Origin of the sequence: Antarctobacter sp., from assembly GCF_034670325.1 — a bacterium.
GTDB lineage: Bacteria > Pseudomonadota > Alphaproteobacteria > Rhodobacterales > Rhodobacteraceae > Antarctobacter.
The window spans coordinates 54753-112423 of the sequence record NZ_JAXMNR010000007.1 but is presented as its reverse complement, the minus strand read 5'-3'; the positions used below and the strand labels follow the sequence as shown (position 1 = coordinate 112423).

At 64.5% G+C, this 57671-nt stretch carries 50 protein-coding genes and 1 riboswitch (2 of these 51 cut by a window edge); of the genes, 29 read left to right on the top strand and 21 right to left on the bottom strand.

The genetic code is table 11. From position 1 onward, the window contains the following. Window positions 1-276 carry the 5' portion of an IlvD/Edd family dehydratase gene (locus tag VOI21_RS17750; RefSeq protein WP_323771293.1) on the bottom strand. Its footprint begins 1506 nt before the window's first position, so 276 of the gene's 1782 nt are visible here — the first part of the coding sequence; it begins with the start codon at window positions 274-276; its stop codon lies beyond the left edge, outside the window. Window positions 277-426: 150 nt separating this feature from the next. Here VOI21_RS17750 and VOI21_RS17745 point away from each other — a divergent pair, with 150 nt between their 5' ends. Both VOI21_RS17745 and VOI21_RS17740 read left to right on the top strand, forming a co-directional pair. Then, window positions 427-945, top strand: a complete 519-nt coding sequence (locus tag VOI21_RS17745) for a hypothetical protein (protein ID WP_323771292.1) — start codon at window positions 427-429, stop codon at window positions 943-945. Further along, window positions 942-1640, top strand: a complete 699-nt coding sequence (locus VOI21_RS17740; protein ID WP_323771291.1) for an RraA family protein — start codon at window positions 942-944, stop codon at window positions 1638-1640. Before VOI21_RS17745 ends, VOI21_RS17740 begins: the two co-directional genes overlap by 4 nt. Window positions 1641-1792: 152 nt before the next feature. Here VOI21_RS17740 and VOI21_RS17735 read toward each other — a convergent pair whose 3' ends face one another. After that, entirely contained in the window at window positions 1793-2683 is an 891-nt protein-coding gene (locus VOI21_RS17735) for a phytanoyl-CoA dioxygenase family protein (protein WP_323771290.1), read from the bottom strand. Beyond that, window positions 2673-3605: an NAD(P)-dependent oxidoreductase gene (locus VOI21_RS17730; protein ID WP_323771289.1), complete on the bottom strand. Its 933-nt coding sequence runs from the start codon at window positions 3603-3605 to the stop codon at window positions 2673-2675. Before VOI21_RS17730 ends, VOI21_RS17735 begins: the two co-directional genes overlap by 11 nt. A 217-nt stretch (window positions 3606-3822) precedes the next feature. Between VOI21_RS17730 and VOI21_RS17725 the strand changes: the two genes are divergently transcribed. From VOI21_RS17725 to VOI21_RS17705, 5 genes are all read left to right on the top strand, one after another. Continuing rightward, entirely contained in the window at window positions 3823-4431 is a 609-nt protein-coding gene (locus tag VOI21_RS17725) for a LysE family translocator (RefSeq protein ID WP_323771288.1), read from the top strand. Then, window positions 4421-5815, top strand: a complete 1395-nt coding sequence (locus VOI21_RS17720; RefSeq protein ID WP_323771287.1) for an FAD-binding oxidoreductase — start codon at window positions 4421-4423, stop codon at window positions 5813-5815. The genes VOI21_RS17725 and VOI21_RS17720 overlap by 11 nt, the downstream gene beginning before the upstream one ends. Then, entirely contained in the window at window positions 5812-6738 is a 927-nt protein-coding gene (locus tag VOI21_RS17715) for a sugar kinase (RefSeq protein ID WP_323771286.1), read from the top strand. Before VOI21_RS17720 ends, VOI21_RS17715 begins: the two co-directional genes overlap by 4 nt. Further along, window positions 6735-7697 (top strand): D-erythronate dehydrogenase, encoded by a 963-nt coding sequence (gene denD / locus VOI21_RS17710; RefSeq protein ID WP_323771285.1) that lies wholly within the window; start codon window positions 6735-6737, stop codon window positions 7695-7697. The genes VOI21_RS17715 and denD overlap by 4 nt, the downstream gene beginning before the upstream one ends. A 96-nt stretch (window positions 7698-7793) precedes the next feature. Then, window positions 7794-8549 (top strand): SDR family oxidoreductase, encoded by a 756-nt coding sequence (locus tag VOI21_RS17705; protein ID WP_323771284.1) that lies wholly within the window; start codon window positions 7794-7796, stop codon window positions 8547-8549. Between the two features lie 39 nt (window positions 8550-8588). Here VOI21_RS17705 and VOI21_RS17700 read toward each other — a convergent pair whose 3' ends face one another. The 4 genes from VOI21_RS17700 to VOI21_RS17685 all read right to left on the bottom strand — a co-directional run bounded on the left by VOI21_RS17700 (window position 8589) and on the right by VOI21_RS17685 (window position 12553). Continuing rightward, window positions 8589-9665, bottom strand: a complete 1077-nt coding sequence (locus tag VOI21_RS17700; protein ID WP_323771283.1) for a PLP-dependent cysteine synthase family protein — start codon at window positions 9663-9665, stop codon at window positions 8589-8591. An 86-nt stretch (window positions 9666-9751) separates the two neighbouring features. Next, window positions 9752-10285, bottom strand: a complete 534-nt coding sequence (locus tag VOI21_RS17695; RefSeq protein WP_323771282.1) for a flavodoxin domain-containing protein — start codon at window positions 10283-10285, stop codon at window positions 9752-9754. Window positions 10286-10420: 135 nt separating this feature from the next. Beyond that, on the bottom strand, window positions 10421-11368 hold the full coding sequence (locus VOI21_RS17690; protein WP_323771281.1) for a 2-hydroxyacid dehydrogenase: 948 nt from the start codon (window positions 11366-11368) through the stop codon (window positions 10421-10423). A gap of 3 nt (window positions 11369-11371) precedes the next feature. Next, entirely contained in the window at window positions 11372-12553 is a 1182-nt protein-coding gene (locus VOI21_RS17685) for a pyridoxal phosphate-dependent aminotransferase (protein ID WP_323771280.1), read from the bottom strand. Window positions 12554-12725: 172 nt separating this feature from the next. On the opposite strand from VOI21_RS17685, the gene VOI21_RS17680 reads away from it, so the two are divergent. The 7 genes from VOI21_RS17680 (at window position 12726) to VOI21_RS17650 (ending at window position 19800) form a co-directional block, all read left to right on the top strand. Then, entirely contained in the window at window positions 12726-13529 is an 804-nt protein-coding gene (locus VOI21_RS17680) for a crotonase/enoyl-CoA hydratase family protein (RefSeq protein ID WP_323771279.1), read from the top strand. Between the two features lie 28 nt (window positions 13530-13557). Continuing rightward, window positions 13558-14433 (top strand): amidohydrolase family protein, encoded by an 876-nt coding sequence (locus VOI21_RS17675; RefSeq protein ID WP_416358990.1) that lies wholly within the window; start codon window positions 13558-13560, stop codon window positions 14431-14433. 93 nt (window positions 14434-14526) lie between these two features. After that, window positions 14527-15813, top strand: coding sequence for a flavin-dependent oxidoreductase (locus VOI21_RS17670; RefSeq protein WP_323771277.1), 1287 nt, complete (start codon window positions 14527-14529; stop codon window positions 15811-15813). Between the two features lie 268 nt (window positions 15814-16081). Continuing rightward, complete coding sequence (locus VOI21_RS17665) at window positions 16082-16993, top strand: sugar ABC transporter substrate-binding protein (RefSeq protein ID WP_323771276.1); 912 nt, start codon at window positions 16082-16084, stop codon at window positions 16991-16993. Window positions 16994-17079: 86 nt separating this feature from the next. Beyond that, on the top strand, window positions 17080-18192 hold the full coding sequence (locus VOI21_RS17660; RefSeq protein ID WP_323771275.1) for an ABC transporter permease: 1113 nt from the start codon (window positions 17080-17082) through the stop codon (window positions 18190-18192). 1 nt (window position 18193) lies between these two features. Then, entirely contained in the window at window positions 18194-18964 is a 771-nt protein-coding gene (locus VOI21_RS17655; protein ID WP_323771274.1) for an ATP-binding cassette domain-containing protein, read from the top strand. 140 nt (window positions 18965-19104) lie between these two features. Next, a complete protein-coding gene (locus VOI21_RS17650) occupies window positions 19105-19800 on the top strand; it encodes a DUF4336 domain-containing protein (RefSeq protein ID WP_323771273.1) in 696 nt (231 codons plus the stop codon). Between the two features lie 333 nt (window positions 19801-20133). Here the strand turns inward: VOI21_RS17650 and VOI21_RS17645 are convergent, their stop codons facing one another. Together VOI21_RS17645 and VOI21_RS17640 are read right to left on the bottom strand one after the other, a co-directional pair. Beyond that, window positions 20134-21456, bottom strand: a complete 1323-nt coding sequence (locus tag VOI21_RS17645; RefSeq protein ID WP_323771272.1) for an aspartate aminotransferase family protein — start codon at window positions 21454-21456, stop codon at window positions 20134-20136. Beyond that, window positions 21453-22277, bottom strand: coding sequence for a 3-keto-5-aminohexanoate cleavage protein (locus VOI21_RS17640; RefSeq protein ID WP_323771271.1), 825 nt, complete (start codon window positions 22275-22277; stop codon window positions 21453-21455). Before VOI21_RS17640 ends, VOI21_RS17645 begins: the two co-directional genes overlap by 4 nt. Window positions 22278-22403: 126 nt before the next feature. Between VOI21_RS17640 and VOI21_RS17635 the strand changes: the two genes are divergently transcribed. The 4 genes from VOI21_RS17635 (at window position 22404) to VOI21_RS17620 (ending at window position 27461) form a co-directional block, all read left to right on the top strand. Beyond that, window positions 22404-23267 (top strand): MurR/RpiR family transcriptional regulator, encoded by an 864-nt coding sequence (locus VOI21_RS17635; RefSeq protein ID WP_323771270.1) that lies wholly within the window; start codon window positions 22404-22406, stop codon window positions 23265-23267. 34 nt (window positions 23268-23301) lie between these two features. Further along, a complete protein-coding gene (locus VOI21_RS17630) occupies window positions 23302-24267 on the top strand; it encodes a TAXI family TRAP transporter solute-binding subunit (RefSeq protein WP_323771269.1) in 966 nt (321 codons plus the stop codon). A 128-nt stretch (window positions 24268-24395) separates the two neighbouring features. Further along, window positions 24396-27020 carry a TRAP transporter permease gene (locus tag VOI21_RS17625; protein ID WP_323771268.1) on the top strand — a complete coding sequence of 875 codons (2625 nt, stop codon included), beginning with the start codon at window positions 24396-24398 and terminating at the stop codon, window positions 27018-27020. Between the two features lie 21 nt (window positions 27021-27041). Further along, window positions 27042-27461, top strand: a complete 420-nt coding sequence (locus VOI21_RS17620) for a universal stress protein (RefSeq protein ID WP_323771267.1) — start codon at window positions 27042-27044, stop codon at window positions 27459-27461. Between the two features lie 345 nt (window positions 27462-27806). On the opposite strand, the gene VOI21_RS17615 is transcribed toward VOI21_RS17620, so the two are convergent. The 6 genes from VOI21_RS17615 to VOI21_RS17590 all read right to left on the bottom strand — a co-directional run bounded on the left by VOI21_RS17615 (window position 27807) and on the right by VOI21_RS17590 (window position 40379). Continuing rightward, window positions 27807-31868 carry a translocation/assembly module TamB domain-containing protein gene (locus tag VOI21_RS17615; RefSeq protein ID WP_323771266.1) on the bottom strand — a complete coding sequence of 1354 codons (4062 nt, stop codon included), beginning with the start codon at window positions 31866-31868 and terminating at the stop codon, window positions 27807-27809. After that, entirely contained in the window at window positions 31868-33751 is a 1884-nt protein-coding gene (locus tag VOI21_RS17610) for an autotransporter assembly complex family protein (RefSeq protein ID WP_323771265.1), read from the bottom strand. The genes VOI21_RS17615 and VOI21_RS17610 overlap by 1 nt, the downstream gene beginning before the upstream one ends. Before the next feature lie 119 nt (window positions 33752-33870). After that, window positions 33871-34518: a TetR/AcrR family transcriptional regulator gene (locus VOI21_RS17605; protein WP_323771264.1), complete on the bottom strand. Its 648-nt coding sequence runs from the start codon at window positions 34516-34518 to the stop codon at window positions 33871-33873. Beyond that, on the bottom strand, window positions 34518-36065 hold the full coding sequence (locus tag VOI21_RS17600; protein WP_323771263.1) for a trimethylamine methyltransferase family protein: 1548 nt from the start codon (window positions 36063-36065) through the stop codon (window positions 34518-34520). Before VOI21_RS17600 ends, VOI21_RS17605 begins: the two co-directional genes overlap by 1 nt. Continuing rightward, window positions 36062-38479, bottom strand: a complete 2418-nt coding sequence (locus VOI21_RS17595; protein ID WP_323771262.1) for an FAD-dependent oxidoreductase — start codon at window positions 38477-38479, stop codon at window positions 36062-36064. The genes VOI21_RS17600 and VOI21_RS17595 overlap by 4 nt, the downstream gene beginning before the upstream one ends. 160 nt (window positions 38480-38639) lie before the next feature. Further along, window positions 38640-40379, bottom strand: coding sequence for a PIG-L family deacetylase (locus VOI21_RS17590; protein WP_323771261.1), 1740 nt, complete (start codon window positions 40377-40379; stop codon window positions 38640-38642). Window positions 40380-40779: 400 nt separating this feature from the next. Here VOI21_RS17590 and VOI21_RS17585 point away from each other — a divergent pair, with 400 nt between their 5' ends. Then, window positions 40780-43092, top strand: a complete 2313-nt coding sequence (locus tag VOI21_RS17585) for a mechanosensitive ion channel family protein (protein ID WP_323771260.1) — start codon at window positions 40780-40782, stop codon at window positions 43090-43092. A gap of 51 nt (window positions 43093-43143) precedes the next feature. On the opposite strand, the gene VOI21_RS17580 is transcribed toward VOI21_RS17585, so the two are convergent. Continuing rightward, complete coding sequence (locus VOI21_RS17580) at window positions 43144-43446, bottom strand: hypothetical protein (protein WP_323771259.1); 303 nt, start codon at window positions 43444-43446, stop codon at window positions 43144-43146. A gap of 118 nt (window positions 43447-43564) precedes the next feature. Beyond that, window positions 43565-43770: riboswitch (cobalamin riboswitch) on the bottom strand. 138 nt (window positions 43771-43908) lie between these two features. Between VOI21_RS17580 and VOI21_RS17575 the strand changes: the two genes are divergently transcribed. Further along, a complete protein-coding gene (locus VOI21_RS17575) occupies window positions 43909-45123 on the top strand; it encodes an FAD-binding oxidoreductase (RefSeq protein ID WP_323771258.1) in 1215 nt (404 codons plus the stop codon). A 46-nt stretch (window positions 45124-45169) separates the two neighbouring features. Here the strand turns inward: VOI21_RS17575 and VOI21_RS17570 are convergent, their stop codons facing one another. After that, window positions 45170-45661 carry a MarR family winged helix-turn-helix transcriptional regulator gene (locus tag VOI21_RS17570; RefSeq protein ID WP_323771257.1) on the bottom strand — a complete coding sequence of 164 codons (492 nt, stop codon included), beginning with the start codon at window positions 45659-45661 and terminating at the stop codon, window positions 45170-45172. 128 nt (window positions 45662-45789) lie between these two features. Here VOI21_RS17570 and VOI21_RS17565 point away from each other — a divergent pair, with 128 nt between their 5' ends. The 4 genes from VOI21_RS17565 to VOI21_RS17550 all read left to right on the top strand — a co-directional run bounded on the left by VOI21_RS17565 (window position 45790) and on the right by VOI21_RS17550 (window position 53826). Continuing rightward, window positions 45790-47622, top strand: coding sequence for a feruloyl-CoA synthase (locus VOI21_RS17565; RefSeq protein WP_323771256.1), 1833 nt, complete (start codon window positions 45790-45792; stop codon window positions 47620-47622). Then, entirely contained in the window at window positions 47619-49214 is a 1596-nt protein-coding gene (locus VOI21_RS17560; RefSeq protein ID WP_323771255.1) for an acyl-CoA dehydrogenase family protein, read from the top strand. Before VOI21_RS17565 ends, VOI21_RS17560 begins: the two co-directional genes overlap by 4 nt. Window positions 49215-49348: 134 nt before the next feature. Then, entirely contained in the window at window positions 49349-50692 is a 1344-nt protein-coding gene (locus tag VOI21_RS17555) for an efflux RND transporter periplasmic adaptor subunit (protein WP_323771254.1), read from the top strand. Next, window positions 50689-53826: an efflux RND transporter permease subunit gene (locus VOI21_RS17550; protein WP_323771253.1), complete on the top strand. Its 3138-nt coding sequence runs from the start codon at window positions 50689-50691 to the stop codon at window positions 53824-53826. The genes VOI21_RS17555 and VOI21_RS17550 overlap by 4 nt, the downstream gene beginning before the upstream one ends. A gap of 23 nt (window positions 53827-53849) precedes the next feature. Here the strand turns inward: VOI21_RS17550 and VOI21_RS17545 are convergent, their stop codons facing one another. The 4 genes from VOI21_RS17545 to VOI21_RS17535 all read right to left on the bottom strand — a co-directional run bounded on the left by VOI21_RS17545 (window position 53850) and on the right by VOI21_RS17535 (window position 55243). Then, window positions 53850-54224 carry a hypothetical protein gene (locus tag VOI21_RS17545; RefSeq protein WP_323771252.1) on the bottom strand — a complete coding sequence of 125 codons (375 nt, stop codon included), beginning with the start codon at window positions 54222-54224 and terminating at the stop codon, window positions 53850-53852. Between the two features lie 130 nt (window positions 54225-54354). Next, on the bottom strand, window positions 54355-54690 hold the full coding sequence (locus VOI21_RS17540) for a hypothetical protein (RefSeq protein WP_323771251.1): 336 nt from the start codon (window positions 54688-54690) through the stop codon (window positions 54355-54357). Beyond that, a complete protein-coding gene (locus tag VOI21_RS24235; protein WP_416358985.1) occupies window positions 54687-54896 on the bottom strand; it encodes an ATP-binding protein in 210 nt (69 codons plus the stop codon). Before VOI21_RS24235 ends, VOI21_RS17540 begins: the two co-directional genes overlap by 4 nt. A gap of 23 nt (window positions 54897-54919) precedes the next feature. After that, window positions 54920-55243 (bottom strand): hypothetical protein, encoded by a 324-nt coding sequence (locus tag VOI21_RS17535; protein WP_323771250.1) that lies wholly within the window; start codon window positions 55241-55243, stop codon window positions 54920-54922. 48 nt (window positions 55244-55291) lie between these two features. On the opposite strand from VOI21_RS17535, the gene VOI21_RS17530 reads away from it, so the two are divergent. From VOI21_RS17530 to VOI21_RS17510, 5 genes are all read left to right on the top strand, one after another. After that, window positions 55292-55591, top strand: coding sequence for a response regulator transcription factor (locus VOI21_RS17530; protein WP_323771249.1), 300 nt, complete (start codon window positions 55292-55294; stop codon window positions 55589-55591). A gap of 124 nt (window positions 55592-55715) precedes the next feature. Then, a complete protein-coding gene (locus tag VOI21_RS17525; protein WP_323771248.1) occupies window positions 55716-56024 on the top strand; it encodes a hypothetical protein in 309 nt (102 codons plus the stop codon). A 112-nt stretch (window positions 56025-56136) separates the two neighbouring features. After that, a complete protein-coding gene (locus VOI21_RS17520) occupies window positions 56137-56367 on the top strand; it encodes a hypothetical protein (RefSeq protein ID WP_323771247.1) in 231 nt (76 codons plus the stop codon). 18 nt (window positions 56368-56385) lie between these two features. Then, window positions 56386-56766 (top strand): M10 family metallopeptidase C-terminal domain-containing protein, encoded by a 381-nt coding sequence (locus tag VOI21_RS17515; RefSeq protein WP_416358989.1) that lies wholly within the window; start codon window positions 56386-56388, stop codon window positions 56764-56766. A gap of 127 nt (window positions 56767-56893) precedes the next feature. Continuing rightward, window positions 56894-57671, top strand: partial view of an MlaE family lipid ABC transporter permease subunit gene (locus VOI21_RS17510; protein ID WP_416358988.1) — the 5' portion only. The gene runs 308 nt beyond the window's last position; the window shows 778 of its 1086 coding nt (coding positions 1-778); it begins with the start codon at window positions 56894-56896; the stop codon falls past the right edge of the window.

The following is a 57671-nucleotide window of genomic DNA, read 5'->3' as shown; positions in this document are numbered from 1 at the left end:
CTGAATCGGATGCGTCGGAAATTCCATCGGCACGCCACCCGCCTCGCGGATGCCCGCCTTGATCCGGTCCATCAGAAAGACATGGATCTTGTTGCAGGGGGCCAGATCGCTGCCGGTGTTGGCGATGCCGATGATCGGCCGCTCGCCCTGCAATTCCTCGCGGGTGAAGGTGCTGTTCTGGTAGCGCTCCACATAAAGCGCGGTCATCCCCGGGTTGTTCGGATTGTCGAACCACTCTTGTGAGCGAAAGCGCTTGTTGGCGCGGGTATCGGACATGACCATTCTCCCCCTCTGGCACCCGCCGATTCTGACGGGTCTCAACTCTTGTGCGAGCATTTCAATTTGGTATACCAAATGCAAGCAACCTCGCACGAGAGCGCAAAAGACAGCAAGGGCGCAGAACGCCCTGCCCCGGGAGGAAACATCATGGAATGGAACCCCGCCGCGCGCCTCGCGGCGTCACTGGCGCTGGGCTTGACCTGCACGACACCCGCCGCCGCCGAAGAGCCGCTGGACCTGAATGCGGTGCGCGCCTGCGTCTCGACCGCCATCGACCTTGGAAACAAGCCGACCGGCTGCGTCGACAGCGCCCATTCCGCCTGCCTGCGTGTTTCGTCGGAAACACCGGCTGTGGCCGCGCTCTGTTTCGAAGAGGCCCGCGCGCAATGGTCCGACGCCATCGGCACACGTATGGAGCACCTGCGCGACGCCGCACCGGAACGCATCGCGGCGCTGGCCGGAATCGAATTGAAATACGACCTGCTGTCGTCGCTGGTGCAATGCGACAGGATGGAGGAACTGGCGCTCCTGCGCGAGATCCCCGCCGAAGAAATTCGCACCCAGAAAAGCCGTTGCACCGCCACCGCCTCGGGGCTGGCCTATATCCGCCTGCTCTGGCGCTTGCCTGACCCCAACCCGATCACCCCGGAGGAAAAACAGCCATGATCGAAGAACCGCCAAAGCTAACGCTGGTCAAAGGCGCGCCGCGCCCGACAGCCGACCAGATCGCCGCCTTTCAGGGAGTCGAGACCGCCTTTCTCTGCGATGCCATGGGCGGCCTTGGGGCCATGGACACCAACATCTCGCCGCTGGGCTTTGGCCGTGACCTTGCTTGTGTCGCCGCGGGCCCTGCGCTGGTGGCCGACAGCGGCCCCGGCGACATCATCGCCACGCTGGCAGCGGTCAACCTGCTGACCCCGGGCGATGTGTTGGTCCACGCGGGCCACGGCTATCAGGGCGGCGCCACCATCGGCGATCAACTGTCTGGCATGCTGAAAAACGCAGGTGCCGCGGGCTTTGTCACCGACGGCCCGATGCGCGACTACGAGGGCATTGTGGCCGCTGGCCTGCCATCGTGGTGCACCGGCCTGAACCCGAACTCGCCTTGCGTCTCAGGCCCCGGCACGCTGGGCGGATCGGCGAATGTCGGTGGCCGCCATGTGGCCACGGGCGACATGATTGTCGCCGACCGCAACGGTGTCGTCGTGATCCCATTTGCCCAGATCGACACGGTGATCGCCAAACTCAAGGACGTCACCCGGTTGGAAGCCGAACTGGAAATCAAGGTCAAAGACGGCTTTTGCAGCCCGATGGACATCGAGGCCATGCTGGCGGACGGCAGCGCGGTGGAGATCGGGTAAAGAGGGGGCGCTGCCCCCACCTTCCTTCGGTCGGCTCCCCCGGAGGATTTTTACCAAGAAGAAGCCAAGGGTCTTGCATTTCTTCTTGGTAAAAATAATCCGGGGTGAATGCGCGTAGCGCAGAGGGGCAGCGCCCCTTCCCCCGCCCTCGGTCAGGCGAAGGCGCTTTTTGCCCCACCGCTTTCCTGCGTCTTGAAGATAGAGCTGTTGTCGGGCGCGGGAGGCAGCGGCATCCGCACCGGCACCTGTTCCAGTCGCGGTTCCAGACAGGGCTGGCCGGTGATCATGCGGTCCTGCAAGTCCTGCCAGAACAACTTTTGCCCCAGAGAATGAATATAGCTCGACGCGCCCAACAGCGGCCAGGCGTCGGCGCTGGCGCATTCGTAGAACAGGATCTGCCGCGCCCGATCCGATACATTGGGGGCCGAGCCGTGCAGGATGCGCACGTGATGCACCGTCATGTCCCCCGCGCGACCGGTCAGCGTCACCGCCTTGTCGCGATGGAACAGCGGGTCGTCCGGGTCAACCGCGCCGCAGAACACACCCCCCGCATGGTGGCTGAGCACCGGCCCCTTGTGAGAGCCCGGCACCACCATGAGCGGGCCGTTCTCCGGGGTCACATCGCGCAGCATCAGGCCAAAGGCCAGCAGCGAGTCGTTTGTGGCCGGGTAGAACGCCCAGTCCTGATGCCATTCCACCGCAGCGCCGCCGCCCGGTGCCTTGGTGTTCAGCTTGGAGGTATTGAGGAAGGTATCCGGCCCCAACAGGTCGTTCAGGACCTCGGTGACCTTTGACCGCTTCAGCACCTGCTCAAAGATGGCGTGCCGCTTGTGCGGCAGCTTGATCCGGGTCAGGCGCGGCTCATCGGGACCATGACCGCGATCGAGGTCATAGACCTCGTCGCTTTCCGTCACCTGCCGCGAGGCCTCGATCAGATCATCCGTCACCGCCTGCAGGTCGGCCAGTTCCTGCGGCGTCACCACCTGTTCGACCTTCAGATAGCCATTGTCGGCGTAAAAGGCCCGTTGCGCGTCAGTCAGCATCGCCGCGGCCTTTCTTAGCCTCTTCCTCCAGATCCAACCCGTTCATCCGTGCCACGTGGTCGGACAGGAACGGCACATAATCGTCGGCAAAACCCTGCGCCTCGACCTGCGCGAAATACTGTCGGGTGGCCGAGGCCATGGGGGACAGCGCCCCCGCCTCAGCCGCCATGGCCAGCGCATAGCGCACGTCCTTGGACGCATTGGCGATCGAGAACTTATGCGCGTCGCGGTCCCGATCCACCGCATAGCTCATAAAGGTATCGAAGAACCCGTTGCCCAGCCGGGACGAACCGATCACCCGCTGGATCGTGGACGGCGGAATGCCGACCTTGGCCCCCAGTGCCGTCACTTCGGAATAGAGCGCGGCATAGCTCATCGCGATGGTGTTCATGATCAGCTTCATCTTGTGGCCCGCGCCGACGGGGCCGACGTGGTTGATATTGCCCGCCCAGCATTCCAGCACCGGCAGGATTCGCTGGAACACCGCCGCGTCGGCGCCGACCATCGCGTCCAGCGTCCCGGCCTCGGCCTCTTTCGGCGTGCGGCCCAGCGGCGCGTCCACCATGTGCCCGCCCCGCTCTGCCAGTTCAGCGGCCAATGCCAGCGTCACGTTGGGATCAGAGGTCGAGCATTCCACCACCGTCAATCCGTCCCGCATCCCGGCCAAGATCCCGTCCGGGCCGCGAAACACGCTTTCGACCTGTGGGGCGTTGGACAGGCAGATGTGAATCACTTCGCAGGCTTCCGCCATCTCGCGCGGGGTTGTGACCTCGGTGGCGCCGCGCGCCAGCAGGTCCTCAACGGGTGCGCGGTTGCGGTTGCCCTTCACCACCAGCGGGTGCCCCTTTTCCAGCAGGTTTTTCGCCATCCCGTGTCCCATCAGACCAACACCGATGAACCCTACACTGACCTTCTCCGACATACGCAGCCTCCCCTGTTTCGCGACCCCGGGTGGCACGGCGGGCGGAGCGATGCGGCTGCAAGCCGCGAGCGGCGTCAAGTCGTCCCCCACACGCCGTTGACTTCCCGCCCCGGCTGGTCTTGAGTGCGGATGGTATACCAAATGGGCCGCCATGCAAGCGCGCCCCGACAGCACGTCACGGGAGGAAACACATGCCGGCACCACGGGGGCCCGCCCCATGCTGACCTTTGCGCTTGCGGTCTTTTTCCTGATCATCACCCCCGGCCCCGGCGTGTTGTCCACCGCCGGTCTGGGCGCGGCCTACGGCGTCCGCCCCGGTCTGGCCTATGTGCTGGGTCTGTTCATCGGCACCAATCTGGTGGCACTGGCGGTGATCTCGGGTGTGGCCGCCATCGTGCTGTCAGTTCCGGTCATCCGTACCGTCCTGATGGCCGCCTCCATTTGCTACTTGCTGTACCTCGCCGCGCGCATCGCCTTTGCCGGCAGCAAGATCGCCTTTATCGAGGCCAAGGCTCCGCCCGCCGTGCTGTCCGGCATCCTGTTGCAGGCGATCAACCCCAAGGCTTATGCGGTCAACACCACGCTGTTTGCCGGTTTCCCTTTCGCCCCGGACAACATCCTCTTTGAGACCGCCGCCAAACTGCTGATCGTCAACGCCATCTGGATTCCGATCCATCTGGCATGGCTTTACGCCGGGGCGACGTTGCACCGGTTGAACCTGTCCCAGACCGCACACCGCCGCATCAACTACGCCATGGCGGCCTCCATGCTGGCGGTTGTGGCCCTTGCCGTCCTTTCTGCCGGAGGTGCCCTAGATGGCCAATGACGCCGCAATCGCAGCGCTGTCGCACCTGCTGGGCGACCGCCTGTCTACCTCCGACGCAGAGCGTCACCTGCATGGCCAGAATGAGACTTACTACCCCAACACACCGCCCGACGCGGTGGCCTATCCTGAAACCACAGCAGACGTCTCGGAGATCCTCAGGATCTGCCACGCCCATACCTGCCCGGTGACAGCCTATGGCGCGGCCAGTTCGCTGGAGGGCCAGCACCTTGCGCTGCACGGGGGCATCAGTCTGGATATGAGCCGCATGAACCGCGTTCTCAACGTCCAGCCAGAGGACCTGACCTGCACTGTTCAACCCGGCCTCACCCGCAAGCAGTTGAACGAAGACCTGCGCGCCGCCGGGCTGTTCTTCTCGGTCGATCCCGGCGCGGACGCCAGCATCGGCGGCATGGCGGCCACCCGTGCCTCTGGCACCACCGCCGTCCGCTATGGCACGATCCGCGACAACGTGCTGGCGGTCGAGGTCGTCATGGCCGACGGCACGGTGATCCGCTCTGGCAGCCGCGCGCGCAAATCGGCCACCGGCTATGACCTGACGCACCTGATGGTCGGCTCTGAGGGGACGCTGGGGATCATCACCGAACTGACCCTGCGCCTGCACGGTCAACCCGAATGCATCACCGCCGCCACCTGCCGGTTTGAGGACGTCCAACAGGCCGTCGCCTGCGTGATCACCACCATCCAGTGCGGCATCCCGATGGCGCGGATCGAACTGCTGGATCACATGATGGTGCGCGGGTTCAACGCCTATGCGGATGCGGGCCTGCCGGAGGAACCGCATCTCTTCCTCGAATTCCACGGCGCGCCCGGGGCCGTCACCGAACAGATGGCCAGCTTTGAGGAGATCGCCAGCGACAACGGCGCAAGCGGTTGGCGGACGGCGACAACGACAGAGGACCGCAATGCGCTCTGGGCCATGCGCCACAACGCGCACTATGCCTCTGCCGCATTGGGCAAGGGCAAGCACATCTGGCCGACGGACGTCTGCGTGCCGATTTCCCATCTGGCCGAGGCCATCGCCCAGTCGCAGGCAGACGCGCAACGGCTGAACCTCACCGCCACCATCGTCGGCCATGTCGGTGACGGCAATTTCCACGCCGGTCTGTCGGTGGACCCGAACGACCCGGACGAAATGTCCCGCGCCCATGCCTTTACCCACGCGCTGGGAGAAACCGCGCTACGCCTTGGCGGCACCGTGTCAGGCGAACACGGCATCGGCATCGGCAAGCAAGAGTTCATGGCGGTCGAACACGGGCCCGCCCTGACCTACATGCGCGCCATCAAGCAGGCCTTCGATCCCAAAGGCATCCTAAACCCGGGCAAACTCTTGCCACCCGAGACCCAACAAGAGGCCGCAGAATGACACGTTTCCTGACCCTTGGCGAAATCATGGTAGAGATGGCCCCGGCCCCTGACAGCCCCGGCCTGTTCCGCCTTGGTTATGCTGGCGATACCTTCAACACCGCGTGGTATGCGCGCCGCCTGCTGCCCGCCACATGGACCGTCAGCTATGGCACCGTGATCGGTGATGACCCGATGTCCAACGACCTCGCCCATTTCATCGAACGCCAAGGCATCGCCACTGACACGCTGCGCCGCAGACCCGACCGCACCGTCGGCCTCTACATGATCCAGACCCGCGACGGCGAACGCAGCTTTTCCTACTGGCGCGGACAATCAGCGGCCAAGACGCTGGCCGATGACCCCGACTGGCTGGACTCGATCTTCAAGGATCGCGCGGTGATCCAGTTTTCCGGCATAACGCTGGCGATCCTTGCCCCCGCCGCGCGCAAGACGCTCTGCGCCGCGCTGGCCCGTGCCCGCGCCGCAGGCAGCCACATCGCCTTTGACACCAACCTGCGCCCGCGCCTCTGGGACAGCGCCGAGGCGATGCGGTCCGGCCTGCTGCAAGGCGCAAGTGTCTCTGACACGGTCCTGCCCAGCTTTGACGAAGAACAACTGGCCTTTCAGGACGCCACACCCGAGGACACGGTACAACGCTACCGCGCGGCCGGGGCAACCTGCGTCGTGATCAAGGACGGCTCTGCCCCCTGCCATGGCTGGACCGAAGAGGACGGCACGGTCACCTGCACCCCGCCAGCGGTGGCCCGCGTGGTCGACAGCACTGCGGCAGGCGACAGTTTCGGCGCTGGCTTCCTCACCGCGCGCGCAACCGGTGCCAGTCTTGGCACCGCCATGACCCGTGCGGCGCAACTGGCCGCGGAGGTCATTCAACACCCCGGCGCACTGGCGCCGCAGATCTTTGAGAAAGGCAATTCCACATGAATATCCTGATCCTCGGCGGTGCCGGTCTGATCGGCCAGAAACTTGCCCGCGCCCTTGCCAAGCGCGGCACCCTGCGCGGGCAGGCCATCTCTCGCCTGACACTGGCGGACGTCACCGATCCCGCCCCGGTCGACGCGCCCTTTGCGGTCGACAGCCTGACCTGCGACATCACCGATCCTGCCTCGGTCGCGCAGGCCATCCCAGACGACACCGACGTGATCTACCTGCTGGCGGCGGTTGTCTCGGCCCACGCCGAAGAGGACTTTGACTTTGGCTACAAGGTCAACATGACCGGCACGCTCAACGTGCTGGAGCGCGCCCGCGCCCTTGGCACCCAGCCGGTACTGGTCTTCACCTCTTCCATCGCGGTCTTCGGAGGCGAGACACCACAGCCCTTCACCGACCACACAATCCCGAACCCGCAGATCAGCTACGGCGCGCAAAAGGCCATCGGCGAGATCCTCGTGAACGATTATTCGCGCCGTGGCTTCATCGACGGGCGCGGCTTTCGCCTGCCGACAATCTCTGTCCGGCCCGGCAAACCCAACCGCGCCGCCTCGGGTTTCATGTCGTCGATCATTCGCGAACCGCTGCAGGGGCAAACCGCCAACTGCCCGGTGGACAAGGACTTCCCGCATTTCTACCTCTCGCCGCGCAAATGCGTCGAAAACCTCATCAAGGGCGCGGAAATCCCGCGTGAGGACCTTGGCCTCAACCACTGCATGACGATGCCCGGGCGCGTCTGGACCATCGGCCAGATGATCGACGCGATGACAGCCGTCGCCGGGCCCGACGCCGCCAAGCTGATCACCTGGGACAAGCAACCAGAGCTCGACCAGATCCTGCAAGGCTGGCGCATGGACATTCGCCCGGAAAAAGCCGCCCGCCTCGGGCTTGAGGCAGATGAAAGCTATGAGGACAACATCCGTTATTTCCTGGAGGACGACCTGCCCGCCTGAGACGGCCCCAGGTTTCTTCTGTCCAAAAATATCCCGGGGGAGGCTCGCAGAGCCGGGGGCAGCGCCCCCGTCCCCGACCAGACAAGGAGCACGAACATGCCTGATTTCGCGATCTATCCCAGCCTCAAAGGCAAGACCGTCTTCATCACCGGCGGGGCCTCGGGCATTGGCGAGGAAATGGTCCGCGCCTTTGCGGCCCAAGGCGCGCGCACTGGGTTCGTCGATTTCAACCGCGAGGCAGGTGAGGCGCTGGCCGCCGAGACGGAAGGCGAGGTCGCCTTTGAATACTGCGATCTGCGCGACATCGAGAACCTGAAGTCCGCCTTCGCCGCGCTGGCGGACAAACTCGGCCCCGCGACCGTTCTGGTCAACAACGCCGCCCGCGACGACCGCCACAACTGGCAGGACGTGACCCCGGATTACTGGGACGAACGTATGGCCACCAACATCCGCCATATGTTCTTTGCCATCCAGACGGTTGCGCCGGGCATGATCGCGGCAGGGGGCGGGTCGATCATCAACATGGGATCAAACAGCTGGTGGGAGGCGGTCGGCGGCATGCCTGCTTATACAACCGCCAAATCCGCTGTCCACGGGCTGACCCGCACGATGGCCCGCGATCTGGGTGACCACAGCATCCGGGTCAACGCCGTGGTTCCCGGCTGGATCATGACCCAGCGACAAAAGGATCTCTGGGTCACGCCCGAAGCCATCGAGAAACATCGCCAGCGCCAGTGCCTGCCCGACCTGATCGAGCCGGTCTATCTGGCCCGGATGGTGCTGTTTCTCGCCTCTGACGACAGTGCCATGTGCTCTGCCAGCAACTTCATGGTTGAGGGCGGCTCGATATAGGGCGCGGGTGTAGGGCGGGGTTTACCCCGCCTTCCCCTGTTATTCCGCTGCCATCTGCGCCGTGGGCGTCGACTGCGAAATTGCCATTTCCTCGTCGGTCATGCCCTCGGCCACGCCTTCGAACAGCGGCGTGGACAGATACCGCTCGCCAGTGTCGGGCAACATCACCAGCAGCACCGATCCTTCGGGCGCGCGCTGCGCCACCTCCATCGCGACCGCAAAGCTGGCCCCGCCGGAGATGCCGGTAAAGATCCCCTCTTCCGTCGCCAACCGCTGTGACCAGCCGATGCTGTCCGGCCCGCCGACCGGCAGCAATTCGTCATAGAACCCGTTGTCGATGCTTTCCTGCAGAACCCATGGGATGAAATCCGGGGTCCAGCCCTGTATCGGATGGGGGTTGAAATCGGGGTGGCCTTCGGTCGGCTGATGGGCCTCGTTGCGGGTGTTCACATAGCCCGATCCGACAATCGCCGCGTTGGACGGTTCGCTGAGGATGATCTTGGTCTCCGGGCGCTCTTTGCGCAGGACACGAGCCACCCCCGTCACCGTGCCCCCGGTGCCATAACCGGTGACGAAATAATCCAGCTTGTCGCCGTTGAAATCGGCCAGAATCTCACGCGCGGTGGTGCTTTCATGGATGTCGGCATTGGCCCCGGTCTCGAACTGGCTGGCAAGGAACCAGCCGTTCGCCTCAGCCAGTTCCTTGGCTTTGGAATACATCCCGAACCCCTTCAGCCCCTTGGGCGTCAGCACCACCTTGGCCCCGAGAAAGCGCATCAGTTTGCGCCGCTCGACAGAGAAACTCTCGGCCATTGTGACCACCAGCGGATAGCCCTTGGCCGCGCAGACCATGGCCAGCCCGATGCCGGTGTTGCCGGACGTCGCCTCGACCACCGTCTGTCCCGGCTTCAGCCGTCCGTCGCGTTCCGCAGCCTCGATGATGCCGATAGCAAGGCGGTCCTTGACCGATCCGGCGGGGTTGAAGGCCTCGAACTTGACGTAGACCGTGACGTGCTCCGGTGCGATCCGGTTGATGCGGATCGCAGGCGTGTTGCCGATGGTGTCGAGCACGCTGTCATAGCGACGCCCGCGCCCCTCTGTGCTGCGCTGAGTCATGGTGGTCTTCCTCCTGTTAGTCCGCGCCCTGGCGCGGCGTCCTGTCGGGGAAGCCTAGCAGATTCGGGGCGGGTCTGTCCGCGCGGTCAGGCCGCCTTGGACGTCCATTCATCGACCAACGCCCCCAGCGCGTCCCAGTCAGTGTATTCGTGGTCCACATCCAGATCGGCATCAGGGTCTTTGGCGGCCACGATGCGGCGCATGACGAAGCGGCGGAAAATGTCGTACTCTGAGGGTTTATAGGCCCCCGCCACCTGCGCCACTTGCCCGGGCTGCCAGCCGGTCGCATCGGCAAAATCCTTGACGATCCCGTCCAGCGCCCGCCAATCCTCGGCATCATGCCCGGCGGCGGCAAGAGACACGGACAGGAACAACACCGGACGGGCCAGCAACGCACGGGCCTGCGTGGCGGCAAATTCGCTCATCTCGCTCTGGTAGTGGCCAACGTGGACAGAGGCCGCAAGAATCACGCGATCAAAATGCGCGGGATCAATATCCTGCGCGGCAGACACCGGCAGCAATTCGACGGAATGGCCCGCGTCGACCAGTCGGTCGGCGACAAAGCGGGCGATCTTACGGGTCTGCCCCTCGGTCGAGGCATAGGCGATCAGCAGTTTCATGGCACATCCTCCTGTTACGCGGAGGATGGCCGGTTTTGCACGCCGCCGCCTTGACCAAAGTCATGCTTGACCAAAGTCATTGCGATGGCACGGGGCGTAGGGTGGGTTTTCAACCCACCGCGCGCGCCGTCCCGGTCAGTTCACCGGGGTCAGCAGGTCGCGCCCTGCGAGAAAGGCTGAAACATTGTCCAGTTGCAGCACCGCCATGTCGGTGCGCGTCTCGACGGTGCCGGACCCCTGATGCGGTTGCAGCACCACGTTGTCCAGCTTCTGAAACCGCGGATCAAGGTTCGGCTCGTTCTCGAACACATCCAGACCCGCCCCCGCGATGGTGCGGGCCTCCAGCGCGTCCAGCAGCGCGCCCTCATCAATGGTTGACCCGCGCGAGATATTGACCACCACGCCACGCGGCCCCAGCGCCTCGATTGCCTCGCGGCTGACATGGCCCTTGGTTTCCGGCCCGCCGACCAGCGCGATCACAAGGAAATCCACCGCCTTGGCCAAGGACACCACGTCGCCGTGATAGGTCCAGCCGGGCGTCTCTTTTTCAGAACGCGAGGTATAGTGAATGTCCATCTTGAACGCCGCCAGACGGTCGGCGATCTCACGCCCGATGCGGCCCAGACCCACGATGCCCACGGTCGAGCCGGACACCTTGCGGTTCAGCGGGATCGCCCCTTCGGTTGCCCAGCGCCCGGATGCCGCCTGCGCATGGCCCAGAATCATCGTCCGTGCCTGCGCCAGCATCAGCGCCACCGCCAGATCCGCCACATCGTCCGACAGAACGTCGGGCGTATTGGTCACCTTGATGTTGCGCGCACTGGCGGCGGTCACGTCGATGGCGTCATAGCCGACACCGAAATTCGCGATCACGCCCAATTGCGGCAGCAGGTCCATCGCTTCGCCACCAAAGGGGGTGTGTCCCTTGAAGGCGACGGCCCGGATACCGGCGCGCAGACCTTCGTCCAGCGACCCCATCTCATCTGGCCCGCCCACGAACAGCGCCGGATGTGCCGCGCCCAGACGGTCACGCTCTTCTTGTGTGAATGCCGTTCCGCAGATCAGCAGTTGTGTATCGCTCATGTCTCAGCCTCCAGCCGTCAGCAATGTCCGGATGCGCGAAATCGCCTCCAGAATGTTATCGGTCGAATTGGCGTAGGAGAACCGCAGATAACCCTCCCCCCACGCGCCAAAAGAGGTGCCGGCCACGGTGGCCACACCCGCCTCTTCGAGGAACCGTGTTTCCGCCTGCTTCGAGGTCAGGCCCGTCCCCTCGACATTGGGGAAGGCATAAAACGCCCCCGCCGCATCGGCGCAGCGCACCCCCGGCAGCGCGTTGAGTTCGCGCACGATCACCTGACGACGTTCGTCGAAGGCGGCGACCATGTCGCGCACCGCGTCCTGCGGGCCTTCCAGTGCCGCGATCCCGGCGAATTGTGTCGCCGCGTTTACGCAGGAATGGTCATTGATGCACAGCCGCGTGGCGTGATCCACCAAGGCATCCGGCCAAACCGCGTAGCCCAGCCGCCAGCCGGTCATGGCATAGGTCTTGGACCAGCCGTCCAGCATGATCAGCCGGTCGCGGATTTCAGGGTAGTTCAGCAATGAGGTATGTTCGCGCCCACCGTAGAGCATGTTCGAATAGATCTCATCCGACATCAGCGCCACGTGCGGATGGTCCTGCAAACCCGCCACCAGCTTGTCGATCTCGGCCTTCGGCGTCACGCCGCCGGTGGGATTGGCAGGGGAATTGATGATGATCAGCCGCGTCCGTTCCGTGATCTGGCCCAGCACCTCTTCGGCGTTGAAGGCAAAATCATTCTCTTCTTTCAACGCAATCGGCACCGGGGTCGCGCCGGAATACTTGATGACGGATTCGTAGATCGGGAAACCGGGGTTGGGATACATGATCTCTGCGCCCGGCTCGCCGAACATCAGCACGGCAAAAAACATCGTCGGCTTGCCACCCGGCACCACCACCACGTTGTCGGGGTTTACCTCTGCGCCATGCCTGCGGTGCAGGTCGGCGGCCACCGCCTGCCGCAACGCCGGAAGGCCGTTGGCGGGGGTATAGCCGTGATGGCCGTCGCGCAGCGCCTTGATCCCGGCCTCGACGATATGCGCGGGCGTCTGGAAATCCGGCTGGCCGATGCCAAGGTTGATGATGTCGCGCCCCTCGGCGGCCAGCTTGCCTGCGCGGGCCAGCACCACAAAGGCGGATTCGGTGCCCAGCCGTGACAGTCCTGCGGCGAGTTTCAGTTCGGTCATGGTCCCTCCCCGGCCAGCTTGGGCCTCGTTTGTGATTTTGGTATACCAGAATGCAGGTGAGGAAAAGCGTCAAAGCCAAGGGGCGCAGACCCTGCACAAGATTGACTCACCTCGCAAAGATTGTTTACTTGGAAACCAAAATTCCGGCACCCCAGGGAAGGATCGTACCGCGATGACAGCGCAACCGCAGACCATGGGCGACGGCCTGATCACCTATTCACTGGACGGTGACGTGGCCCTCATCGGCCTCAACCGCCCGGACAAGCGCAATGCCCTGTCCGACCGTTTCGTGATCGCCCTCGGTCAGGCCGTGGCCCGCGCCACGACCGAGGCGCGGGCCGCCGTCCTGCATGGACATGGCAAACATTTCTGCGCCGGACTGGACCTTGCCGAACATTCGGAAAAGCCGCTGTTCGAGGCGGTCAAAGGCTCTCGCCTCTGGCATCGCACCTTCGAGACCATCGAGATGGGAGAGATCCCCTTTGTCTCCGCCATCACCGGCGCGGCGGTGGGCGGTGGCTTGGAACTGGCCGCCAGCACCCATATCCGCGTCGCCGAGGACAGCGCCTTTTTCGCCCTGCCCGAAGGCACGCGCGGCATCTTTGTCGGCGGCGGCGGGTCGGTCCGCATCGCGCGCCTGATCGGGCCTGCGCGCATGGGGGACATGATGCTGACGGGCCGCTCTGTCTCGGCCACGGACATGGAACGCTGGGGCGGTGTGTCCTACGTGGTCCCCGACGGCACGGCGCTGGAGCGCGCGACAGAGATCGCCAAACGGATGGCGCAGAACGCCGAATTCACCAATTACGCCATCCTGAACGCCCTGCCGCGCATCGCCGACATGTCCGCCGACAGCGGGCTGTTCACAGAGGCGATGGTCGCCTCACTGGCCACCATGACGCCCGAAGCAAAACAACGCCTGAAGGATTTTCTGGAAAAACGCGCCGACAAGGTGCAGGCACCCGACGCACGCTGAGGGCAAAGCCCCGGGAGGAGACACCATGCTGAACGCCGACGACCTGATCGCCATCGACTTTCACACCCACGCCGAAGAACCTTGCTGCGGGCCGCGCGACGACGGCTATGACGACTTTCAGGCGGGGATGGCGAAATACTTCAAGAACCCCGCCGGGGCCTCGGGGATGCTGCCCTCGGTCCAGCAAACCGCCGAATACTTTCGCGAGCGCAAGATCGGCGCGGTGATCTTTCCCGTCGATGCCGAGCGCGAAACCGGCTTCCGCCGCTACTCGAACGAGGAAGTGGCCCAGATCGCGTCTGAGAACGACGACATCCTGATCCCCTTCGCCAGCATCGACCCGGCCAAGGGCAAGGCAGGCGCGCGTGAGGCCCGCCGACTGGTCAAGGAGTTCGGCGTCAAGGGCTTCAAGTTCCATCCGACGATGCAAGGCTTTTATCCCAACGAACGTTGGGCCTATCCGCTCTATGAGGCCATCGCCGAAGAAGGCGCAATCATGCTCTTTCACACCGGCCAGACCGGTGTCGGGTCAGGGATGCGCGGCGGCATGGGGATGCGGCTGAAATACTCGAACCCGGTGCATGTCGACGACGTCGCCGTCGATTTCCCCGACACACCCATCGTGCTGGCCCACCCGTCCTTCCCATGGACCGAAGAGGGGCTGATGGTCGCCCAGCACAAACCCAACGTCTACATCGACATGTCCGGCTGGTCGCCGAAGTACTTCCCCAAGCTGTTTGTGCAATACGCCAATACCATCCTGCGCAAGAAGATGCTTTTTGGCTCTGACTGGCCCGCCATCACACCGGACCGCTGGCTCAAGGACTTTGCCGAACTCGACATTCGCGAAGAGGTGCGCCCGCTGATCCTCAAGGACAACGCCCGCCGGTTGCTGAACATCTAACCGGCCCCCTGCCGACCTCTCATCCGGTACAGACCCGCAGGGTCCGCGTAGGGTGGGTTTTCAACCCACCGCCCGCAACACATGAGGCCTCACATGACACACCCTCGCGCCCTCATCGCCGGTGGCGGCATCGGCGGTCTGGTGACCGCGCTGACGCTGCACCAGATCGGCCTGCCCTGCACCGTGTTCGAATCCGTCCGCGACCCGAAACCGCTGGGCGTCGGCATCAACCTGCAACCCAACGCGGTGCGCGAGTTGTTCGATCTGGGCATCGGGGCGGACAGGCTCGACACGGTCGGCCTGCCCGCCCGCGAATGGGCGCTGGTCGGGTTGAACGGTGCGGACATCCATGCCGAACCGCGCGGGCTGGAGGCGGGGTATCACTGGCCGCAATACGCGGTTCACCGGGGCCGCTTTCACATGATGCTTTATCAAGAGGTGCTGGACCGTCTTGGCCCGGATGCCATCCGCACCGGCTGTCGCGTCACCGGGTATGACCAGACAGAACAAGGCGTCACCGTCCACGTCGAAAGCGCCAGCGGCCCCTTCACCGAAACCGCCGACCTGCTGATCGGGGCCGAAGGCATTCATTCGGCCACACGCGCCCAGATGTTTCCCGACCAGCCGCCGATCCACTGGGGCGGCGCGCTGATGTGGCGGGGCACCACCCGCGCCAGACCGATCCGCACCGGGTCCAGCTTTGTCGGGCTGGGCACGCACAAACACCGCATGGTAATCTACCCGATCTCGCCCCCCGACGCCGATGGGCTGGCCGAGATCAACTGGATCGCTGAACGCACGCTGGACGCAGGCGAGGACTGGCGCGAAACCGGCTGGTTCCGCGAGGTGCCGATTGACAGCTTTGCGCACCACTTTGACCAGTTTCGCTATGACTGGCTGGACGTGCCCGCGCTGATCCGGGGGGCAAGCCGCGCCTTTGAAAACCCGATGATCGACCGCGACCCGATCCCGACATGGGTACAGGGACGCGTGGCGCTGCTGGGCGACGCGGCCCACGCGATGTATCCCACCGGATCGAACGGCGCCAGCCAGGCGGTGGTGGATGCCCGTACTCTGGGGGCCTGCCTGGTGGCCCACGGCGCGACGCCTGCGGCGCTCAGGGCTTATGACGACAAGCTCTGCGGACCAGTGTCCAAGCTGGTCCTGCGCAACCGAGGGGCTGGCCCCTTTGGGCTGCTGAACATCGTCGATGAGCGTTGCGGCGGACACTTCGACGACATCGACGCGGTGATACCGCCGCAAGAGCGCGCTGCCTTTCTGGCCGATTACAAGGCAGCCGCCGGCTTTGCCATCGAGGCCCTGAACGTTGCGCCACCAACCTTGCCGAAGAGCGCAAGGATCGACCTGACCCACCCTTAGGCGTGATAGAATCCCCTCATTATCAATGAAATACACCCTCACGTATGAGGAAAAACATCGCTTTCAGAGGACCATTCCCTCGACGGACGACCTCCAATCGGTTAGCGATAACAAGCCGGCTTCGGGGCGGGAGGAGGCAGCGGACATTCTCTGCTGACAAGTCCCCGGGGCATTGCTAGGCTCGCCCCCGGAACAAGGTCCGGGACAGGGCCGATCCGTCAAGAACAGCCCAGATTGTTGGGCATTCTGTCCAATGGAGGAGACATCTATGAAGAAACTACTGCTGGCCACCGCGGCCCTCGCAGCCATGGCATCCGCCGCCGCAGCCGAGCGTTATGTCCTGATCACCCACACACAGGGCACCGACCCGTTCTGGCCAGTTGTCGAAAAGGGCGCCAAAGACGCCGCTGCCGCAATTGGCGCAACCCTCGAATACAATTTTGACCCCTCGGGTGACATGTCCGGCATGGCCAAGCTGATCGAAGCCGCCGCCGCGACAGAGCCGGATGGCATCATCGTCTCATTGCCCGACGCGGACGCGCTGGGCGGCGCAATCAGGGACGCCGTCGACTCTGGCATCCCGGTCATCACCATCAACTCCGGCCTCGAATTCTCGAAAGAAGTCGGCGCTCTGATGCATGTCGGCCAGCCCGAGTACGACGCCGGCAAGGCCGCCGGTGAGCGCGCCAAGGAAGAAGGCGTGACCAAGGGGCTCTGCCTCAACCAGGAAGCCTATAACACCGCCCTCGTCGACCGCTGCACCGGCTATTTCGACGCTTTCGGCGCCGAACTGAACCAGATCGACGTGTCGAACGACGTCACCCAGATCAAGACCCGCACCGCCGCCGCCCTTCAGGCGGATGAGTCGATCGACGGTCTGCTGGCTGCCGGTCCGCATGTTTGCGAAGCCGCTTGGGACGCCATCGAGGAAGTCGGCGCAGACGTACACCTGTCCTGCTTTGACCTGTCGCCCGGCGTGATGGACCTGATCGAAGCTGGCAATGTGGCCTACACCATCGACCAGCAGCAGCGCCTTCAGGGCTATATGCCGGTTATCGTTCTGCACCTCTACAACACCAACGCAGGCATGCTGCCGGGCTCCAATATTCCGTCGGGCCCCGGCTTTGTCGACGCGACCAACGCGGGCGACGTTAAATCACAGGCTGGCGTGAACCGCTGATCGCGGGCACTGACCGGAAAAATAGGGGGACAGACGGCAACGGCTGTCCCCTTTATTGATCAATCTCAACAGTATTGGGGGCTCTCATGTCTGACCGCAGTGAAGCGGACCGACTGGCTCAGGAATCCGCCCTGGCGCGCCTTGTGCGCCGCCCGGAAGCCGGTGCCTTTATCGTCATGATCGTCGTGGTGACGATGATCACTTTCGCCTCGGACTTCAAGGCGTTCAACGCCCTGGGTCTGAAAAACAACCTGGCGATCATCGCCCAGTTCGGGATCATCGCCACTGGCGCCGCCCTGCTGATGATCGGCGGCGAATTCGATCTGTCGATCGGTTCGATGATCGGTTTTGCAGGCATGTCCATGGCCATGATGCTGAAATGGGGCCTGCCCTTTGGTCTGGGCGAGGCGACGCCTTTGCTTGCCTTTGCCATCACATTGGCCATGACGCTCTCGCTGGGCTGGCTGATCGGCACAATCGTCGTGCGCTCTGGCCTGTCCAGCTTTATCGTCAGCCTTGCCTTCCTGTTCTTCCTGCGCGGCACCACAGAGGTTTCGTTTCGCCTGATCAACCAGTCGACACAGATTTCCGGCCTGCCCGACTTCAAGGAAGAAAGCTGGGTCGCATGGATTTTCGGCGGTGAGGTCTTTGGCTGGATCTACGACGCATGGTTCGCGCTGGGCGGCAACATCAACCGTCGCGGCGAACAGTGGGTCGATGGCTTTGATGCCCGCGTCTTGTGGTGGATCTTGATCGCCGGTCTGGCGTATTTCATCCTGTCACGCACCCAGCTTGGTAACTGGATCTTTGCCACCGGCGACAACAAGGACAGCGCCCGCGCCAACGGTGTTCCGGTGAACCGGGTCAAGACCGGCCTGTTCATGTTCACCGCCTTCTGCGCGACGGTTTTCGCCGCCTGCCAGGTGTTCGACACCAACACCGCCGACGCGGCCAAGGGCAACCTGATGGAGCTGAATGCCATCGCCATCGCGGTTGTGGGCGGTACGCTGATGACCGGCGGCTTTGGCTCGGTGATCGGGGTGGCCTTCGGTGCCGTGACCTTTGGTCTTGTGGCCAACGCGGTGTTCTACATTCCGTGGCTCGACGGGTCGTTCTACCGCGTCTTCGTGGGCGTCGTCCTGCTGGCCGCAGTCTTTGCCAACGAACGCATCCGCAAGCGCATCACGGGGGGAATCTAAGATGGCGGACCCATATCTTCGCGTCGAAAACATCGTCAAGAAATTCGGCCCCTTCATCGCCCTCAACGGCGTCAACCTTGAGGTCTTCCCCGGCGAGGTCCACGCGCTTCTGGGCGACAACGGGGCCGGAAAGTCGACCCTGATCAAGACGCTGGCGGGTGTTCACAGCCCGACCTCCGGTCAACTCTACATCGAGGGCAAGCCGGTCAGCTTCCGCAATCCCCGCGATGCGGCGGACGCCGGGATCGGCACGGTCTATCAGGACCTCGCCGTCAACCAGCTGATGAGCGTCACGCGCAACTTCTTCATGGGGCGGGAACTCAAGGGGCCGCTGGGCACCATGCGCATGAGCGAGATGGACAAGATCGCCCATGACGAGATGCTCAAGATCGGCATCGACTTCTCCGATCCGACGCAGGCGGTGGGCACCATGTCCGGTGGCCAGCGCCAGACACTGGCCATCGCGCGCGCCATCTACTTTGGCGCCAAGGTGCTGATCCTCGACGAGCCGACCTCGGCTCTGGGGCAAAAGCAGCAGATGGAGGTCCTCAAGACGATCAAGCAGGTGAAGAAGCGCGGCGATATCGCCATCATCTTTATCACCCACAATGAGATCCACTCGCGTCTTGTCGGCGACCGCTTCACCTTTCTGGCGCTTGGACAAGTGATCGGCGCGGGCAAATCCGAAGACATCAGCGATCAGGAAATGCGCCGCCTGATGTCTGGCGGGACGGAAATGGGCGACCTCGCGGGCGAACTGGCGGCGATCTGACGCCCCCTGCCCGTTGTGATACAGACCCGCCCCGTCACCGGGGCGGGTCTTTTCATGTCTCGGGAGCGGCGCGGTTGATAAAGCCGTGACGCCCGCCTAGGCTGAACATTCCACCATCCCAACAATTTGGCCTTTTCCGCATGACGTCGCTCATCCCGCTTGGACATGACCTCTGGACCGTCGAGGGTGCCCCGATCCGCGGTGCTGGCGGCTTTGATTTCCCGACCCGCATGTGCATCGCGCGACTGACCGACGGCAGCCTCTGGGTGCATTCCCCGATTGCACTCAACGCCTCCCTGACATCCGAAATCGCAGGGCTTGGCCCGGTCCGGCACCTTGTCGCGCCCAACGATCTGCACCACAGGTTTCTCGCCGACTGGGCCGCGGCCTACCCGGACGCCCGGATCTACGCCGCCCCCGGCGTGGCACAGAAAAGCCCCGGCGTCGTGGTCGATGAGGGGCTGGAACCAGAGTCGCCAGCAATCTGGGCGGACCTGTTCCAGCAGGTGATCTTTGACGGCAACATGATCACCACAGAGGTGGTGTTTTTCCATCATCCAAGCGGCACGCTGATTTTCACCGACCTGCTACAGCAAATGCCCTCTGGCTGGTACAAGGGCTGGCGCGCCACGGTGGCGCGCGCCGACCTGATGACCGGCGATTATCCCTCGGTGCCACGCAAGTTCCGCATCGCCTTTCGCAACCGCCGCGCCATGCGCGCCGCCATCGCCAAGCTCCGCCGCCTGCCGGTGCAAAAGATCGTCATGGCGCATGGACCGGTTGTCGAAACCAACGCCGCCAAGGTGCTGGACACCGCCTTTGCATGGGCACGCTGACGCCCACCCACCGCACGATGCCCTCACCTTTCGTCAAGGATCGGCGCGCATACCCACCCCCGGTACCACTGAAAACCGGATCATTACCCCGCTTGGGGGCCTATTGATCTGCGCAGATCTCGGGGGCGACGCCCCATCGGGCCGGGTTTGACACCCCGGATCGACGATCCGTCCGGCGGCCGCCGTTTTCAGCCATCGCAAACACAGGTCTTCCCCGCCCGGTCACGCACCGCTGGCGGGCAAAGCTGCTGTCTTGTCGCTTCTTCTTGGGTAAAATACCTCCGGGGGTGAGGCCGCAGGCCGAGGGGGCAGCGCCCCCTGCACCGCCCGCCGCTACAGACCGACCGCCACAAAGGCGCGGGCCAGTTTGTCCACCAGTTCCTGCGCCTGATCCTCGGTCAGGATGAACGGCGGGGCCAGCAGTACATGCGCGCCGTCCTTGCCGTCGATGGTGCCGCCACCCGGGTAACAGATCAGCCCCTCGGCAAAACCCGCCGCCTTGATCTGGGCGTGGATCTTGCGGCCAGCGTCAATCGGGGCCTTGCTATCCCGGTCCTGCACCAGTTCCAGCCCCAGAAACAGCCCGCGCCCGCGAATATCGCCGACGTGGGGATGCTGACCAAAGCGGTCCTCCAGCAGCCCGCGCAGCACCGCGCCCATGGGCTGCACGCGCCCAACCAGATCGTCGCCCACCAGCCGGTCCAGCACCGCGCCCGCCGCAGCACAGGCCACCGGGTGGCCGACATAGGTGTGACCGTGCTGGAAAAACCCGCTGCCGCCCGCGATCACCTCATGCATTTCCTCGGTACACAGCATCGCGCCAATCGGCTGATACCCCGCGCCCAAGCCTTTGGCGACGCACAAAATATCCGGCGCAACCCCGTCCTGCTCGCAGGCAAACAGCGTGCCGGTGCGGCCCATGCCGCACATCACCTCGTCAAGGATCATCAGGATGCCGTGGCGGTCACAGATCTCACGGATGCGGCGGAAGTAACCCGCTACCGGCGGCACAGCTCCCAGCGTTGCGCCGACCACCGGCTCTGCCACAAAGGCCATGACATTCCCTGGCCCGACGCGGGTGATCTCGCCCTCGATTTCCGCGATCAACCGGTCGCAATAGGCCGCTTCGCTCTCGCCGTCTTGCTGACCGCGATAGGCATAGCAGGGCGCGACGTGGCTGACCTCCATCAACAACGGCGCAAACGGCGCGCGCCGCCATGCGTTGCCGCCGGTCGCCAGCGCGCCCAGCGTGTTGCCGTGATAGCTCTGCCGCCGCGCGATGATGCGCGCGCGACCGGTGTCGCCCCGTTCCAGATGGTACTGGCGGGCCAGTTTCAGCGCCGCTTCCATCGCCTCGGACCCGCCAGAGACCAGATAGGCCCGGTTCAGCGCGCCGGGGGCCAGGGCGATCAACCGCTCGGCCAGCGCCTCGGCCGGGGCAGATGTGAAGAACCCGGTATGGGCAAAGGCAACCTCCTCCAATTGGGCGCGGATCGCCTGTGTCACATGGGCATCGCCGTGGCCCAGACAGGACACCGCCGCGCCGCCCGACCCATCCAGATAGGCCTTGCCGGTGGTGTCATAGAGATACGCCCCCTCACCCCGGGCGACCGTGGGCGGAACGTGGGTGCTGCTGCGGTGAAAGACGTGGGTCATGCGGGTGTATACCTTGCCGGTTGGGGTGCATGTGGATCGGCGGAGCGCGCCGCCAGCGCCGCCCGGAACCGGGCGATATTGTCCGCCGTGCTGATGGCAGTCGCACCGTCGGCGCGCTGGATGTTGTTCTCAAACCCGATACGGACGTTGCCGCCGTGCCGCGCCACCGCGATCAGCACCGCCTCTTCGGTCTGACCAAAGGCGCAGGCGGCCCAGTCCGGGAACCCGCCGCGCAGCGCCGCCACTGCTCCGGGCACAGACGTGGGACAGGCCAGCACAGGCGGCGTGTAGCTGCCGAACACCAGCAGCACCGCGCAATCGCCCGACGCGATCACCCCACGGGCGCGGAAGGCGCGCAGGGTCTCCAGATCGCTGGCATCGTAGAGGATGTGTTGCAGGGCGATGCCTGCCTCGGCGGCAAAGGCATACAGCCGCGCCGCCGTCACGGTATCGCGCGCCATCTCTCGGACCGACACGCTGGCAGCGGGCGGATGCACGGCGCGCAGGCTGTCGTATTGTTCGGTGACGGAATAGCGGCCCACCGCCTCTGTGGTGATCTGGATGCCCAGACCCGGCGCAACAGCGCGGACGGCGGCGATGGCCTCGGTATAGTGTCCGGGGTCCAGCGAATGCGCCCCCGTCGCGTCGCGCACATGCAGGTGCAGGTACGACGCCCCGGCGCGCTGGCACGCCAGCGCCTCGGCGGCGATTTCGCCCACCGTCATGGGCAGCCCGGCATGGTCGGTTTTGACCCGGCGCGCCCCGTTCGGGGCAGCCATGATGCTGGGGGACAGGGGCGAGGTTTTGGGGTGGCACACCATGGCGGCGCAGCTTTTCTCGATGCTCCGCGGGATCTGCGGCAGGCCTCAATGAAACACATGTTTCTCTTGTTGACAACATTTAAAACATATGAAACACCTTGAAACACTTGATTTTCCGGGGGGAAGATGCCGGTAGAGCGTCTGGAGACACGCATTGCCCGCCGTTACGGCGGGCTCAGCCACAAACTGCGAGAGGCGGCGGACTATGTCATCGCCCACCCGGTCGAGGTGGCGACGCGCTCCTTGCGGTCGATTTCGGCGTCCAGCAGTGTCTCTCCCGCCACCTTTTCACGGCTGGCTCGCGCGCTGGAATTCGACAGCTACGAGTCCCTGCGCGAGCTGTCGCGGCAGGTGGTCGGCGCGCAGATCGTGACCTTTTCCGAGAAAGCCGCCCAGTTGCGCGCACCCGGCGAAGGTGAGGCCGCCATGCTCGACCGGCAGGTCGGGGCCTGCATGTCCAATCTCGCCGCCCTGACGCAAGAGATTGACCGGACCCAGTTGCAGACGGCGGTGGACCGGCTGGCACAAGCGCGGCGGGTGATGCTGTTCGGCGCGTTTGCCTCACACGGGGTGGCGGAACATGTCGCCTATCTGACCAACTACATTCAGGCCGACTGGACGGTGGTTTCACACACCGCCACCCCGCTGGCCGCCAGTCTTGAAACCCTGACGCCAGAGGATGTCTTTCTGGTGATCACCAAGACGCCCTACGCCCGCCGCGCCGTTCTGGCGACCCGCATGGCGCGCGAACAGGGCGCGTCCACACTTGTTCTGACCGACAGCCACGCCTGCCCGGCGTTGATGCATGCCGACATCGGTTTTTGCGTGCCGTCGGACAGCCCGCAGTTCTTTTCATCTTACGTAGCGACACTTGCCTTGATGGAAACTTTGGTTGCGATGCTCGTCTCGCAATCCCAAGATGACGTCAGCGAAAAGATTCGCTTGGTAGAGGAAAGAAACGAACGCCTGGGAGATTTCTGGGCGGACTGACACCTCAATCAACAAAACCGACAGGAGAGTAAGAATGTTTATCAAAGGAAAGCTCGCAGCCGTGGCTGCCGTGGGTGTGGCACTCACCGCACCGATGGCCTCGGCGCAAGAGTTCATCTCGATCGGCACCGGCGGCGTGACCGGCGTGTACTATCCCACCGGCGGAGCGATCTGCCGTCTGGTGAACAAGTCGCGCAAAGAGCACGGCATTCGCTGCGCCGTGGAATCGACTGGCGGTTCCGTCTACAACATCAACACCATCAAGGCGGGTGAGCTGGAATTCGGCGTCGCCCAGTCCGACTGGCAGTACCACGCCTATAACGGCACCTCGACCTTCTCGGACAACCCGTTCCCGGAAATCCGCGCGGTGTTCTCTGTCCACCCCGAGCCGTTCACCCTGATCGTGCGTGCCGACAGCGGCATCGAAAGCTTTGAGGGCCTCGAAGGCAAGCGCGTGAACATCGGCAACGCCGGCTCCGGCCAGCGCGCCACGATGGAAGTGGTCATGGACGCCTTCGGCTTTACCATGGACAGCTTCGCATTGGCGACCGAGTACAAAGGCTCGGAAATGGCCAAGCAGCTGTGTGACGGCAACATCGACGCGATGATCTACACCATCGGTCACCCCGCCGCCGCCATCAAAGAGGCCGCGACCACATGTGACGTCAAACTGATCGACGTCGTGGGCGAGCCCATCGACAAGTTGGTCGGCGACAACCCCTACTACCGCGTCGCAACCATCCCCGCCGGCATGTACACCGGCACGGACGTGGACGTGACCACCTTTGGTGTGGGCGCGACCTTTGTCACCTCGGCTGACGTGTCCGAAGACGTGGTCTATGTGGTCGCCAAAGCGGTGATGGAAAACATCGAAGACTTCCGCCAGTTGCACCCGGCCTTTGCCAACCTCGACCCGGCACAGATGGTCAAGGACGGCCTGTCGGCCCCGCTGCATGACGGCGCGGCCAAGGCCTACAAGGAACTGGGCCTGATCGAATAAGGATCGCCCAACATGCGGCGGCGGGATAACCCCGCCGCCGTATTACCTTTGGGCGATCAAATCTCTTCGAAGACATTTGCAGGGCTTTGACGCAGCCTTGCCCAAGAAAAACAAACCAGGGGGACACCATGGCCGAGACAAAGGCACAGGACCGCAGCGCCGACGACATGGTCGCAGAGGCCGATACCGGCGCGCGCAATCCGTCGGCCGCATGGCAGGCAAAACTGATCATCGGCACCTGTATCGTCTGGTCGCTGTTCCAGCTTTACATCGCCTCAAAGGTGCCCAGCATGCTGGCCACCTCCACCGGCATCAGCTTTTTCGCCAATATCGTGGCGCAGTCGCGGTACGTGCACCTTGCCTTTGCGATCATGCTGGCGACGCTGGCCTTTCCGCTGACCAAATCCGCCCCCCGCGACCGCATCCCCGCCTACGACTGGGCGCTTTTGGTGCTGGGCGTTGCGGCCTGTCTCTACCTCGTGGTCTTTCGCTTTCAGATCGCCGACCGCCCCGGCCTGTGGAGCACGTCGGACATCGTCATGTCCGCCGTCGGCATGTCTGTGCTGATGGTGTCGGTCTACCGCTCTCTGGGTCTGCCGCTGGTGGTGATCGCCTCCTGTTTCATCCTCTTCGCCTTCTTCGGCGGATATTCCGAATGGGCGCGCAACATCACCAACTACGGCGGTGCCTCGCTGACCAAGGCGCTGGGGCACTACTGGATGCAGACCGAGGGCGTCTTTGGCGTGGCACTCGGCGTCTCTGCGGACATGATCTTTTTGTTTGTGCTGTTCGGGGCGCTTCTGGACCGCGCGGGCGGCGGCAACTGGTTCATCAAGGTGGCCATCGCCCTTCTGGGCGCGCTGCGCGGCGGACCGGCCAAGGCGTCGGTCCTGTCATCCATGCTGACCGGCATGATCTCTGGCTCTTCCATCGCCAACACCGTGACCACCGGCACATTCACCATTCCGCTGATGAAACGCATCGGCTTTCCGGCGGAAAAGGCCGGCGCGGTCGAGGTGGCGTCCTCCACCAACGGTCAGTTGACCCCGCCCGTCATGGGGGCCGCGGCCTTCCTGATGGTGGAATACGTCAACATTCCCTACATCGACGTGGTCAAACACGCCTTCCTGCCAGCGGTGATTTCCTACATCGCGCTGCTCTATATCGTGCACCTTGAATCGCTCAAGATGGGGCTGAAAGGTCTGGAAAAGCCCGGTCGCAAGATCGGCGTTCTGATGATCCTGATCCTGTTCCTGTCGGGCTTCATCTTCCTTGGTATCTGCGCCTTCCTCATGATCGGCCTGCGCAGCATCCTTGACCCGATCATGGGCGACTCGATCTATGCCGCCGTGGCGCTCATCGGGGTGTTGTACGTGGCGCTTGTGTCGCTGTCAGCGCGCTATCCCGACATCGAAGAGGACAAGGACACGGACGGCGCACCCACCGCGCCGCGCCTGACCCCGACGCTGATCGGCGGGCTGTATTTCTCGATCCCGATCTTCATCCTCGTGTGGAACCTGATGGTGCGCACCGAAAGCCTTGACCGGCTGTCACCGGCGCTGTCGGCCTTCTGGGCGACCGTCTTCATGATCATCATCGCGCTGACGCACCGCCCGCTAAAGGCGTTCTTTCGCGGGCAGGGCCACGCGGCGGAACTGGTGGCCGGTTGGCGTGACTTCGTCAACGGGCTGATCCTTGGCGCGCGCAACATGATCGGCATCGGTGTCGCCACCGGCGCGGCTGGCATCATCGTCGGCACCATCTCCCTGACCGGGGCGCATCAGGTCATCGGTCAGGTGATCGAGGTGATCTCTGGTGGCAACCTGATCATCCTGCTGGTGCTTGTGGCTGTTCTGTCGTTGATCCTTGGCATGGGCCTGCCCACAACCGCCAATTACATCGTCGTCAGCTCTCTTATGGCGCCGGTCATTGTCAGCGTCGGCGCACAATCCGGCCTGATCGTGCCGCTGATCGCAGTGCACATGTTTGTCTTCTACTTCGGCATTCTCGCGGATGACACGCCACCGGTGGGCCTTGCGGCCTATGCGGCGGCTGCAATCAGCCGGGGCGACCCGATCAAGACCGGCATTCAGGGCTTTGCCTATGACATCCGGACGGCGCTGCTGCCGTTCCTGTTCATCTTCAACACCGACCTTCTGCTGATCGATGTGGGGCTGTTCAAGGCGATCTTCGTCTTCTTCATATCGCTCACCGCGATGCTGCTCTTCGCCGCCGCGACGCAGGGCTATTTCATCGCCAAGTCGAAGCTGTGGGAAACCGGCGTGCTGTTGCTGATCGCCTTCATGCTGTTCCGACCGGGCTATTTCCTTGATCAGGTGACAGAGAAATATGTCACCGCCGAAGGGCCTGCCGCCCTGACGCTGATCGAGGAAACCGATCCGGGCAAGGACGTGCGGATCACCGTCGAAGGGCCTGATTTCGACACCGCCAAGGTCCGCCCGGTAACCGTCATGATACCAGCCGCCGGTGCTTCGACCTTGTCGGACCAAAGCCTGTCGACGTTTGAGGAGGACGGCAAACTGCTGCTGGACGAACCCTTTGGCGGCCCCGATGTGATCCAGCCTCTGGGCGGCACAGAGTTCGACTATTACGGCGACAGCCCGGTGACCATCACCCGGGTCGAGGTAGAGGCAGATCGCATCCCGAAAGAGATCTTCTTCATCCCTGCGCTGTTGCTGCTGGCCGGTATCGTGCTGGTCCAGCGCCGCCGCGCCACGCAAGCGCCGTTCTGACGCAACGCAAGGAGAAACAAGATGTATAAGAAGATCCTTTTGGCGGTCGACTTGAACGACACGACCGATACCACGCGCGTTGCAGTACATGGGGCCGCGCTGGCCCGCATGTGTCAGGCAGAGGTGCATGTGATCACCGTCGTCCCTGACATGGGGTTCTCACTGGTTGGCTCGGCCTTCAAAGGCGATTTCGCAGGCACCATGATGGAAGAGGCGCGGGTCGCACTGCATAAATGGGTCGACGATGTACTTGGGATCGAGGCCCACGTACACGTCGATCAGGGCACGGTCTATGACAAGATCATCCGCACCGCCGAAGCAATCGGTGCCGATGCAATCGTCGTCGGCGCCCACCGCCCTGAACTGCGCGACTATCTGGTCGGCCCCAATGCCGCGCGGGTCGTCCGCCATGCCAACCAATCGGTGCTGGTGGTGCGCTGACAGGCGCATCCCACCCGTCCCGCCACCAAGTGGCTGTTCCCCGGAGCCGTCTCTCGCTTGATGCCGAAAAGAGCCGGGCGTCAGGGCCGCGCAAGGGGGCGCAGCCCCGCGCCAAGCGCGGCTTGCCCTTGCGCGGCGCTGGTGGCTGGCTCAGGCAGCAATAAAGCGAGGGATGGCTGCAGGGAACAGCCACGGGCCTGTTCCTTGGTGAGTCCTGAAGCGGAAACCGGCGTCGCAGATGCCACGCCGCAAGGCGCGCTTTCGGCCGGGGACGGTGGGCGGGGCGACGTCGCAGCCGCAGGCTGCGTCGAGCGCCGCACCCCGTCCCCGGCGGCGACCCGCCGCTCAGTAGTCGCGCTCGAAAAACACGCCGATCCCGCTGGTGCCATCCGACCCCAACCGCCCGCGCACGGTTACGTTGGGGTTCACCGTCAGGTTCAGGTTGATCTCGCTGGCGCCTTTGGCGTCCACGGTCACGTCGCTGTACAGGTTTTCCCCCAGATAGGCCCCGGCGCGGGCCTCGATCGTGCCGTCGTCGGCGGTGCCGATATCCAGTTCCGACACGCCCAGCCCGCTGCGCAGCGATTCCGTCAGGCCCAGACCGCCGCGCCCCGACAGCGTGCGCACGGCAGAGGCCAGTTGCACCGCCTGCAGTGCCGACAGTTCCGTCACCGAGCGGCCAAACAGGAAGAACGACAGTGCCTCGTCCTGCGGCAGTTCCGGCACCGAGCCGACCACCAGTTCCGGCGAAGAGGCCGGTCCCTCGATGGTAATTTTGATGTCGGTGTCCTCGACCCGTGTGGTGGCAACAAAGCGCACAACGGGGTCAAAGCTGCCACGCAGCGCGACAGAGCCCTCGGTCAGGTCCAGCCGTCGGCCCAGCAGGTCCAGACGGCCGCGGATCAGGTCGAACTGCCCCACCGGCACGATATCGGACGTGGTGCCACGCAGGCGCAGCGTGCCGCCCAGTTCCGCGTCCAGCCCGCGACCACGCACAAAGATCCGGTTGACCGCCCGCACCGTCAGATCCAGCGGGAAACTGACCGCGGGTCCGGACGCCGCGCCAGCCTCTCCGTCCAGCCCGGCGAATTTCAGCGTCAGTGCCACATCCTGCGGCATGCCCTGATGGCGCAGCCCGTCCAGTGCCGCATAGCTGGCGCCGATGTTGGGAATCCGCGCCTCGACAGTGCCCAGATCCACCACCCCGCCGATCCGCGCGCCGCCCGTCAGCGGGCCGTCGATGCGGACCTCGCCGTTGGCCGTGGTCTCGAACAGGTCTGGCTGCCGCACCACCGCGTCGCGCAGGCGCAACACCAGCGCCCCGTCAAACGGCGGGCTCAGCGTCACCGGCCCCTCCAGCGCAACCCGTCCGCCGCTGTCCAGCGCACCGGTGACCGACAGTTGCGCCCGGCCCCCCGACAGGCGCACCTGCCCGCCCAGATCGTTCAGAATGATGTTGAGCGCGGGCGCGGCAAAGCGCGCGCCATTGGTCGAGATCACGCCCGACAGCGCCGACAGTTGCGGCGGGCCGTTCAAGCCCAGATCGAAGGTCACGATACCGTTGACCACCTGCGGGGCCAGCCGCCCGTTGGCCAGCGCCAGCGGCGCAGAACCGTTGAGGTTCAGATCGAACCGGCTGAAATCCTCTGCCGCCGTGCCGTTTACCCGCGCACCGATGCCACCCGGTCCGGTGCCGTCCAGCGACAGCCGCCAAGGCCCGCCATCGCGCCGCGCGCTGCCGGTGACCTGCGCCGGTCCCGGCAGATCGGGCACCAGAGCACCAAGGTTGGCCAGCGCGACGACAAGGTTCAGATCCGCCGCAGCCCCCGGCCCGTAACTGCCGGTCACGCGCCCGTCGATGCCGCTGGCGTCCAGCATCGCCTCGCTGATGCGATACGCGCCGTTTTCCTGCCGCGCCACGGTCAGGTCCAGCCGGGTATTGCCCGTCAGCAGCGGGTCCACCGTGGCCTGACCGATGCCCAGCCCCTGCCCGCGCACCACCGCCGACAGGTCCAGCGGGCCTTTCAGCACCCCGCCCGAGGCCTGCGCGTCGATCTGTGCCGCTCCGCGAAGAGCCATCCCGGTCAGCCGCGACAGCGGGGCCAGCGAGGCCATGTCCGCTGTCAGCCGCCCGTCCACCGTGGGGCCTTGCAAGCCACCGGGCGTCACCGTGCCGGTGAATGTCGCATCTACCACCCCGTCCAAAGTCAGCGGGTCAAAGGTGATTGGCCCATTGGCGGTACGCGCGGCCTTGATGCTCAGCGCGCTGCGTCCCACCAGCAGCGGGTCGATCTGGGGCAGGCCAAGGCGCAGGTCCGTGGTGCGGCCTTCGGCACTGATCGAAAAGGCGCTGCCGTCAATGCGGCCCTCGCCGGTGACAGTCAGTTCGGTGGTGCCATTCAGCGGCTGCCCGGCCAGATCGGAAAAGGCCGAGAGACGCGAAATCGCCGCCTCCAGTCGCCCCGACGCCTTGGGCACATCGGTCCCGAAATCCACCGTGCCCGCATAGATCAGACGCCCCGCCTCGGCCAATGCGCCATTGGCCTCCAGCGTCCAGAGATCGCCGTTCTGGTCTGCCTTGAGGTCCAGCGTCGTGGGTCCCGAAAGATCCGGCAGGACCAGCGCGGTCTCACGAATGCGCGCCTCTGCCCGCAGGCTGCTGGCCCCGGTGGCCAGCGAGCCGCTGCCCTCGATCCGCGCCTCTGGCGTGATCAGCAGCAGACGGTCGGCGCGCAGGCCCGCCTCATCGCGGACGGCCTCCAGTTGCAGGCTGCCGACCCCGGCAATCAGCGGGTCGACCTGTGCAATCCCGGTGGCCAGACCCTGCGTGGTGCCATCAAGGCCAAGGTCGAAACCGCCGGTGACGGGACGCACATCGCCCTTGATCGACAGTTGCGCGGCACCGCGCAGAGCGACGCCGGACAGCGCTGCAAAGCGCGATAGATCCTCCGCCGACAGCCGGACATCCGGCGTCACCACCGGGTTCAGGGTTTCGGCCTCGCCCACGGTGATGGCACCGGTCAGGCCATAGTCAGCCCCCGACAGGTCCAGCGCGCTCAGCACCAGCGGCGCCCCCGGTTGCCAGTCAAAGTCAAAACTGCCGCGCAGGCCGGTGCCCACCGCCTCGGCCAGCGCCTGATCCGCCAGAGCCATCCCCCCGGCGGCCAGCCGCAGCCCGCCGGTCACCCGCGATGCGGCGCGGTCAATCTCACCCGCGCCGTTCAGCATCAGCCGATCAGCGCGGCCGGCATCTGTTGTGATGCCAGTGGTCTCAAGGTTCAGAGTCCAGCCGTTGCCGGCACCGGCGTCAAAACCACCCTCCAGCGTTGTGCCCGCGACGTAGATCTTTTGACCCGGCAGCGGCAGCAGCACCAATTCGCCCTCGGGCGGCACGATCTGCCCCGACAGCGCCAGTCTCTGCGGCCAGCCATCGCCCGCGATGGCGGCAGAGCCGGTCAGGCGCAAGGCGTCCGCCCGCAGGTTCAACTGTTCCAGCGCAATCGCCCCATCGGCGCGGCGCGTCGCATCGGCGCGTAGACGAATGTCGTCGCCCAGAAACTCGCGGTAGGCGGGGGCCAGCATCGGGGCAAGATCGCCACCGATGTCCAGCGACACTTGCTGCGTGTCCGCATCGCCGTTGGCGCGCAGCACGATATCCCCTGCCAGCCGCTCGACCCCGTCAGTCGCCAGCACCAGTTCGGCGGCAAAATCGTCAATCGGCGCATCGCCCGTCAGGCTGAGCGCCACCGACGGCTCCCCCGGCAGGCCCAGCATCCGCGCCGCCAGCCCGCCCGCCGGTTCCTCAAACGCGGTGTCGATGCGCAGCACGCGGGATGTGTTGCTGTAGGCCCCCGCCAGCCGCAGGCTGCCCCCGGCGTCCAGCCGTTCGATGCGCAGGGTGGCATCGCCTTCGCCGCCAGACAGCTGCGCATTGCCCTGCACCCGCAGCACCAGATTCTCGGTCGCCACCGGCGCGCCCAGCACAACCTCTTGCAGGTCCAGATCGGCCAACCGCAGCGACACCGGCAGTTCCGGCAGCTTGAACGCGCTGCGCGCCTCTGGAGAGGGCGGTGCGTCAGAGGCCAGCGGTACCGGCAGGCGCGGCATCTCGATCCGGCCCACGGTGATCTCGTCGATCTCGACCGCGCCGCGCACCAGCGCGGTGCGGGTCCAGACCATCGCCACGTCGCTGGCGGTCAGCCAGACGCCGTCCTCATCGGAAATAATGATCCGGTCGATGGTGGCGCGCGAACTCAGCGCCCCGGCGAACCCTTCGATCCGCACCTCGCGGCCCGCGTCGGACAGCGCGTCCTCCAGCAGACCCTGAATATAGCCGCGATCGTCCTGTTGCGCGACCAAAGCCACCGGCCAGAGGACCAGCACCAAGAAAACTCGAAAAAACCGCATCAGAACGCCTGCCCGATCCCGATATAAATCTGCACGCCCTCGCCGGTGTCACCCGCCACGGGTCCGGCCACGTCAAAGCGGATCGGCCCCACCGGCGTGGCGTAGCGAATGCCCAGACCCGCGCCCGCGTGCCAGTCGCCGCTGCCGTCCGGAAAGCTTTCGGCCCCGACATAACCCGCGTCGGCGAATCCCACGACGCCAATACTGTCGGTCACGTCCACGCGCACCTCTGTCGACAGGCCCACAAAGCTGCGCCCGCCCAGACGGGTGCCAGAGTAGTCCACGTCAAGCGATTGATAGGGCTGGCCCCGTACGGTGCCGCCACCGCCGGAATACAGCAGATAGTCGGGCGGCGCATCGGCGGCCTCTGGCCCGAACATCCCCGCAACTTGCAGGCGACCGGCCAGCACCACGGACTCCGCAGCGCCAAAGGCGCGGTAGCCGCGAATGTCAAAGGCATAGCGCCCGCCACTGTCGCCAGTGTTCACGATGGAAAACGGCTCTAGCTCTGCGCGCAGATACAGTCCCTCTGTCGGGTCCAGTTTGTCATCGCGGCGGTCGATGGTGACAGCCGTGGGCAGGGACAGGATCGTCAGTAGCCGCGTTGGATCGCCCGGCAGATAGAGGTCGGTGATGTTCGACCGGCTGTAGGAAATGCCCACCTCGCCCGACACCTGTTTGGAAAACGCGCGCGTCACGCCGATCCCGAAGGTGAAACGGCGGTCGATGTAGTCCGGCTCATCGTCATAGCTGAGGCCGGTGGTGGCAAAGAACATCGTATCCGGCCCGTAGACCGCCGGTTTTTCGAACCGCGCGGTAAGGTCATAGTCCGGCTTCATCCCCGCCCCGCCCAGTTGCGAGGCCTCGCCTTCGATCCGGAACCGTTCGGCCCCGCCAAAAAGGTTTCGGTGCAGCCAGAAGCCCGACAGCATCACTGCCTCGGACGTGGACAGTTCCGCGCCAAAGCCAAAGCGGCGCGGTTTGCGGTCGGTGACGTCGATCAGGATGTCCAGCGTGTCGTCCGGCCCACCCTCTTCGGCCTCTGTCACGGTGACGGACCGAAAGGTGCCGGTGGCGCGCAGGCGCTGCGCCGCATCCTCGACCGCGACCGGATCAAAGGTTTCGCCGCGCGGAACACCGGCAATCTGGCGGATGCGCGCCTCGCGCACCGCGCTGTCCGATGTCACCTGCACGTCGCCGAAGCGGAACTGGGGGCCCTGCGCCACGGCCAGCGCCACGTCCAGCTTGGCGGCGGCATGGCGGGCGGTGATGGTCTGGTCGGCGATCTGTGCCTTGGCGTAGCCTGCCGCGCGCCAGCCCTCTATCGCGGCCTGCGCGGTATCGCGGACCACGGTGGCCTGCGCCGGTGCGCCGGGGGCAAATCCTTCGGGCAGCGGGGCACGTTTGTTGACGGGCGCAACCTTGGCCTGACCAAAAGTAAAGCGCGCGCCCGGTTCGACCCGCACGCGGACCTTGTTGATCTGCTTGGGGGCGGAAAACGGCGGGATGGTAGCGGCCTCTTGTCCGTCCAGCGTGATGCGAACCACCGCCGAGTAATAGCCCTGCGCATACAGCGCCTCGACCAGACGCGCATAATCGCCCTGTGCGGCGGCCAGCACGTCCTGCGGGGCCTTGTCGCCATCTTTCTCAAGCTGCGCCAGAATCGACGCGGCGCGCAGGCTGCTTTCCAGCGTGTCCTTGTCGGGGCCGATGATCTTGAATCCGAGACTGTCAAAGCTCTGCGCGGGAAATGGCAGGGTCAGGCAAATGCCTGTCAGCAGGGCCAAAGCCGTGCCACGCAACAAGGCGGCGGCGCGCGGATTGGCCCGCGCGGTACGGCGGCGCCTGACGGCCCGCGAGGGTATATTTAGCCCTGATCTCATTGTTCCACCCTATAAGATGTGACGCGGGCGCAAAGAGGCAAATTACAAAGGTGAGTCACAATCACGCGGGTTTCGGCGAGGAGTTGCCGTGGTGGCGCCGGACACGCGGATTCTGATTATCAGATAGGGTGCGCGGGTGCGCCTGCAACGCCCCGCGCAAAGCGTTTGAAGTCCTCGACTTCTTCCTTGGACGGAACCACGCCGGTGAAGCAATACAGGTAGCCTTCGACCCGGCTTAACCGTTCTTCGACGGTCTCTGACAATTCCAGCGCGTAGTAGCCGATCTGCTGATAATATAGGACGCGGGCGCGGATATCGGCCTCTGCCGGATCATAGCCGTGACGGGCAAACATCCGTGCCAGCGCCTGCTGGCGCGCGGTGTCGGACCGGTCGATCACGCCGCGCACGCGGGCATCCCGCCGCGCCCATTCCCGCACCGCGAAGTCCAGTTGATGATTGAACCCCTCGGGGTCGACCACGCAGCGAAAGAAATTGTTGAGCGCGGCGGTGATCGTCGGCGCAGGCAGGTCGGCGTAGGCAATCATCACGCCGGTATTGGTCCGCTCCCAATCCGCCAGCAGTTGATCCAGCAGGTCCTGACGGCTTTGGAAGTACCAGTAGAACGACGAGCGCGAGACGCCAAGCCGGGTGCCGATTGTCAGGATCTTGACCGATTGCACGCCGTCCGAAATCAGCAACTCCATCGCTGTGCGCAGCCAGTCGGCGCGCGTCACCTTGATATTGCCGGGGAGATCGTCTTCGGCCATCAGTCGGCAGGCGGCGCGCCGCCCTCCTGCGTGCGTTTGGCGATGAAGGCGTCAAGGGCCGCCAAACGGTCGCCAGTGGCATTGGCGGGCGCGCGGTGGTCGGACAGGATCTGCTGCCAGAGGTCCAGCGCGCGGTCGTTGGCATCTTTTGCGCCGCGTTCCGTCCAGGTGCCAAAGTTGGTCCAGTCCGCGACCAGAGGTTCGTAAAAGGCGGTGGCGTAGCGTTCCATCGTATGCGCGCAGCCAAAGAAATGCCCGCCCGGTTGCACCTCTGCCAGCGCGTCAAACCCGATTTCGGCGTCGTCCGAAGGGGTAGCCGCGCAGAGTTCGGCCATGACCTGAACCATCTCCATATCGGTGATGAGTTTCTCATAGCTGACGGTCAGCCCGCCCTCGATCCAGCCTGCGGCATGGATGATGATGCTGGCCCCCGACAACAGCGCCCCCCATGCGCTGATCTCTGTCTCATGCGCGGCCTGCACGTCGTTGGTGTTGGCCGCACACCCGGCGGCGTTGCGCCACGGCAGGCCGACAAGACGCGCCAGTTGACCGGCGGCAAGGCTGGCCTTGACCTGTTCCGGCGTGCCAAAGGCGGGCGCACCGCTTTTCATATCGACGTTAGAGGCAAAGGCCCCGTAGCAGACCGGTGCGCCGGGCTTGGCCAATTGCGTCAGGGTGATACCGGCCAATGCCTCGGCATGGGAGAGCGTGATGGCCCCCGCCACCGTGACCGGCGCCATCGCCCCCATCAGGCAGAACGGCGTGACGACAGAGGGCTGCCCGTGCCGTGCAAAGTCGACCAGCCCCTGCGCCATGGGAATATCGATCTGACGCGGAGAATTGGTGTTGATGATCGTGTAGCAATGCGGGTTTTGCGCAAATTGATCGTCGGACAACCCGCGAAAGCGCGCGATCATCTCAAAGGCATCCAGCGCCTGCGGCGTGCCGCGAGAGAACACAAACGGCACCTTGTCCGAGACACTTAGCTGCATCCGGGTAAAGGCGTAGTGCCGTAGGTGGATGGGAACATCCTGCGGCTCTACCCCCGGTGACAACATCTGGATGGCGTCGAAATGCTGGACCAACTTGGTCAGTTCCTCAACATCGCGCAGAGTGCCGGGGCGGCGCCCGCGCGCCATGTCAGAGCAGTTGGGTGCCCCTGCCCCGGACTGAAACGCAAGACTGCCCAACTGCATGTCGATGTGCCGCTCGTGCGCGCCACCGTGCAGGGTGAACTGACGCGGAGCGGAGGCCAGCGCCGCCGTGACGATGTCGCGGCCGATGCGGACCATCTGGGTGTCTTCGTCGACGTTTGCGCCCGCTTGCGCAAACAGCCTGCGCGCTTCGGGCAGCAGTACCTTGATGCCCAATTCCTCCAGCACCCGTAGCGCGGTGTCATGGATCACGGCGACGCGGTCCTCGGTAAAGACGGTTTGCGGGGTGAAGGGGTTCTTGAGTTGTCGGTAATTGACGGTGCGCTTGACCGTGGGGGTATCGCCGCCGCGTTTGCGGCGACGGCGGCCCGAGTTTTCCGCAAGCGTACTCATGCAGGTTTCACCGGCTTGCCCCGCATGGCACTGCCGGCCGGGTCATAGGGTGAGGACGCAATCACGCGGGCGGGACATGCGACGCCGACCACGTGGACCGACAGGTTTGTGCCCTCTGCCGCCGCATCGGCACTGACCATGGCCAAAGCGTAGGATTTGCCCAGCGTGTGACCGTATCCACCTGAAGTGACAAAACCGACCTTTGCGCCGTCTTTCCAGACTGGTTCATACCCGCTGGCGTCGGCGTCACGGCTGTCCACCTCCAGCGTCACGATCCGCCGTTTCGCCCCGGTGTCGCGTTCGGCCATCGCCGCCTGTTTGCCGATGAAATCGGATTTGTCCCAGTCGATCCAGCGGTCCATGCCGGTCTCTCCGGGGGTGTAGCCTTGGGTAAATTCCGCCGACCAGATGCCGAATGACTTCTCCAGCCGCAGCGACAGCATGGCGTTGAAGCCGTATTCGCGGATCTCCTGATCGGCCCCCGCCTCTAACAGCAATTCGCGCAGCTTTACATGATCGCCGTACCGCACGTTGATCTCGTACCCCAACTCGCCCGCCACCGACATCCGCGCCACCCGCGCGCGGAACAGGCCCACGTCCAGCGCGGCACAGCCCATGAAGGGCAGATCGGCGGCCCCTGCACAGATCTTGTCGATCACGGCGCGCGAGCGCGGTCCGGTCAGGGCAAAGCCGCAGGTCTCTTCGCCCAGATCTCGAACGCTGACACAATCGTCCATGTGGTCCTCGAACCAGCGCATGTGCCATGCGCGCAGGTAGTAGCTGCCCATGATCCACCACGTGCCGTCGCCCCAGTTGAAAATGGTCAGATCGCCCTTCAGCCGCCCACCCGGTTCCAGCATCGGGGCGAGTTTCGCGCGCCCCGGCGCAGGCAGTTTCGACGCCATGATCCGGTCGAGCCAGGCTTCGGCGTTCGGGCCGGACACCTCGAACCTTGAGAACCCGGTGATGTCGATCAGGCCGACCTTGTCGCGCACGTGGCGGCATTCCGCGCCCACGATGTCAAAGGCATTGGACCGCTTGAGCGTCGGTGTTTCCTCAAACCCCTTGGGGGCAAAATACATCGGCACCTCAAGATCCCAGCTGACGCCCCATTTGCAGCCCGCGTCGGACATCGCCGTGTAGGCTGGCGCGGTCTTCAACGGGCGGCCCGCGGGCAGTTGTTCGTTCGGGTAGGTCATCACAAAGCGGCGCGAATAGAACTGCCCCGTGGTTTCCTGAATGTAGCGTTTGTTCTGCGCGTAATCGCCGTAGCGCGCCACGTCCATTGACCATGCGTCGGCCTCTGGCTCTCCATGGATCATCCATTCGGCCAGCGTCTTGCCGACCCCCCCGCCCTGCAAGAAGCCCGCCATCACCGCGCAGGCCGACCAATAGCCGCGCTTGCCGCGCACCGGGCCGACCAGCGGGTTGCCATCGGGTGAGAAAGTGAAGGCGCCGTTGACCCATGTCTTGATCCCGACGTTTTCCAACGCCGGATAGCGTTCATAGGCGCAGATCAACTCTTTTTCGATACGGTCGGTCTGTTCCTGAAACAGCTCCATCCCGTAGTCCCACGGCGCGCCATCCATCGCCCAGTGTTCGTGGTCGACCTCATAGATGCCCACCAACAGCCCGTTCTGGTCCTGACGGGTGTATGTGAACCCCTCAAGGTCGACGGTCATCGGCACCTCGAAATCGAGTGCGGCGATTTCCGGTACGGTGTCGGTGATGAAATAGTGGTGTTTCAGCGGCGACAAAGGCAGTTCGATGCCCGCCATCCGGCCCACCTGTTTCGCCCAGAGACCGGCGGCGTTGACGACATGTTCGCAGGTGATTGTGCCCTTATCGGTGACCACTTTCCAGCCGTCGGCGGTCTGTTCCAGCGCCTGCACCTTGGTATGTTCATGGACCGTGGCACCACGCTTTTTCGCGGCCCCCGCGTAGGCATGCACGGTGCCGGTGGTGTCCAGATAGCCCTCACGGTCGGCCCACATCGCGCCCAGAATGCCATCGGTGGACATGATGGGGCAGCGTTTCTGCGCCTCTTGCGGGGTCAGCAACTCACAATCCTCAATGCCGATGGACTGAAACACCCGGTAGGCCGATTGCAGCCATTCCCAGCGGTCCGGTGTCCCCGCCAACGTCAGCCCACCCGTCATATGCAGGCCAATATTCTGACCGGATTCCTGTTCGATCTCTGGCAGCAGGTCGATGGTATAGGCCTGTAGGGCGGCCATGTTCGGGTCCGCGTTCAGCGCGTGGATGCCGCCCGCCGCGTGCCACGACGACCCTGCCGTCAGGACCGCGCGTTCCAGCAGGCAGACATCGCTCCAGCCCAATTTCGCAAGGTGATAGAGGACGGACGCGCCAACAACGCCCCCGCCGATGACGACCACGCGATAATGAGTGTTCATGTCCGACCCTCTCTGTCTGAGCTGTTTGAAGCGAGCCTAGAAGGCGTTTTCAAAGAGCACTAGACAGAAATGTCCAGAACATGGTCCGAAGGCGACATGACAGAGACCCGTCGCCGCCGTGGTGGGCAAATCTGGATTGTTTGCAGAGGAGTCGAGTCGGTCAGATCACATCGACAGGGTCGTCGAGCGTGTCCTCTTCGTCCTGAGCGTCGAGCACCTGCCATTTTGCGGCGCTCGACAGCATCAACTGCTCATACAAACCACCGGACCCGAAAGGATCGCTGGTCGGGGCGGGTGTCGGGTCAACAGGCGCCGGGTCCACTGGGCCCGGTGTTGGGTCGATGGGATCGGCCGGGTCCGGTGTCGGATCGGTCGGAGCGCCCCATTTACCGGCATTTCCTGCCAGAAACTGGGCAAATGCCCCGCTCGGGCCGAACGCGTCACCGCCCGATGGGACGGGGTCAACCGGATCTGGATCTACCGGATCGGGGTCCACCGGATCGGGGTCCACCGGGTCGGGGTCCACCGGATCGGGGTCCACCGGATCGGGGTCCACCGGGTCGGGGTCCACCGGGTCGGGGTCCACCGGGTCGGGGTCCACCGGGTCGGGGTCCACCGGGTCGGGGTCCACCGGGTCGGGGTCCACCGGGTCGGGGTCCTCTTCGGGCAATGGACCGTCCACACGTTCACCGTCAACGATGCTGTATTGTTCGGTCACGTATTCGCGCAGCACCCAGTCGGTATAGGGTTCGCGCAGTGCGCCGGTGTCGTCTGTCACCAGCGGATCATAGGCGGCGTATGTCTCGAACACGCCAGTCACAAGCGCGACCTCATCCGCCGTCAGGTTCTCTTCCTCAGCCCAACTGTTGTACCCGGTGAAATGCGTCACCGTCACGTCCTCGCCATACAGCGGCAGGGCCGCCTCGGCGAGTTCGGTGGTGTGGACGTGGTCGCTGTGTTCGATCTCGCTGCTGTCGTCCTGCAACAGGATGTCTTCGGGCATGTGCCGGGTCATGATCGCGCCAAGTACCTTGGTCAGATCCTCGGTGGCGTAGGAAACAAGGCCGTCCACCGTGGTGATCTGATCGGCCTCGCCCTCCAGCAGCCGCTCCAGACTGCCGAAGCCATAGGTATCGGTGCCGCCGCCGTCGATCCCGTCCGGCGTGCGCAGGAAATATAACCGCACCTGCGGATCATCGGCAAGGTAGCTGCTTTGCACCTCCCAGGCCACGCCATCCACGTCCAGCGTCACGGTCTCATCCACCCAGTCGGCGGGATCGGCACCAGCCATCTGGGCATAGGCGGCCTTGGCCCCCATCTCGCGCGCTTCCCAATAGGCGGCATCGCCCCCGGCATCGCCGGAGGTCAGGTAAACAGTGGTCATCGGGTCGCCATCGGCGATGGTCTCGGCCACATGCGGGTTCATGAACAACAGGTCATCGTCGGGATGCGCGACAATCGCCATATCGCCCCCGGCCATGGCCGGGCTGATCGGCTCGATGGTCAGGTCGATCACCGTGGCATCGTTTGGCGTGGCCGCGCCGCGCAGATCCGCAACCGGCAGCGCCAGCGGCACCTCGGCGGGCATCTGTGCCAGCAGCGTGTCATCCTTGAACAGCGCCATGACGCCATCTTCGTCGATCACGGCGGCAAAGCTGGCGGTTTCACCGGAAACCAGCGCATCATCGGCCACCAGCCGGTACACCGACCCGCCCTGCACAAGTTCGAAATACAGATCGTCACTGGCCCCAAGCTGGCCAAGGGTCAGGCGCGCGCCCGCACCGTCTGCGCCCAGCGCAACCAAGGGTTGCGACGGTCCTGCGCCCAGCCCGTCATATTGCACCGCGACGTCAATTCGCAGAGGGCCTGTAAATGTTCCGGTCGGCGCTGGCAGCGTCATCGCACGTTGTCCCTTTTTCTAGGGCGGATCGCATCCACCGGGAGCTCATACTTAGATCATGGGGCCAAAACGCCCCGAAATTGCCACAAAACAGCGTTACTCGAATGGGCGCAGCCTATACGGACCTGTTTGCAATCTGGTGGCGATTTCCGCCCCATTTGGGAAACACACTGTTCAGGGGCGCGACCTCAGCCTGAAATATCGTTGTTTCAATCCCTTGCGCTGATCCGCGCGCGTTTTGTCCGCACCGCCAAAGTGATCAATTCGCAACATTCCGGCCGTGCAACTGGCCATTGGTCCAGCCGAATCGCAGAAAACCGGGAGCATGGCCGGGCGCAGGGTGCTTGAAGCGGGGCGCATTGCACCTAAGCTGCGTGGGAACCTTGTTGAGGACAGACCAATGCCTCTGGACCTGCGCCGGATACCGCTGCTGTTACTGATTTTGGGCCTGTGCGCCGCCCTGCCCCGCCACAGTGCGGCGCAAGACGGATGGCCCGGAGATTGGCAAACCTATTGGTCCGCCGGAGAGGCTTTTGTCCTTCTGGAGCAGCGCGGAGAGGCGGTCTACGGCACCTATCAGCCCGGTGACGGGCGGATTACCGGCACCACGCAGGACGGCGTTCTGCGGGGCACATGGCAAGAGGCAGGCGAAAGCGGCGATTTCGTTTTTGTGCTGGCTCAGGATGGCCAAAGCTTTGCCGGGCGTTTCGGCTCTGGCGACTGGTGGAACGGCCACCGCGCCGGGATCGCCCAACAGCAACGCCCGGCATGGTGGAGCGGGGCGACCCCGCAGGCGACCCTGCGCAGCATCCTCGCCGCGGGCAACGACGCGCAATATCATGCCCGCGAGGGGCAAGTGCGCTGGATAGAGCCGCTGCTGGCCTATGACGGCCCCGAAAGCGATTCTTCGGATCATGACCGGCGGCGGCGCGCGCTTTGGCATATCCTCGACATATCCACCTTTCGACTCTGGGATGCGCCGGTGCCCGCCGCCGAGGCAGACCCGGGCACCGAATTACACTTTGAGATCGGTCCGGCCGGGTCGGGCACGACTTACCAGCTGATATTCCGGCTGGACGATGCGGGCCTGTGGCGGCTGGTGGTGCCGCCCGGTCCAATCCTTCAGGCCGATCTGGCGCGGCTGATCCGGGCGCGCGGGCATGAGACGCTGGACGCGTTGGAAAAGGCACGGGCCGGGTCTCCGCGCATGGTGATGATGGACTTTATCCTTGGGTCCAAGGACTGGGATGGCGCGGGCGGCGTGCGGGCCTTGCGCGCGCTGGACCTTGACCACGTACCGCGCCAACTGCGCCGCGCCGAGGGGGCGCTGATGGCAGACTATCTCAAGCGGAGCATCGACAGGATCGGCTATGTCGTCTGGCAAGAAATCCCCGACGATCCGGCGCGCCCGCTGCCCTATCCTTACTACCGGCATCCTTTGGGAGAGATCACCATCGCGCCGACCGACATCAGGGACGATGAGGGTCGCCCGGTCGAGCGTCTCTGGCGGTTCTCGCGCGATACGATGGAGGCGCTGCCCGCGCTGTATGAGGCGCTGGAACGGATGCCGCTGGCACCCGGCCTGAGCGCACCGCCGCCGCTGTCGCAATATTTTGCCACGCGGCAGGCGGTTCTTGAATGGTCTGGCTGGCTGCAACGCCGCGCCTTGGGTCTGGAGGTCTGGCAGTGGATCGGGCTGGCGGGTTACCTGCTGGCAATGGCCCTGACACTGGCGCTGGCGTGGCGCGCGGTGCGGACATTGGGATCAGGCAGCGGGGTTTTGGCCACCGTTGTCGCGCAACTGGCCGGACCGGCGGGACTGTTGCTGGCGGCGCTGCTGTTTCTGGATGCCAGTGAGCGGTTCGGCCTGACGTTGCGCGCTTTTGGCCCGGTTTCGGCGCTGTCGGCGGTGCTGCTGATCCTTGCCATGGCGGCGCTGGCCTATCGCACCGTATCGCTGGTCTTTGGCGCGCTGATGGTTCAGGCGGCGCGCACCTCTGCCTATACGGACGAAATTGTCCTGTCCCTCGCGCAGGGGCTGCTGAAACTGCTGGTGATCCTTGGGGCGCTGATAGCCTGCGCGGATGTCGTCGGCCTGCCCTACGAGGGTGTGTTGACCGGGCTGGGCATTGGCGGTGTTGCCGTGGCCTTTGCCGCGCGCGAGACGGTGGCGAACATCATCGGCGGCGCAATCCTGCTGTCGGACCGCCCCTTCCGCAAGGGCGACATGATCGAGGCGGCGGGGACATTGGCGGTGATCGAAACGGTCGGTCTGCGCTCGACCCGGCTGCGGACACTGGACGATACGCTGATGATCATGCCCAATGCGCAACTGTCCGATCAGGTGATCTCGAACTGGGGCAGTCGTCGACGGCGCAAGGTAAAGATGCAAATTCAGCTGACCTACGATACGCCGCGTGACCGTCTGGCGCGGTTTGTCGAGCGGCTGAAAGAGATCTATCACAAACAGCCGGACGCCGACACCGACAACGTCACCATTGGAATCACCTCGCTGGGACCGCAGAGCATCGACATCGAATTGTGGGGCCATTTCAAGGTCTTCACCTACGACGCGCAGGTCACCGCGCAACAGGCGCTGATCCTCGATATCCTTGCACTGGCCGAAGAGATCGGCGTCGCCTTTGCCTTTCCGACGCACACGGTGCATCTGGCGCGCCCCACGCCCGAGACGGGACAGGACGCAACGGCCTGACACGCGTCCCTTGTGGAACGCCGGGCGGGGACGCCCCCGCCCGGGGGGGCGTCACAGCAACAGACGTCGCTGTCGCGCCCCGCCGCGCCGCTGGGCCCGTGGCAACGTCAGGTCCAGCGCCCGCAGCGGGTGCCGGAGCGATGCATCCAGCAGCGCGCAAAAGACCGCCACCGCCGGATCGGTCTGGGCAAAGGGCTGCGCGCGCCGCCATGCGCGCACCGCCTCTGCCTCATAGCTGGCGCATCCGGGCAGGCCTCCCAGCCATTGCATGTAGCCCATGCAGCCCAGCTCATGCGCCCGTTCCGGGGTATCCGCCCGGCATTGCAACTGTGTCAGGACAAGTTCGATCGACATCGCGCCCTCCGCGCAAAGGACGGGTTGCGGATCGGATCAGCGATGTCAGTGGGCCGTAAAGCGCCATGGGTCCTCGCATCTCCGGAGCACCCCGCCCGGGTTCAGTGAAAAACGGACCCATGACGGGTCCGGCGATGGCAGGTCTCCTGACTCGCGGGTCAAGGCACAGTCCCGAACCTTCCCGGGCGGATGGCCCAGTGGTGTTTACGGGATGGCTCGCCGCTTACAGTTGCGGGGGCAGTCACGGATTTGGGAGCCTGCCCCGCACCGTATTCCCTATTCGTCCACGCGAAGGGCGTGGTCACCATCGCCGCCAGAGTGGCGCAGGCGCACGCCCCGGTCAAGCGGTCCGCGCGCCGCGGGGATATGGTCAACCGCTCTTGCCCCGGCTATGCAGTCTCATGCCCCGACGGTATTGCGCGCCGGTGGCATATCCCTGCCCGAGGACGGAGCGTTTGCCAGATGGCCACCCTGCAATTTCCCTCTGCGCCCACCAAAACGGCCTATGACGTCATCATCATCGGCGGCGCGATCATGGGATCATCGACCGCGTGGTTCCTGACCGAAAACCCGGATTTCGACGGCTCTGTTCTGGTGGTGGAACGCGACCCCAGCTATGCCAAGTGTTCGACCGCGCACACCTACTCCTGCATCCGGCAACAGTTTTCCGACCCGCTGAACGTGCGAATCTCACAGTTCACCGCCGCGTTTATCAAGGACCTGCCGGACCGGATCGGCGATGCCCGTGCGCCGCGCCTGTCGGTGCAGAATTTCGGCTATCTCTACCTTGCGGACAATCCGCGCTTTGCGGATGAGCTGCGGGCCAACGCGCGGATGCAGCGGAGCGTCGGGGCCGAGACGGAACTGCTGACACCTGACGCAATCGCGGCGCGTTATCCGTTTTACGCGCTGGACGACATTCTGCTGGGGTCGATCAACACCAAGGATGAGGGCTACTGGGACGGTGGCACCCTGTTCGACTGGTTGCGCCGGTCCGCACGCAGCCGTGGGGTCGAGTATATCGGCAACGAGGTTGCGGCCATGACACGCGACGGGGCGCGCGTGACCTCTGTCACGTTGGCCTCCGGTGAGATCATCTCTTGCGGCCATGTGGTCAACGCCTCAGGCCCGCGCGCCGCGCGCACGGCGGCGATGGCGGGGATCCCCCTGCCAGTGGAACCTCGACGCCGCTTTAACTGGGTCTATACGGCGGAAAAACCGCTGGACCGCGCGCTGCCGCTGACCATCGACCCCTCAGGCGTGCACACCCGGCAGGACGGACCGACCACCTACATGGCAGGGGCCGCCCCCGCCGAGGATCTGACTGTCGATCCGGATGATTTCCGCATGGATCACGACCGCTGGCAGGATCACGTCTGGCCGATCATCGCCGCCCGCATTCCGCAGTTCGAGGCGATCCGCGTTATCACCGAATGGGTGGGCCATTACGCCTATAACACGCTGGATCAGAACGCCATCGTAGGGCCGCATCCGGAGGTGGACAACCTTCTGTTCCAGAACGGATTTTCCGGCCACGGCTTGCAACAGGCCCCAGCCATGGGGCGGGCCATCGCGGAACTGATCACGCATGGCGGGTTTCGCAGCCTCGACCTGTCCCCGATGCGGTTCGAACGGATTTTGAGCAAGCGTCGCGCGGTGGAAACGGCCGTGATCTAGGCGCGGATGACAGGCCCGGACCCGTGACGCGCGCCGCTTGGGCGCGTCACGGGTCCGGCTTTGCCCTGCCCTGATCCAGCGCCACGCCCAGCATCTTGCGCAACAGCCGTTTCAACTCAGCGGCCTCGGTCCGTTCCAGATCGCGGGCATCGCGCGACTCGTGGTCGGCGAAGATTGGCATCAGCGACTTGACCCGCGTTTCTCCCGCAGCGGTCAGGCGCAGTTCCATGGCGCGTTTGTCATCCTCGGGGACGCGGCGGGTGATCAACCCGTCGGCCTCCATCTGGCGGACCATCTTGGTCATATGCGCCCGCTTGATGCTAAGCGCGCGGGCCAGCAACCCCTGCCGGATACCGGGGTTTTCATAGAGCACCATCAGTACCGAAATCTCGCCGGGTCTGACCTCTTCGCCCTCAAAGGTACGAAAGAAATCGGCAAAGCTTTGCAACTGCGCCAGCCGCAACAGAAAGCCCAGCGAATCCGACAGACGGCCATAGCGCACGACAGTTTCGGCGGCATGTTCGGGCGCATCAATCATATGAATGGCCTCCCCTGTTTCGCTGTTTGCGATATCATTATTGTTTCCTAGTAGACAATTTATCCATTTCGAGTCAAGTTCAGCGCCGACATGGAGGGCAATCCACCTCCGGTCATGGAGGAGGAAACATGGCCAATACTGAACGGCTCGTTGCATTCTGGGACCCAAAGCTGAACATCACAAGACGTCCCGACGGAACCATCCTGCTGTCGCAGGCCGCGCCTCTGGCGTCCTACCCACGCTGCATCTCCGACAGTTTTGCCCACTGGGCCAAAACCACACCCAAGGCTGATTGGATCGCCCAGCGCGGTCCCGACCGGGAATGGCAGATATTGCGCTATGGCGAGGCGTTTGACCGCATCCGGTCTATCGGCGCGGCTCTGGTGGCGCTGGGGCTGGGACCGGACCGCCCGGTGCTGATCCTGTCGGGCAATTCCAACGCCCATGCGCTGATGGCGCTGGGGGCGCAGCATGTCGGCGTGCCCTCGGCGGCGCTGGCCCCCGCCTATGCGCTGTCCGGCGGCGACTATGCCAAACTGCGCAACATTGCCGGTCAATTGACGCCCGGCCTGATCTTTGCCGAGGACGCCACGCCCTTTGCCGCCGCAATCACAGAGGTTTTTGGCACCGATATCCCGGTGGCCTCCCTGCGTGGCAGCGTACCGGGGTGCGCCATGTACGCATTCGAGACGCTCACCACCACCGCCCACAGCGCCGGGATGGAGGCGGCCAATGCCACGATTACTCCCGACACCGTGGCCAAGTTCCTGTTCACCTCCGGCACCACCGGCACCCCCAAGGCGGTGGTCCAGACCCAAGGGATGCTCTGTTCCAACCAGCAGATGGTCCGGCAGGCCTGGCCTTTCCTGACAGAGACACCGCCGGTGGTCGTCGACTGGGCACCGTGGAACCACACCGCCTCTGGCAACAAGGTGTTCAACATGGTGCTCTGCCATGGCGGCACCTACTACATCGACGATGGCCGCCCCACGCCGGACGGGATCGGACGTACGATCGAGACGCTGCGCGAGGTCTCTCCGACATGGTATTTCAACGTGCCGCTGGGCTACCAGATGTTGCTGGACGCGTTCGAGACGGACGACAAGCTGCGCGAGACCTTTTTCGCGCGGTTGCAGATGATGTTCTACGCCGGTGCAGGCATGAGCCAGCCGGTCTGGGACCGTCTGACCCGCGCGGCAGACCAGATGGTGCCGGGCGGGGTGCTGCTGACCACCGGTTTCGGCGCGACAGAGACCGGCCCCTTTGCGATGATCAATTGCGAGCGGCAGGAGAAATCCGGCAACCTCGGCCTGCCCGCCCATGGGGTGACGGTCAAACTGGTGCCGCAGGGCGACAAGCTGGAGGCGCGGATCAAGAGCCCCTCGATCACGCCGGGATATTGGCGCAACCCCAATCTGACGGCAGAGGCGTTTGACGACGAAGGGTTCTATTGCTTTGGCGATGCGTTCCGGTTCGCCGACCCGGACGACCCCGGCAAGGGGCTGCTGTTCGACGGGCGGCTGGCAGAGAATTTCAAACTGGCCTCGGGCACTTGGGTTGCTGTCGGGCCGCTGCGCGGCAAGCTGGTCGATGATCTGGGCGGGATCGCCGCCGATTGTGTGATCGCGGGCGAAGGCCATACCGAACTGGGCGCATTGGTGGTGCCAGACCGGGCCGCCCTGCGCGAGATCGCGGGCGTGGATCTGGACGGTGAGGCGCTGCTGAACCATCCGGCGGTGCGCGCCGCCGCCGTGTCCCGGCTATCGGCCCACGCCAGCCGGGCCACCGGCTCTGCCAGCCGCGTCAAACGCATGATGTTCCTGTCGGTGCCGCTGGATTTCAACAAGGGCGAAGTGACGGACAAAGGCTCGATCAATCAACGCGCGGTGCTGCGCCAGCGGGCGGACCTTGTCGCCTCGCTTTGGGGAGAGGATCCGCGCGTGATCGAGGTGACGTCATGACGCCGGAATTGTTGGCACAGATCCTGTCCCGCACACCGGGATGGGCCGCGCAGTCGGCCTCTGCCGGGCTGGACGACACGGCCGTAACGCAAATTCTTGGCGAGACGTTCAAGCTGGCCGAAGAAACGCTGGCGCCGCTGGCCGCCCGGGCCGACGCCGAGGGATGTCGGGTCGACAATGGCCGAGTGCGGACACCAGAGGGCTATGGCGAGGCCTATCGCGCGCTGGGTGACGGCGGCTGGCTGGCCGCCGATCTGCCCGACGATCTGGGCGGCTTGGGTCTGCCGCTGGCGCTGCACGTCGCCGCCGCCCTGCCTCTGGAGGGGGCGGCCCTGCCCTTTATGATGCTGCCGGGTTCAAGCCGCGCTGCCGCCTTTTGCCTTGCGGCCAACGCGCCGGATCTGGCCGCCGAATGGTGCCCCCGGCTGGCGGACGGCACATGGGCCGCAACCATCTGTATTTCGGAACCGGACGCCGGATCGGACGTGGGCCGCATCCGCACCAAGGCCAAGCCACAGGGCGACGGCTGGCGCATTTCCGGGACCAAATGCTGGATCAGTTTCGGCGATCAGGACATGACCGACCGCATCGGCCACCTGCTGCTGGCCCGCACCGGCGACGCGGCAGAGGGGACGCGCGGGCTGTCGCTGTTCCTTGTGCCCAATGTCACCGACGACGGCGTGTCCAATGGCATCCATGTGGAGCGGATCGAGGAAAAGCTGGGGCTGCATGGCTCTCCGACTTGCGTGCTGCGATTTGAGGATGCCGCCGGCACGATGATCGGCGCGCCGGGGCGCGGGTTACCGGCGCTGTTCACCATGATCGAGCGGATGCGTTTGCAGGTGGGCACCCAAGGTGCAGGTGTCGCCGCCAGTTGCGCGCGCCTTGCCCGGTCTTATGCGCAGGACCGGCGGCAGGGCGGCACCCCCGCGGCACCCGCCGTTCCCCTCACCGCGCACCCCGACGTGGACCGGCAACTGCTGCTGATGGAGGCCCGCGCCCTGCTGCTGGCCGCTCTGGTGCTGGAAACCGCCTGCACGCTGGATGCCGCCAAGGCGGGCAGCAAACAGGCGGCGGCGCTGGCCCCGGTTCTGCTGCCGCTGGCCAAGACCTTTGGCGGCGAACTGGGTCAGGACAACGCCAGCGCGGCAATTCAGGTGCTGGGCGGGGCGGGCTATACCCGCGAATGGCCCGCCGAGCGGCATTTCCGCGACGTGCGCATTACCACGATCTACGAGGGGACAACCGGGATGCAGGCGCAGGACCTTGTGCTGCGCCGCCTGCTCAAGGATGACCGCGCGCTTGACGCCTTTCCCGGCGATGCGCCCGACGATTTAGCTGTGCCTCCGCTGCTGGCGCGTTTCGCGGACCTGATCGGTCGGCTGAAGGCGGCGGATACCACGGCGCGGCTCTATGGTGCCGATGGGGTCCTGCGCGCGGCGTGGTGCGTCCAGAGCGCCGTGTTGGCCGTCCGGTTGCAAGGGATGTCTGCACAGACCGACCGGGCGCTGGACCTGTGGCTATCGCAATGCCCCGCCCAGATGGCGCAGGCCGAGGCCGGGGTGGACTGGGCGCTGAAGCAGGATCGCTGAGGGCGGCAATTCGACCTTTGCGCTTTGCCTGTGCGGCTGGCATGGGTTGCGCGACGGAAATTGCCGCCCGATGCGTATAACCCCGGTCGTATGTTGCCGGGGGTCCGTCCCGAGCCAGACTGGAGCCTTGACCGATGAATTTGAAACCCCTGCTTTTGCTGCCGCCCCTCGCGCTTGGTGTGGCCGGTTTCATGTGGATGACCAGCGGTCAGGACACCCAGCCGCAAACACGCGAAGAAGCCCGGCTTGCCGTTCGGGTGATGACGGTCAAGGCAGGGGCCCTGCCCTTGTCCGCCACCGGCTATGGCAGGGTCGCGGCGATGCACAGTTGGACGGCGGTGACGCAGGTGGACGGCCGGATTCTGGATCTTGTCGGCGATCTGGCCGAGGGCACACTGGTCGAGGAAAACACCCTGTTGGTGCAGATCGACAAGACCGACTTCGATCTGGCGATCCAGAAATCGCGCGCCAATATCGCCGCCGCAGAGGCCGCACTGACGGAACTGGACCGCGAAGAGGAAAACGCGCGCCGCCTGCTGGCGCTGGAGGAAAGCATCCGCGTCGTGGCACAGGCGGAATTCGACCGGGTCCGTGACCTTGTTGACCGGGGCACCAGCACCGCGGCCTCACTGGATACGGCGCGCAAAGCCTTGCTGGCGCAGGAAAACGCGGTCACGCAGCTGACCAACACGCTGGACCTGTACCCGGCGCGGCGCGCCTCGGCAGAGGCGACACTGGCGGTGCGACAGGCCGAACTGGCCGAGGCCGAGCGGGCGTTGGGCAACACCACCATGACGGCCCCATTCCGGGGGCGCGTGGCCGAGGCGAATGTCGAGGTTGGCCAGTTCGTCCGCACCGGAGAGCAATTGCTGACGCTGGATGCCATCGACGCGGTCGAGGTCGTGGCCTCGTTCCAGCCGCAGGTTCTGGCCTCTGTGGTCCAGACGTCGCTGGGCCAGAGCATCGCGGAAACCACAGAGGTCGACGCAACCAAGGTGGTGGACCTGCTCAAACAGTCCGGCGTGACCGCAAGCGTGCGGCTGGATCTGGCCGGAGGGGCTGCCCGGTATCCAGCGGACATCATCCGGTTCCGGGGGACCATCGACAGCGAGACCGGCACCATTGGCATCGCGGTCCGCGTCGACGACCCGTTTCTGGCCGGTGGCCCGGCCCGGCGGCCACCGCTGAACGTCGGCGGGTTCGTGTCCGTAGTGCTGGAGGCCACCTCGCCAGAGGACGCCATCGCCATTCCGCGCTCAGCGGTTCAGCAGGCCGATGACGGCACCCCTTTTGTTTATGTCGCCGATGCCGACGACCGGCTGCAGATCACGCCGGTTGTGCTGGGTCCTGTCGCAGACGACCGCATCCTTGTACGCGACGGGCTGGTCGCGGGCGACCGTCTGGTCCTGTCCGCGCCGCGCCCGCCCATCGCGGGCATGGCCCTTAGCCCGGTCGACGTGGACGGAGAATCCAAATGATCTCTTACTTCGTACGCCACCCTGTGGCGGCCAACCTGTTGATGGCGCTGATCTGCATTCTGGGCATTTCGGTCATCAGCAATATCGAGCGCGAAACATTCCCCGAGTTCACCTCTGACAGCGTTTCCGTCTCGGTCGGCTACCCCGGCGCATCGGCGGTTGACGTGGACGAAGAGGTCTGTGGCCCGCTGGAGGACGCGCTGACCGGCCTGTCCGGGCTTGCCGACTTCCAATGCTTGTCCATCGACGGGCGCGCAGCTGCGACGGCGGAACTGGAGGAAGGTGGCGACATCATCCAGTTTTTCAACGACGTATTTTCCGCCGTCTCGGGCATTGGCGACTTTCCCGACGACGCCAATACTCCGGCGGTCGAGATCGCCTCGCGCAGTGATCTGGTGGCGATGATCGCCATTTCCGGGATCACCGGCAAAGAGGGTCTGATTGCCTATGCGGACGAACTGGCCGACACGCTGCTGGCCTTGCAGGGCGTGGCCGATGCCACCGTATCTGGTATTACCGGGCGCGAATTGCAGGTGACCTTTGACCAACAGGCGCTGCGCCGCTTTGGCCTGTCCAGCCGCGATCTGGTCGATGCGATCGAGGCACGCAGCCTGCGCCAGCCGCTGGGCAGCGCGGACCTCAGCGAGTCTAGCCTGATCCTTCGGTATGTCGGGGCCAGCCGCACCGTGGCCGATCTCGAAGACCTGATCGTGATCGAAAACGCCGACGGCGGGCTTGTGCGTCTGTCCGATCTGGCAAGCGTCAAACTGGTGGACAGCGACGAGAACCGGCAAAGCTATATCAACGGCGTGCAGACGGCGATCATCTCGATTTCCAAATCTGCCGATGAGGACAGCATCCGCGTCTACGAACGGGTCGATGCGGTTCTACAGGCAGAACGCGCCACATGGCCCGACCCGTTTGAGATTACCGTGATCAACAACATGACAGAGTTGATCGAGGAACGGCTGACCCTGATCCTGCAAAACATCGGCATGGGCCTGGTGCTGGTCTTTGTGACCATGTGGCTGTTCTTTTCGCTGCGCGAGGCGCTGTGGATTTCCGCCGCCCTGCCGGTGTCCTTTCTGGGCGGGCTCTTTGTCATGAGCGTGCTGGGCATCACCATCAACATGATCACCCTGATTGCCCTGTTGATGGCCGTAGGCCTGATCATGGACGACAGTATCGTGATCGCCGAGAATATCGACAAATGGCGCCGCCGTGTCCCCCCGCTAGAGGCCGCCGCGCGCGGCACGATGGAGGTTCTGCCGGGCGTGCTGTCCTCTTTCCTGACCACCGCCTGCGTCTTTGGCCCGCTGATGTTCCTCTCTGGCGAGATGGGTCAGATCCTCAAGTTCATTCCGATGGTTCTGCTGATCACCCTGTCTCTGTCACTGATCGAGGGGTTCCTGCTGCTGCCGAACCACCTCAGCCACGTGGGTCAGGTCGATCCCGACGCCCATGAGACCCGCCCCGCCGCCCGCGCGCTGGACTGGTTCAAGGAGCGGCTGGTGATGCCGTTGGCCAGCGCGCTGGTCCGGCTGCGGTATCTGACGTTCGGGTCCGTGATTACCGCCCTGATCCTGTCGATCGGGCTGATCGCGTCTGGCCAGATCAAGGTGATCGGCTTTCCGGCGACGGAAAGCGATACGATGGTCACGCGGGTGTCGCTGACCTCTGGCATCGCGCGCGAGCGCACCGTGGCGACAGTGGACCAACTGTTGCGCGGGTTGGAACAGGTGAACGCGCAACTGACCCCCGGCACCGAAGGCGGCGCGCCGCTGGTCGAGCGGGTGCTGGTGCAATACGCCGTCAACGCCGATGTGTCGGACAATGGGTCGAACACCGCGACGATCACCGTCGACCTGCTGGAAAGCTCATTGCGCAACGTGCTGGCCGACGACGTCCTGGAGGCTTGGCGCGTGGCGGCGGGCCCCCTGCCCGACATTGTCCAGATCAGTTTTTCGCAAGCAGAGACCGGCCCCGGCGGGCTGGATCTGGATGTCGAACTGCTGGGACGCGATCTGGGGGAACTGGAAGAGGCTTCGGGGGTGCTGCTGACCAAACTGCTGGCCCGCGATGACGTCACCGAGGCGTTTCAGGACCTCTATGGCGGGCGGGACGAGGTACAGATCCGACTGAACAACTACGGCTATTCCATCGGGCTGACCCCGCAATCCCTGTCCGCCCAATTGCGCGACGCCTTCGAGGGGTCCGAGACCGACAGCTTCCGCCTTGGGGCCAGCGACCGCACCGTGCGGGTGCAACTGGCCGACACCGTCACCAGCCTGACAGAGCTGGAGCGGTTTCCCATCGTTCTGGCGGGCGGCGTCCTGACCAGCCTGTCCACGGTAGCGGACCTGACGCATTCGGCGGGTTATCCCACAGTGACGCGCAAGAACGGCATGGCCGTGGCCCGCATTCAGGGCAAGATCGACCGCAGTGTGACCACCTCGACCGCCATATCCAACGTCGTTCTGGATGAGCTTGCACCGCAACTGGCAGAGGCGTTTCCCGGCGTCCAGATCAAGATCGGCGGCGCGACGGAGGAACAGCAGCAATCGCAATCCTCGATGATGTCGGCGCTGTTGCTGGGTCTGGTCGGGGTTTACATGGTGCTGGCCTTTCAGTTCCGGTCCTACAGCCTGCCAGTGGTTGTCATGTTGTCGATCCCCTTTGCGTTGATCGGTACCATTCTGGGGCATTGGGGGCTTGGCATGGATATCTCGATGCCCAGCCTGATCGGCTTTGCCTCGCTGGCGGGGATCGTGGTGAACAATTCGATCCTGTTCCTGACCTTCTTCCAGACACACCTGACGGACGACGACTATGTCTCGGCCTCGCTGAACGCGGTCAGGGATCGATTCCGGCCAATCCTGCTGTCGACCTCGACCACCTTCATGGGGCTGATCCCGATCATTCTGGACAACAGCCCGCAAGTGCAGACTCTGGTGCCGCTGGTGGTGTCCGTGGCCTTTGGCCTTGTGGCGTCGATGGTGCTGGTGGTGCTGGTGTTCCCCTCTGTCCTGTCGATCTATTTCGACGTGGTCAGCGTGCGGAAATGGATCGGGCGGTTTGACGAGGACAGCGCCGGGGCCCCGGTCCCAGTCAAGGCGGCGGCCCCTTCCTCCTGAGCCGGGGCGGCCCTGTTCAAAGATCAGTCGGCCCGGTCGTATGTCACCGTGGTCTGCCCCTGTCGGTCGGTCCATATCAGCCGCGTGGCCGAGACGAGGGTCAGCAGATTGCCGTCCCGGTCCCGGAACACGCCGGGGGCGACCAGACGTAAGGTCACCGGCGATGAAGCATAGTTATGCCGTTGCAGCGTGATCATGTCCGGCGTGACCATCTGCACGGTCTCGACCAACGGCGGGCCGTCGCGCCAGTGGCCGACATAGGTGCCGCTGACAAGCGCCGCATGCGGATTGTCAGCAATCCGCCAAGAGCTATCGGGCTGGTCGGCTGGCGACACCGCAGGGGCAAGGTTCAACACCAACAGGATCGCGCTGCAGTGGGCAATGACTTGAGGGCGCATGGGGGCGCGATCCTTGGCAACGCCGGGTGCGGTGCCCCGGCAGACCGCGTCAAGGATAGCACCGGGTCCGCAGGCCCCGAATGGGGGTGATCCCCCAATTCGGGGCTGGGTTTTGCGCGACCCCAGCCCCTCAGTTTTCCGCGCGAAAGCCGGTGTCGGCGCGCCGCAACTCACCGGGAGTGGCCAGACCGTTGCGGTCCGCATCCCCCCTTCGGTATGCAAGCCGGCAGGCCCCGAAGGTGCGAATGGTGATCGCCGTGGACTGCCCCGCGGCGGCCATCTGCCGGACGAACAGCCGGAATTCGGAAAAGCTCAACAACCCGTCACGGTTGGCATCCGCAGGGGTGAACGCCTGCACCTCAAGCGGGGTGACGGCCCCCGCGCCCGGCGCGGTGGTCTGGGCATTTCCGCCCGCACAGGGCCACAGGACGGCGCACAATAGACCCCCCCCATCGGGTCGCATCATGTATCCGTCGCCCTTAGCATCCGCAGTGAAAACACCGTGCCCCTCCCGGAATGTGACACACCCGTCAGATCAAGCCCGTTCTGCGCCGCAAGCTGGTGACAGATGACAAGGCCCAGCCCGTGCCCGGTGCCGTCCGCCCCCGATTGCCAAGCTTGCCGGTTCCGCACCAGATTCTCTGGCCTCATGCCAGAACCGGTGTCCAGCACCAGCGGTTACAGGTGCTCCCGGCCTATGCGGACACCCACAAGGCCCTCCCCTGATCGGTTGATTTCACCACGTTGGACACAAGGTTTGACAAAGTACGCATCAGCTGCAGGGTTGGGACGCGCATCTGCGCTGACCTTGGAAAGATGCGCTGGTCCAGCCCCTTGGCCCGCGCCTCGTCGCTGAACATCTGGCCGACGGACTCTTGCACCAACGACACCGGAGAGGGATAGGTTTGGTCTGCCATGTCCTGCCGAGGTGCGTCTTGCGCCTCTTGCGGCGCGTCGCGCGCCATGCCCTTGATCGACAGGCGCAACGCGCCTAGCGGCTGGCGGCTATCGTGGGACATGCCCGCCAACTGCAACCTGCGGTTACCCGCAAGTTCGCGGATGCGGGCATGATTCCGCTCTGCCTCCAGCAGATCGCGCGCAGGCAACGTCATTTCGCGCAGGTGTTCCGGCGGATGCTGGAGGATGTGCCCCCTGCCGCAGCCCTGTCGGACCGTGAACGCCGGACGCTGAACCTGATTGTAGCGGGTCGGTCGAACCGGGAAATCGCCGAAATTCTAGGCATCAGCGCCAAGACCGTTGACCGGCACCGAACCAACCTCATGCAGAAACTCGACATGCATTCGGTTGCGCAACTGATCGCCTATGCGCTGCGCGAGGGCCTGATCGCGCCCTCGCCGGACCTGTAACGCGCCATCTTTGTCAAAGACACCCGTCGAATGGGCGATGCACCCCATCCATTCCGGTCATGCTGGTCCATAGGTGCTGGGCAGATCCGGATTGCCGGACCCTTGATTTGACGGAGACATTCCAATGCCCGGCCAACTTTCCCTTTTGGACGACAATGTTCACGACACAAAACAAGCGGCGCAGACCTCATTGGACGCGGTCGGAGGCGCGATTGACGCGCTGGAACTGGTCAGCAGCAAGGGCACCGACCTGATGAAGGGGGATGCAGGCAATGACACGCTGGTTGCGACCGGCGTGAATTATGACCCCACCGACCCTTCGACCATTGGGCACAAGCTGTTTGTCGCCGGGGCCGGGAACGATCTGTTCATCGGCACAATGCGCAACTCTCGCCCGATCTGGGACACCGCAGAACAGCTTTACCGTCCATGACGATTACGATGGCGGCGCCGGGGATGACCTGATCCGTCCAGCGCAGGGCCGCACAAATATCGAAGGCGGCAGCGGCGACGATACCGTCGAGATCACGCAACAGGACTGGTTGTTGCCGTACGGCAGCGACCGGACAGAACCCGCCACCAGCACGGAATCCGACAAACTGGATTTTTCCGGCAGCGATCTGGGTTGGATCATCGACCTAGACGGCAGCTATTTCGGCGACCCGCTCAAGCTGGGGTGCAAAGGCGTGGCCGAAGGGCATGCACCCGGCACGGTCGATCTGCCGGATAAGACGGATTCTGCCGCGTTCGACAGCCTGCAACGGCAGCTTGGCTAGCCGTGCGGCAGCAATGACCTGCTGTTCGCAAGGGACGACATTCTGAACGGCGCCGCCGGGGCAGACCGTCTGACCGGTGGGGCAGGATTTCTTGACCGGGGACTAGAGGTGGATGTCTTTGTGGTTGCATCCACGACCGAGACGGCCACCGGGGCGACACGCGATCAGATACTGGACTTCGAGCTTAAAGCTGATGAGATCGACCTGTCTGGCATGGCAACCGGGACGCTGACATTTGTCGAGAGCGGCCCCTTCACCGGGTCAAATCAGGTCCGGGTGGTCGAGGCGATAAATGGGTCGAGTGGCGTCCAGATCAGCACAGACACCGATCTGGCCCCGGAGGCCGAAATTCTGGTGGCGAGTGTCACCGGACTGACAGCGGATGATTTTGCCTTGTGATCCACACCGCCCCCGGCGCGGGGGGTGCCGATGGCAACGATGTCGCCCTGCCCCCCGCACAGCGTCCGACAAGACCCGACAGCAAAAATATTCCGGTTTCCGACCCTACAACTACACTGTATCGCCTCTGTTCATGAAAATCGCGCTGTCAGGTCGGTTGGTGATTGCAAGGCTTGAAGAAGTCCGGGCGCAGCTAACTGCGCCTGCGACAGAGGCCGATGTCACGCTGGACCTGTCGCAGGTCGAGGCCATGGACACCGCCGGGGCCTGGCTGCTTGTGACCACGCAAAATGAGGTTCAGGGCCGTGGCGGACGGTGTGAGATCGCAGGCGCGTCGCAGAATCAGGTGGACCTGCTGGACGTCGTTCGACAGAGCATCCCGAAAAAAGCGCCCACAGCAAAGCCACGCCACGGGTTTTTTGACTGGTTGGAAGTGATCGGTCAGAAAACATGGTTCGGCATTCTTGGCGTGATCGAAATGCTTGGCTTTCTGGGCGCGGTGCTGGCGCGGCTTGGTTACGTCGCGCTCCACCCCCGCAGGCTGCGGGTGACCTCACTGGTGCACCACATGCAAGAAGTCGGGCTGAACGCGGTTCCCATCGTCTCGTTGATGGCGTTCCTGATCGGCGTTGTCATGGCGTTTCAGGGCGCGGTCCAGTTGCGGCAGTTCGGGGCCGAGGTGTTTGTTGTCGATCTGATCGCAATCTCTGTCCTGCGCGAACTTGGCATTCTTTTGACCGCGATCATTGTCGCGGGCCGGTCGGGGGCTGCGTTCACTGCGGCCATCGGCTCTATGAAGATGCGCGAAGAGATCGACGCGATGCGGACCTTTGGCCTTGATCCGATCGAGATCCTGATCCTGCCGCGCGTTCTGGCGCTGGTCTTCATGTTGCCGTTGCTGGGGT

What these genes read in the sequence shown, in the direction of transcription:
- VOI21_RS17620 (WP_323771267.1), top strand. Translation starts at nt 27,042, where the DNA reads ATGTATAAGAAGATCCTTTTGGCGGTCGACTTGAACGACACGACCGAT.
- denD (WP_323771285.1), top strand. Translation starts at nt 6,735, where the DNA reads ATGAATATCCTGATCCTCGGCGGTGCCGGTCTGATCGGCCAGAAACTT.
- VOI21_RS17680 (WP_323771279.1), top strand. Translation starts at nt 12,726, where the DNA reads ATGACAGCGCAACCGCAGACCATGGGCGACGGCCTGATCACCTATTCA.
- VOI21_RS17695 (WP_323771282.1), bottom strand. Translation starts at nt 10,285, where the DNA reads ATGAAACTGCTGATCGCCTATGCCTCGACCGAGGGGCAGACCCGTAAG.
- VOI21_RS17525 (WP_323771248.1), top strand. Translation starts at nt 55,716, where the DNA reads ATGCCCGGCCAACTTTCCCTTTTGGACGACAATGTTCACGACACAAAA.
- VOI21_RS17590 (WP_323771261.1), bottom strand. Translation starts at nt 40,379, where the DNA reads ATGACGCTGCCAGCGCCGACCGGAACATTTACAGGCCCTCTGCGAATT.
- VOI21_RS17555 (WP_323771254.1), top strand. Translation starts at nt 49,349, where the DNA reads ATGAATTTGAAACCCCTGCTTTTGCTGCCGCCCCTCGCGCTTGGTGTG.
- VOI21_RS17645 (WP_323771272.1), bottom strand. Translation starts at nt 21,456, where the DNA reads ATGACCCACGTCTTTCACCGCAGCAGCACCCACGTTCCGCCCACGGTC.
- VOI21_RS17660 (WP_323771275.1), top strand. Translation starts at nt 17,080, where the DNA reads ATGTCTGACCGCAGTGAAGCGGACCGACTGGCTCAGGAATCCGCCCTG.
- VOI21_RS17615 (WP_323771266.1), bottom strand. Translation starts at nt 31,868, where the DNA reads ATGCGGTTTTTTCGAGTTTTCTTGGTGCTGGTCCTCTGGCCGGTGGCT.
- VOI21_RS17670 (WP_323771277.1), top strand. Translation starts at nt 14,527, where the DNA reads ATGACACACCCTCGCGCCCTCATCGCCGGTGGCGGCATCGGCGGTCTG.
- VOI21_RS17690 (WP_323771281.1), bottom strand. Translation starts at nt 11,368, where the DNA reads ATGAGCGATACACAACTGCTGATCTGCGGAACGGCATTCACACAAGAA.
- VOI21_RS17575 (WP_323771258.1), top strand. Translation starts at nt 43,909, where the DNA reads ATGGCCACCCTGCAATTTCCCTCTGCGCCCACCAAAACGGCCTATGAC.
- VOI21_RS17725 (WP_323771288.1), top strand. Translation starts at nt 3,823, where the DNA reads ATGCTGACCTTTGCGCTTGCGGTCTTTTTCCTGATCATCACCCCCGGC.
- VOI21_RS17540 (WP_323771251.1), bottom strand. Translation starts at nt 54,690, where the DNA reads ATGATGCGACCCGATGGGGGGGGTCTATTGTGCGCCGTCCTGTGGCCC.
- VOI21_RS17735 (WP_323771290.1), bottom strand. Translation starts at nt 2,683, where the DNA reads ATGCTGACTGACGCGCAACGGGCCTTTTACGCCGACAATGGCTATCTG.
- VOI21_RS17565 (WP_323771256.1), top strand. Translation starts at nt 45,790, where the DNA reads ATGGCCAATACTGAACGGCTCGTTGCATTCTGGGACCCAAAGCTGAAC.
- VOI21_RS17705 (WP_323771284.1), top strand. Translation starts at nt 7,794, where the DNA reads ATGCCTGATTTCGCGATCTATCCCAGCCTCAAAGGCAAGACCGTCTTC.
- VOI21_RS17635 (WP_323771270.1), top strand. Translation starts at nt 22,404, where the DNA reads ATGCCGGTAGAGCGTCTGGAGACACGCATTGCCCGCCGTTACGGCGGG.
- VOI21_RS17665 (WP_323771276.1), top strand. Translation starts at nt 16,082, where the DNA reads ATGAAGAAACTACTGCTGGCCACCGCGGCCCTCGCAGCCATGGCATCC.
- VOI21_RS17560 (WP_323771255.1), top strand. Translation starts at nt 47,619, where the DNA reads ATGACGCCGGAATTGTTGGCACAGATCCTGTCCCGCACACCGGGATGG.
- VOI21_RS17595 (WP_323771262.1), bottom strand. Translation starts at nt 38,479, where the DNA reads ATGAACACTCATTATCGCGTGGTCGTCATCGGCGGGGGCGTTGTTGGC.
- VOI21_RS17605 (WP_323771264.1), bottom strand. Translation starts at nt 34,518, where the DNA reads ATGGCCGAAGACGATCTCCCCGGCAATATCAAGGTGACGCGCGCCGAC.
- VOI21_RS17730 (WP_323771289.1), bottom strand. Translation starts at nt 3,605, where the DNA reads ATGTCGGAGAAGGTCAGTGTAGGGTTCATCGGTGTTGGTCTGATGGGA.
- VOI21_RS17535 (WP_323771250.1), bottom strand. Translation starts at nt 55,243, where the DNA reads ATGTCCCACGATAGCCGCCAGCCGCTAGGCGCGTTGCGCCTGTCGATC.
- VOI21_RS17745 (WP_323771292.1), top strand. Translation starts at nt 427, where the DNA reads ATGGAATGGAACCCCGCCGCGCGCCTCGCGGCGTCACTGGCGCTGGGC.
- VOI21_RS17650 (WP_323771273.1), top strand. Translation starts at nt 19,105, where the DNA reads ATGACGTCGCTCATCCCGCTTGGACATGACCTCTGGACCGTCGAGGGT.
- VOI21_RS17715 (WP_323771286.1), top strand. Translation starts at nt 5,812, where the DNA reads ATGACACGTTTCCTGACCCTTGGCGAAATCATGGTAGAGATGGCCCCG.
- VOI21_RS17580 (WP_323771259.1), bottom strand. Translation starts at nt 43,446, where the DNA reads ATGTCGATCGAACTTGTCCTGACACAGTTGCAATGCCGGGCGGATACC.
- VOI21_RS17655 (WP_323771274.1), top strand. Translation starts at nt 18,194, where the DNA reads ATGGCGGACCCATATCTTCGCGTCGAAAACATCGTCAAGAAATTCGGC.
- VOI21_RS17625 (WP_323771268.1), top strand. Translation starts at nt 24,396, where the DNA reads ATGGCCGAGACAAAGGCACAGGACCGCAGCGCCGACGACATGGTCGCA.
- VOI21_RS17530 (WP_323771249.1), top strand. Translation starts at nt 55,292, where the DNA reads ATGATTCCGCTCTGCCTCCAGCAGATCGCGCGCAGGCAACGTCATTTC.
- VOI21_RS17700 (WP_323771283.1), bottom strand. Translation starts at nt 9,665, where the DNA reads ATGACTCAGCGCAGCACAGAGGGGCGCGGGCGTCGCTATGACAGCGTG.
- VOI21_RS17610 (WP_323771265.1), bottom strand. Translation starts at nt 33,751, where the DNA reads ATGAGATCAGGGCTAAATATACCCTCGCGGGCCGTCAGGCGCCGCCGT.
- VOI21_RS17740 (WP_323771291.1), top strand. Translation starts at nt 942, where the DNA reads ATGATCGAAGAACCGCCAAAGCTAACGCTGGTCAAAGGCGCGCCGCGC.
- VOI21_RS17550 (WP_323771253.1), top strand. Translation starts at nt 50,689, where the DNA reads ATGATCTCTTACTTCGTACGCCACCCTGTGGCGGCCAACCTGTTGATG.
- VOI21_RS17600 (WP_323771263.1), bottom strand. Translation starts at nt 36,065, where the DNA reads ATGAGTACGCTTGCGGAAAACTCGGGCCGCCGTCGCCGCAAACGCGGC.
- VOI21_RS17630 (WP_323771269.1), top strand. Translation starts at nt 23,302, where the DNA reads ATGTTTATCAAAGGAAAGCTCGCAGCCGTGGCTGCCGTGGGTGTGGCA.
- VOI21_RS17545 (WP_323771252.1), bottom strand. Translation starts at nt 54,224, where the DNA reads ATGCGCCCTCAAGTCATTGCCCACTGCAGCGCGATCCTGTTGGTGTTG.
- VOI21_RS17720 (WP_323771287.1), top strand. Translation starts at nt 4,421, where the DNA reads ATGGCCAATGACGCCGCAATCGCAGCGCTGTCGCACCTGCTGGGCGAC.
- VOI21_RS17685 (WP_323771280.1), bottom strand. Translation starts at nt 12,553, where the DNA reads ATGACCGAACTGAAACTCGCCGCAGGACTGTCACGGCTGGGCACCGAA.
- VOI21_RS17570 (WP_323771257.1), bottom strand. Translation starts at nt 45,661, where the DNA reads ATGATTGATGCGCCCGAACATGCCGCCGAAACTGTCGTGCGCTATGGC.
- VOI21_RS17585 (WP_323771260.1), top strand. Translation starts at nt 40,780, where the DNA reads ATGCCTCTGGACCTGCGCCGGATACCGCTGCTGTTACTGATTTTGGGC.
- VOI21_RS17640 (WP_323771271.1), bottom strand. Translation starts at nt 22,277, where the DNA reads ATGGTGTGCCACCCCAAAACCTCGCCCCTGTCCCCCAGCATCATGGCT.